We start from the raw sequence: 57,671 nt of genomic DNA, 5'->3' as shown, positions 1-57,671 counted from the left end.
GTAGAACGCTTCCGGGCTGTCCGAGCGCTGCCAGACGCTGTAGATCAGATGACGGCCCGACTTGTTGGGGACGTTCCCCGTGAAGACGTAACTCCCGTCCTTCAGCGTGGGATCGGTGACCTTGGCGAACGGCTCCGACTCCAGGTCCGCCCAGGTCAGCGGCTTCGTCGGGTCGTAGCCGTCCTTGGTGACGTACAGCTCGAAGCTGCCCCGGTGGGGCGCGGTGGCCCGGTAGGCGAAGGTGTGCTCGCCGGCCGTCATGGCGGTGGCCGGCCAGTCGGCGCGCGGCAGGTCCAGGCCCTTGTACTTGTCGCGGCCCGCGCTGCACAGCTTTCCGTCCGGGATGATCTCCTTGTGGCGCCCGGCGGCGTCCGGGATGTTGACCTCGTTCCAGTCGTAGAGCGCCTGGGTGCCGCCCGCCTGGACGGCCGCCTTGCAGGCCGCCGAGTCCGGGCTCTCCGGCCCCTCCGCGAAACACGCCGACACCCGGCTGACCGGGTCCTGCATCGAACCGTGCGCGGCGGCCGGGTCGGCGGTCAGCGCGGTGAGGGCGAGCGGCACCACGCCGAGTACGGCGAGCCGGGCGGTTCTGCGGTGAGCGGTCGCACGAGCGGTCATCGTCGGAGGCTCCTTCGGTGGGGGGACGCGCTGGGAGGTCAGCGGTTGGGGTGTCGCGGTTGGGGGTGATGCTGTTGGGGGTGATGCGGTTGGGGGGTGACGCGCAGCACGCTAGCCCCGCCCAACGGCTCCGCCGCCGGTCTTATGGCGCCGTTAAGGAGCAGCTCAGGCGGAGCTGAGGATGGGCCCGTCCCGGGGGTTGGGAACTGCTGCTGGTTGACCGCGCTGGGCGCGTTCTGGTGTGCACGACCGCGTGTCGACGACTTGCGACCTCGGAAGGGAACGGGGGTTTCTGTGTCGAATGCGTGACCTGCGCGGGAGGTGCTCGTTAGATGCCGTGACGGGATCTTTGAGCCGTGCAGGGGGCGGGGATGGGTGGGCTGCGTAGGGTGGCGGCGCCGTTCGTGGCGCCCGGTCCGACCGGGGTGGCCATCCGCGACAGCCTCAAGGGCCTGACCGGGCAGGACCAGAGGATCCTGTGCCTGGTCGGTGGTCTGCTGGGCTCTCTGGCTTCCCGGGACCTGAAGGCCCGCTGCGCGGCCGGGCTGGATCGCGATTCGAAGCAGTGGGCGCGGCGCAAGCGGGTCTTGACCGGCCAGTCCTCCTCACGCTGGGCGGGCAGCATCACCAAGGCCACGCACGACCAGTGGGCGCTGGCCCGACGCGGTCAGCTTGCCTGCATCCAGCACCTCCAGGTGAGCATCGACATGATCGCGTCCCGGCTGTCGCTGCCGGTCGGGGCGAAGGGTTCCAAGGGCTCGCCGGGTGGTTACCGTTCCCGGCAGGAGTGGTTCGCCAAATCCCGGCGCCTGCACCTGCTCCAAGACCGGCTTGAGCGGGAGCGGGCCGACTGTGAAGCAGGACGCGTGCGGGTGGTGCGCGGCGGAAGGAAGCTGCTGCGTAACCGGCACAACCTCCAAGCCACCCGGCTGACCGAGGCCCAGTGGCGTGTGCGGTGGGAGGCTGAGCGCTGGTTCCTCCAGGCCGACGGCGAATCGGGGAAGCGATACGGGAACGAGACGATCCGTGTCGCCCCGGACGGCGAGGTGAGCATCAAGCTCCCGGCGCCGCTGGCCGGGCTGGCCAACGCACCCCATGGCCGGTATGTGCTGGCCTGCCGGATCGGCTTCCGGCACCGGGGCCAGCAGTGGGCCGACCGCGTCCAGGCGAACCGTGCCGTGGCGTACCGCATCCACTTTGATGTGAAACGTGACCGCTGGTACCTGACCGCCTCCTGGCAGATCCAGCCAGCCAGGATGGCGCCGTTGGAGGCGGTGCGGTCCGGCGGACTGATCGGTGTGGACACCAACGCCGACCACCTGGCCGCCTGGCGCCTGGATGCCCACGGCAACCCCGTCGGCGAGCCCCGCAGGTTCGACTACGACCTCACCGGCAGCGCACCGCACCGGGACGCGCAGGTGCGACATGCCCTCATCCGCCTCCTGCGCTGGGCCAAACGCCATCGGCTGGCCATCGCGGTCGAGGACCTGGACTTCCAGTGGGAGAAGACCCGGGAGAAGCACGGGCGGCGCAAGCGGTTCCGCCGGCTGATCTCCAGCATGCCAACCGCGAAGCTGCGCAGCAGGCTGGTGTCCATGGCCGCCGAGCTCGGCATCGCCGTCGTGGCCGTCGATCCCGCCTACACCAGTCGCTGGGGCGCCCAGCACTGGCAGCGGCCCCTGACCACGAAGACTCGCAAGATCACGCGCCACGACGCTGCCGCCGTGGCAATCGGACGGCGCGCCCTGGGACGCCCGATCCGGCGACGGACGCAACCGCCCCCACCGCACCGGAGCGATGCGGTGGGGCATCGGACCGTCCAGGCCGCATCGGGTATCCCGGGACGTGAGGAAACCCGCCCCCGCATTCCCGGACCACGGACACGATCCGTCGGCGCCGGACGTGGAGCGAAAGCGGGGGACCAGCGTGCCCACAACCGTTCGGGGCACACGGCTGAGCACAAGTCCTGGCACCAGGACTCACTCCCGCTCAGTCCCTAGGAACGGTGACACATATGACCGCAACGAACTCTTCCGGTGGCTCCCGTGGCGCCGCCCGCGCCTCGGCCCGTGAGCTGATCGAGGCCATCGTCGACCCCGGAAGCTGGCACGGCTGGGACGAACCGGTGGAGATCACCACGGACGACCCCGACTACCGGGCCGACCTGGAACGGGCACGGGAGCGCACCGGGCTGGACGAGTCGGTCATCACCGGTGAGGGCCGTATCGAGGGGCGCAGGGTGGCGCTGGTCGCCTGCGAGTTCCGCTTCCTGGCCGGTTCGATAGGGGTCGCCGCGGGGGAGCGGCTGGTACGTGCCGTGGAGCGGGCCACGGTGGAACGGCTGCCCCTGCTCGCGGCCCCGGCGTCGGGCGGCACCCGGATGCAGGAGGGCACGGTCGCGTTTCTGCAGATGGTGAAGGTGGCCGCGGCGATCACCGATCACAAGGCCGCGGGCCTGCCGTATCTCGTCCACCTCCGCCACCCCACGACCGGCGGCGTCCTCGCCTCCTGGGGCTCCCTCGGCCATGTCACCGCCGCCGAGCCGGGCGCCCTGATCGGCTTCATGGGCCCGCGGGTGCACGAGGCCCTGTACGGGGAGGAGTTTCCGCCCGGCGTGCAGAACGCCGAGAACCTGATGAACCACGGCCTGATCGACGCGGTCCTCCCGCTGAGTCGCCTGTCGGGCGTGGCGGCACGGGTGCTGCGGGTTCTCTGCGCAGGTGGGCCCGCCCCGGTCTCGGGCCCTGAGACGGAACGGGCCGATGCGGCCCCCGACGGCGCGGGGCCGGAGGCCGTTGTGCCGTCTGCGGAGGTGTCGATACGGGCTTCGCGGCGGGCTGAGCGGCCCGGGGTGCGGGATCTGTTGCGGGTTGCCGCCGAGGATGTGAGTCCGCTCAGCGGTACGGGGGCCGGGGAGCACGATCCCGGGTTGTTGCTCGCGCTCGCCCGGGTCGGCGGGACGCCCTGCGTCGTCCTCGGCCACAACCGGCGCAGTGCCCGCGAAGGCGATACGGCCGAGGGGCCGGGGGAGGGGCAGGCGCTGGGCCCGGCGGGGCTGCGGACCGCGCGGCGCGGGATGCACATCGCCGCCGAGCTCGGGCTGCCGCTGCTCACCGTCATCGACACCGCGGGCGCCGCGCTCAGCCGTGAGGCCGAGGAGGGCGGGCTCGCGGCGGAGATAGCGCGGTGCCTCGCCGACATGGTGACCCTGCCCGCGCCCACCCTCTGTCTGCTGCTCGGCCAGGGCGCCGGCGGCGCGGCGCTCGCGCTGCTGCCCGCCGACCGGGTCGTGGCCGCGCGCCACGCCTGGCTGTCGCCGCTGCCGCCGGAGGGCGCGTCCGCGATCCTCCACCGCACGACGGAGCGGGCGTACGAGGTCGCCGCCCGCCAGGGCGTACGCTCCGCCGACCTTCTCGCCCAGGGCATCGTCGACCGCATCGTGGAGGAGGACTCCTCCGGCTTCGGGGACGGCTCCCGGGCTCCTGACGCCTTTCTCAGCCGTCTCGGTCATCTCCTCGGCGCCGAACTCGCCGCCCTCCGCGCCCAGGACCCGGGCGAGCGGCTCGCGGCGCGTCGCGTTCGTCATCGCCGGATCGGGCTGGGCCGTTGACGCACACCGATGACGGTTGTTGACGGCTAATCAGGGCCAAACGGGCGGACCGGCACGCTGAATTAGCGGTCTTAGGCATGCCTAACCTAATCTCGGGCCGTGAACGAGAATGATCTCGACGCGGCGTCACGGCCGTCCTCTTCCCCTGCCCTCGGGAGCTCCTCGGCCGCCCCGCCGCCGCCTCGGCTGCACCTCCTGGCCCTCAACCCCACCGACTCCGTCACCGAGGGCTTCCTCCCCGCGGCGGCCCGGCTCGGCCTGGCGGTCACCCTGCTCACCGACCAGCCCGAGGCCCATGAACGCGCCTACGGACGACAGGACCACGCGTTCCCCGCGCTCGACATCGTCCCCTGCGACGTACGGGACTTCGCCGAGGTCATCAGCCGTATCGCCGCCGACGGCCGCCCCCGCGCCGTCTTCACCAACAGTGACCACCTCCAGACCCAGGCCGCCCTCGCCGCCGAGTACTTCGGCCTCCCGGGCAAGGACTGGCGCGCCGCGCTGCGCACCAAGAACAAGGCCGAGCTGCGCCGCGCCCTCGCCGCCGCGGGCCCGGACGCCGCCGACCCCGCCTGGTCCTCCGACCCCGCCTGGTCCTCCGCCCCCGCCTGGTCCTCCGCCCCCGTCTGGTCCGCCGAACTCGCCACCGGACAGGAACCCGCCACCCTCGCCGGACTCGACGCGCCCTACCCCTGCGTGGTCAAACCGCGCGAGGGCGTGGCCAGCGAGGACGTCGTCCTCGTCGCCGACGCCGACGAACTCGTCCGGCGCTGCGTCGAGATACGGGCCCGGCGGCCCGGAGCCGCCCTGGTCGTCGAGGAGTTCCTGGACGGCGAGCTGCGCACCCTCGAAACCCTCGGCGACGGCCGCACCCTGCATGTCCTCGGCGGCTTCCGCACCGAGCTCTCGCCGCCCCCGCACTTCATCGAGGAACGGCTGCACCTGCTGCCCGCCCCACCCCCGCAGCCGCACACCGATCAGGTGCTGGCGCAACTGCGCGCGCTGGGCGTCGGCTTCGGTGTGTGCCACACCGAGTACGTCGTCCAGGGTGACCGGGCCCGCCTCATCGAGGTCAACTACCGTGCCATAGGCGACCAGTGCGACCTCGTCCTCGCCGAACTCCTCGGCATCCCCCTTTTCGAGTACATCCTCCGTACGCACCTGGGCGAGCCGCTGCCGGACGACCTCGGCGCGCGCACCGACGGCAGGGTTCGCATGGAGTACGTCCTGGCCGACCGCGCCGGGCGGCTCGCCTCCGCCCCTCCGGCGAGCGTGACCGAGCGTGACGGCGTACGACTGGACTACCGGCCGCTGCGCGGGGTCGGCGAGGAACACCCGCTCCACCGCACCAATCGAGACTTCCTCGGCGTGCTCCGGGCCACCGGCACCGACCAGGGGCGGATCGACGCGGCGGTGGCGCAGTTCCTCGCGGCCCACCGATGGGAGATCGTGTGACAGAGGAAGCGGAGCTTCTCGGACGGGTGCTCGACACGCTCCTCCGAGAGGACGCCTACAAGCTGCGCAGCCGCGCCACCCCGGAACGGCGCGCCGACGGCGACTGGCTGCGCATCGCGCTCGAGGGGGGCGAAAGCGTGCTGCTGCCGGTGGAACCCGAGGGCTTCCAGTGCGATATCCGCGCCCGTCGTCGGCCCCTGCTATGCGCTCCCGCGACTGCCGAATGGGCCCCGGCTGATCGGGCCGATGCCGAGCCGGGCGCTGCCGAACGGACTTCCGCAGAGTCGGTCGATGCCGAATGGGCTCCCGCTGAGCCTGTCGCTGCCGAATGGGCCCCGGCTGAATGGGCTGACGCCGAACCGGCCCCCGCCGAGCAGCCGTCCGCGCTCGGCCCGGCCGACGGGTCCGGGGGCCGCACCCCCGGAGCGCCCAGCACTGCGCAAGAAGCAGACGAGCCCAGGGCCCCAGGCACCCCAGGCGCCCCGGGCGCCCCGGAGGCCCAAGCCGGTCGTCCACCCCACACCATGCTCACCGGCCTCGCCCCCGTCCTCGGGCGGCTGCGGGCCGCCGTGCCGGAGGAGGACCGGCCGCTGTACGACGTCTTCGTGACCGAGTGCCGACAGGCCCTCGACGCCATGCGGCTGCACACCCGCATCCGGCCCGGCGTCGTCGCCGAGCTGGCCGCGCGCCACGGCGAGGGGCGGTGGACGGGGATGCCCGGGGCGGTCGCGTACGACACGCTCGCCGCCTTCCGGGACCACCCGGTCTACCCGACCAGCCGGGGCCGGGCCGTCTTCACCGAGGACCAATTACGCGCCCACGCACCCGAGTTCCACCCCACCTTCCCGTTGCGCTGGCTCGTCCTACCCCGCGAGGCGGTGGGCGGTGACCCGGCGCGGCTGCCCGACTGGTGGCCGACGCCCGCTCAGCTCGGCCTCGGAAGCGGGCGGCCCTCCGACGAGGGGCGGCTGGCCTTCCCCGTGCATCCGCTCACCGTCGGCCGCCCGCTGGAGGCCGCGCTGCGCGCGGCCGGGCTCGACGGCGAGGCCCGGCTCGCCGACCGCCCCCTGCTGGACGTACGGCCCACCCTCTCCATGCGGACCGTGGCCGTCGCCGACGACCCTCTCGTCCATCTCAAACTGCCGCTCACCACCTCCACGCTGGGGATGCGCAACCGGCGGTCGGTCAAACCCGGCACGCTGATCGACGGCGAGGTGGCGCAGCGCCTGGTGGAGGCGGTGATCGCGCGCGAGCCGCGATTCGGCGCGACCGTGCTGCTCGCCGACGAGACCACCCACCTCCACGCCGGACACGAGCTGCTGGCCACGCTCGTACGCCGCTACCCGCCCGGTCTTGAGAACGCCACCATCGTGCCGCTGGCCGGGCTGCTCGCCCCCGCCCCGGACGGCACGCTCGTCATCGACGGGCTCGCCGAGCGCCACTACGGCGGGGACGTCCTCGCCCTGCTCGACGACTACCTCACCCTGCTGTTCGACTTCCACACCACACTCTTCGCGTACGGCATCGCGCTGGAGTCCCATCAGCAGAACATCTCGCTGGTCTTCGAGGGCGGCGGCGGAGGGGGCGGCGGAGGCGGCGGTGACAATGCCGGTGCCGTGCCCCGGCTGCGGCTGCTCATCAAGGACCACGACGGCCCCCGCGTCCACGCGATACGGCTCGCCGCCATGGTCGGCGGCGGACCGGCCGCCGACCTGTGCGGATTCGACGACCGCAGAATCCTGACGTCCGGCGACGGGCCGGTGGCCGATGTGTTCACCACCATCACCGTCCATCTGTGCGCCGCCGCCCCCGTCTTCGAGCTCGCGCGCCTCGGCCGGGCCTCGCTCGACACCCTGCTGCGGCGGCTGCGCGACCGGCTCACCGACGCCGTCGACCGGCTCGCCGTCACCCGGCCCGGTGCCGCCGCCGCGCTGCTGCGGCGGCGGGTGCTGGACGCGGATCGGCTGCCGGTCAAGGCGATGGTCACCGCCGGCACCTTGTTCACCAAGGAGCGCTCGGGCGCCGCGGACATCAACAAGCACTACGTCACCGGGCCCAACTATCTGCTGCGGGGAAGCGGCAGATGACCGCCGCGCCCCTCTTGCCGTTACCGCCAAGCCCCTCCTGCCCCTCTCCCCTCCGCACCCGCTGGAGCCGCCCCATGCCCATGACCTCCTCGCCCGCCACGACCGTGGCCTCCGCCGACCACGCCACCGCCCACACCCTGCTCAACTGTCTGCTCCGCGAGGTGTCGGGACCGGAGCATCAGACCGTCGTGGCCGATGGGTGGCTGCGGCTGAGGCTGCCGCGCTGCGGGGTGCTGTTGCGCGTCGGGCTGCGGCGCACCTCCCTCATCGGGGCGCACCGCTTCACCGGGCCGGTCAGCGAGCAGCGCGAGGGCGGCTGGACCGAGGTGTCCTGGCGCGAGTTGGCCGAGCGCATCCGCCGGGAGCTGCAACTGCGCACGGGGGTGCGCAACGATGAGTTCCTGGACCAGGTCGCCTCCAGCCACGCGGGCATGACGGCGGCCTTGGCGGCTCTGGAGGGCCGGGAAGCTCTGGAGGACCGGGACACACCACCCGTGAGCGGTGGCGCCCCGGACCCCTACCTCGCCTCCGAGCAGTCCCTGCTCTTCGGCCACCGCTTCCACCCCACCCCCAAGGCCCGCACCGGCAGCGCCGACTCCTGGGCGCGGTTCGCCCCCGAGGCCGGGGCGCGCTTCCCGCTGCACCACCTCGCCGTACGCCAGGAGTACTTACGCGAGGAGTACGTACGCGAGGAGTACGTCGGTCAGGAGCACGTCCGCGAGGAGTACGTCCGCGAGGAGTACGTCGGCCAGGAGTACGTCCGCGAGGAGTACGTCGGCCAGGAACGCGGAGCCCTCGCCGCGCTCGACCGGCAGGGCGCCGTCCCCGAGGGCTACCGGCTGCTGCCCGCGCACCCCTGGCAGTACGCGATGCTGCGCGAGCACCGTCTGCTGCGGGCGGCCATCGCCCGGGGCGAGGTGCTGGACCTCGGGCCGGGCGGCGCGGAGTTCGCGCCGACCGCGTCGGTCCGTACGCTCTACGACGGCCGGGACTTCCTCAAGTTCAGCCTCAATGTGCGGATCACCAACTGTCTGCGCAAGAACGCCGACTACGAGCTGTCCGGCGCCGTCGCCCTGACCCGGCTGCTGGAGCCGGTCGCCGCCGATCTCGCCGCCCGCTTCCCCGGCTGTGAGCTGCTGCGCGAACCCGCCTACCGGACACTGGACCTCGGCGGTGACCAGCAGCTCATCGAGGGCTTCGGGGTGATCGTCCGCGAGGGGCTGGCCGCCCGGCTGCGGCCGGGGCTGACCGCGCTGCTCGCGGCGGCCGTCGCCGATGAGTACCCGACCAGCGGCGCCCAGATCTCCCGCCTCCTCCCCGATGTCGGCCCCGACCGGCTCTCCGCGTGGTGGCAGGCGTATCTCAACCTTCTCGTACCACCCGTGCTGGCCGCCTACTTCGATCACGGCGTGGTCCTCGAACCCCACCTCCAGAACGTCGTCATCGGTGTCGACCCCGCCGACGGCACCCCCCAGCAGGTGCTCTTCCGGGATCTGGAGGGCACCAAGCTGGTGCCCGAGCGCCACGCCGCCGCGCTCGCCGCGCTGCCCGAGGCGGTGGCCCGCCCGCTGACGTACGAGCGTGAGCGCGGCTGGGACCGGGTGGTGTACTGCCTGCTGGTCAACCACATCGCCGAGATGGTGGCCGCCCTCGCCGACCGCTGTCCGCGTCTGGAGCCCGCGCTGTGGTCGGCGGTCCGCCGGGTGCTGTGCGAGCGCTCGGCGGCCCATGACCACCCGCCCGCGCTGCGCGCCCTCGTGGCGGGCGTGCCGCTGCCCGCCAAGGCCAACCTCCTGACCCGCTGGGCTCGTCGGGCCGACCGCCACGCGGGCTATGTCCGCATCGCCAGCCCGCTCGCCTCCGCCCTGCTGTCCGAGGCGGCGCACGTGTCGGAAGCGGCCCATGTGTCCGAAGAAGCCCACGTCATCCACCACCCCGGGAGCAGCCGTTGATCACCCCTGCCGTCCGTACCCTCGCCACGGAGCTGACCGGCGACGACCTTCCCGCCTACGTCTACGACCTGACCGCGCTCCGCGCCCACGCGCGGGCCGTACGGGACGCGCTGCCGCCGGGCCTCGAGCTCTACTACGCCGCGAAGGCCAACCCGGCGCCCGCCATCCTCCAGGCGCTCGCGCCCCACGTCACCGGCTACGAGGTCGCCTCCGGCGGCGAGGTGGAGCATGTCCGCGCGGCCGTGCCCGGGGCGCCGCTGGCCTTCGGCGGGCCGGGCAAGACCGAGGGGGAGCTGCGGCGGGCGCTGACGCTGGGCGTGGAGCGGTTCCATGTGGAGAGCGAGCAGGAGCTGCGGCTGCTGGCCGGGGCGGCGGAGGACGCGGGGATTCCGGCCGTGGACGTCCTCCTGCGCGTCAATCTCCCGGTGGCCGGTGACGAGCTGGGCGGCGCGGCGCTCGCCATGGGGGGCCGCCCGAGCCCCTTCGGCCTCGACCCCGAGGCCGTGGAGCGCTGCCTTCCGCTGTTCGCCGAGGCGAGCCCTGGCGGCGGCCCCCTCCGGCTGCCGGGCGGCGGCCCCCTCCGGCTGAGGGGCATCCATGCCCATCTCGCCAGCGGCCTCGACGCCCCCGCCCAGGTCGCCGTCGCCGCCGCGATCGCCGACTGGGCGGCGAAGCTGTCCGAACGCCACGGGCTGGGCCTCACCGAGGTGAACGTCGGCGGCGGGATGGGCGTGGACTACGCCCATCCCGACCGCCGCTTCGACTGGGCCGCCTACGGCAAGGGCATGGCGGACCTCGCCCTCCGCCACCCCGGCCGCACCCTGCGGATCGAGCCCGGCCGGGCGCTGACCGTCCACTGCGGCTGGTACGTCACCGAGGTGCTGGACATCAAGCACAGCGGCGGTGAGGCGTTCGCGGTGCTGCGCGGCGGCACCCACCACCTCCGCACCCCCGCCACCAAACAGCACGACCAGCCCTTCCAGGTGCTCCCTATGGAGACCGGGGACACCTGGACCCGGCCCTGGGGCCGCCCGGCGGTACGGGCGGAGCCGGTCACGCTGGTCGGCCAGCTCTGCACTCCCAAGGACGTGCTGGCCCGCCGAATCCCGGTCCCGGAGCTACGGGTGGGGGACCGCGTCGCCTTCGCGATGGCGGGTGCGTACGCGTGGAACATCTCGCACCACGACTTCCTGATGCACCCCCGGCCGGGCTTCCACTACCTGGAGGAATGAGGGCGGATGGCTGTCAGATGGCGGGCCGGGGCTCACCGCGATAGGTGCCGAAGGACCACTTGTTGCCCTCCGGGTCGGCGATGGCGAACTCACGGCTGCCGTACGGCTGGTCCTCGATCGGCCGGAGCACCCGCACACCGGCCGCCGTGAGCCGTTCGTACAGCGCGTCGACGTGGTCGGTGACGACGTACGCCCCGAAGGTGCCCGGCTCCAGGCACCAGCTCTTGGTGGCCGGGTCGTACGAGCCGAGCATGACGCCGCCGCCCTCGGGCCAGTCGAGCTGGGCATGGGCGACGCGGTCTTCGTCCTGGTAGACGGCCGTGCGCAGGAAGCCGACCGTGTCGACCAGGAAGTCGATCAGGGCGATGGCGTCATGGGCCTGGAGCGTGGGCCAGACGGCCGGATCACGCGGCTGCTTCTGCTGCTCTTGCTGCTGGTTCGGTGCGGTGTTCATGGGCTCTACTCTTCGCCGTAGAGATGGCCTCCGGCTTGGATATTCCGGCACTCTTCGGCCAGCCAGGCGGTCGGGCTCACCCCGGTGTACTGACGGAAGTCGCGCACCAGATGGGAGTGGTCGAAGTAGCCGCATTCGGCCGCGACCCGGGCCAGATCCGGCGCCCGGCCCACCGCCACGGACCGGACCACCGTGCTTCTGGCGTGCTGGAAGCGCATCAGCCGCGCCGCCTGCTTGGGGCTCAGCCCCGTCTCGGCCCGGAACACGCTGGTCAGCCGGCGCGGGCTGAGTGCCACATGCTCGGCCAGGCCCGTCAGCGTCCCGGCCCCCCGATGCCGGGCCAGCCACGTCCACGCCTCGGCGACCTCGCTTCGCACCGGCGCCCCGTCCTCGCCCGCCGCCGCGCGCTCCCGCAGATACGCGCCCAGCGTGGCGAACCGGTCCGCCCACGTTTGCTGCTCACACAGCCGCTCCCGAATTTCGGCAGCCCGCTTTCCCAGCACGTCCGCCCCGGAGGTGACCAGCTCGGAGGTGAGCGCCCCGGCCGGAAGCCCCAGCAGTGTGCGCGCCGCCAGCGGATGCACCGCGAGTTGCAAACCGGCCTCCCGGCCGGGCTGGACGATATACGCCGGTCGCTGGTGCAGACCGCCGACGACGATCTCCTCCCGCGCGGCGCCGGGCCCCCGTGCCTGCTCTGGCGTGCCGCCGCCGACGACGGGGCCCTCCAAGGAGAAGATCAGCGTCAGATAGGGAGAGGGCAGCCCCCGGTGCAACGTCGGCGGTATCCCCTGGGAGCGATAGCCGACGGCGGTCACCACCATCCCACCAAGCCCGCACCCGAGCCCGGCCCCGGCCCGCACGAACTCGTGGCTGCTCATGGGCCCAGTATCACTCGCCCCTCTGACAGCGGGCCCGCCCGCAGACGGCGTCGCACTCGATGAGCCGGGCGTCCGCTAGACCTTGCGGACTACCACCGTTGGGGGGAGGAGCCGCTCCAGGTCATCCACATCCGACGTGAAAACGGTGACCTGACCCCTTCGTTCCTTAGCCACGACGGCCAGCACAGCGTCGATGGCGTACTTGTGGCCGTGGAGCCCGGCGTCGGCCAGCAACCGACGGGCGGCCCGGGCCTGATCTCTGCCCAGGTCGGCTACGTGCAGACGGGACAGGACCCAGTCCCACCGGCGCTCGGTGATTCTGCCGTCGTGCGCTTCGATCACGGTCATGGGGGAGGTGACCACCTCGACCTCCCCCTTGGCCGCCAGATCCAGCAGAGCGATCATGCGGCGCTCACCGCGCACCGCTTGTGAGAGGGCTTCGGAGTCGAGCACGAACACGCGCAGCCGCTTGGGCTGCTGGACTCGCTTCGTCACGCGGCTTCCCCGACGCCGCCGTGCTGCGCCCTGCGACGGTCATGTTCGGCGTCAATCTCATCCAGTTCGGCCAAGGCGGCGGCGCTCTCCTCCTCGGCGACCGGTCCGTACTCTTCCTGTAGCCAGTCCACCAGCTCCACGAGCCGGTCACGGTCACGCTTGACTCGTAGCGCGTCAGCGACATATGCGGACAGCCCGCGCTCCGCCGCGTCCGCCCGGATTTCGTCGAGAAGCTCCTCGGGGATGGTGACTGTCACCTTTTTCGTCGCCATACCAGACACCATACTCTCCACCGTGCCTGCCGTACCAGGCAGAATTCCTTGGCATGTACAGCCTTGCCCTATGGGAATTCCTCGCGCTCGCCGCCGCCTCCATACTCGTCGGCTTCTCGAAGACCGCCGTCAGCGGTGCCAATACCGTCAGCCTCGCGATCTTCGCGGCGGTGCTTCCGGCCCGGGAGTCGACCGGTGTGCTGCTGCCCCTGCTGATCGTCGGCGACCTGCTCGCCGTGCGCACCTATCGGCGACACGCCCACTGGGGGACCCTGGTGCGGCTGTTCCCGGCGGTCGCGGCCGGGGTCGTGGTGGGCACGGCGTTCTTGCTCTGGGCCGGGGACGCGGAGGTGCGCACGTCCATCGGGGCGATCCTGCTGCTGATGGCCGGGGTCACGGTGTGGCGGCGGCGTGCGGCGGCCCGTGCGGAGGCCCCCGCGACGCCCGACGCGGACGGGGCGGGCGCCCGGCTCAAGGCCGGTTCGTACGGTGTGCTCGGCGGCTTCACCACGATGGTGGCCAACGCCGGCGGCCCCGTGATGTCGCTCTACCTGCTCTCCGCCGGTTTCCGGAAGCTGGGCTTCCTGGGCACCTCGGCCTGGTTCTTCCTGATCGTGAACGTCGCCAAGGTGCCCTTCAGCGTCGGCCTCGGCCTGATCGACGGCCGCTCCCTGCTCCTGGACGCGCTGCTGGTGCTCTTCGTGCTGCCCGGTGCGTACATCGGTAGGGCGTGCGTGGACCGGATCAATCAGCGGCTCTTCGAGCGGCTGGTCATCGGGGCTACGGTGCTGGGTGGACTTCAGTTGCTCCTGCGGTGAGGCTCGATATGAACGCGCTCCAGCAGTGGATGGGGAATATGAGGACGGGGCCGCCGGGGTACTTGGAGTCGCGTACGGGAACGATGCCGGGGAGGTTGTCGGCGACCTCGACGCATACCCCGCCGTCGTTGTTGCTGTAGCTGCTCTTGCGCCACGAAGCGGTTCTCAGATCTGGGGCGGTTCCCATGAGGTCAAGTCCTTCATCACGGCTTGGATCATCGCCTCGGAGTCCCGTGGCGAGAGGGCCATGGCCCTGAGCAGATCGTAGTTCTTGCGGAGCTTTGTGACCGCGTCTGAGTGCTCGATGAATCCCCCGCGATGAGAGCCTTCCTCGTAGGCGAGCATCGGTTCATTGGGCAGCGTGTAGAGAACCAGAGTCCTGCCCGCATCCGGGTGCTGACCTGCACCGAAAGGCAGGACCTGGATGGTCACGTGCGGTTGCGTCCCGCGCTCGATCAGGGACATCAACTGGTGGCGCATCACATCCGGCTCTCCGGCGGCGCGGCGCAACGCGGCCTCGTCCACGATGAACCAGCAGTCAGGTGGCTGGGTTTGGCCCAGCCGAGCTTGCCGGTCGACCCTGGCCTTCGTCATCGCCTCGATCTCCACTTCGGGAGCGAATCGGTTCCCGATGCGTAGAGACGCCCTTGCGTGTTCGGGGGTCTGGAGCAGACCGGGGATGGTGGCGCAGGCGTACTCCTCGATGGCCACCGCGCGCTTCTCAACCTCCATGACATCCCGGTACTTGGTCTTGAACGGCTCGTTCTTCGCCAGCGCGTAGATGCGCGCGAACATCCCGTCCGTCCCGAAGCACGCGTCCAGCTTCGCCGGAAGGTCGTCGTACGGCAGGGACTCCGCCGCCTCGATCCGGGCCAGGTGCGATTTGCTGTAGTTCAGCACCTCGGACAGCCGCCGTAAGGACATGTCCGCCTTCTCGCGATGGCGGCGGATCTCCGCGCCGAAGAGGTCGCGTGCGGAGCGGTCGGGAAACAGTTCGCGTGGCTGGAACGGCATCGTGCATCCCCTCTTGTCCCGCGATCTTGGCTGGGACGTGTCGCCTCTTTCCAGCCTACGCGCCGGACCGCAACGGTATGTGCACACAACGTAATTGGCCGACCGGAAAGACAGGTCAACGTGTTCTCACACACCGAATCCAATGCCCCACGGATGACGATGCGCGTCTACCGCGTCTCGCCGGACGGCGCGGTCGTGACGCAGGAGCTCGGCAGGGTGGTCGTCGTGGTCAAGGACAAGCTCGAACCCTTGCGGTCCAGCCAGTACCCGCCCTGCCGCTGCCCGCGCCACCGCGACCGTGCGGACCTGTGACCCCGGTGACGAGTCGGCTTGGCAGTCACGGCCGTGTGAAGCGGCCGGGCCCACGCTTGCCGAGCTCGTAGACCGCGCCGAAGCGGAGGCCACTGCGAGCCTGACTGCGTCGGACGTATTGGCCGCGATTGACGACGCACGGGCGGGCCGTTGATGGCGGCCCCACGGGTCATCGAAACCCGGGGGCGGGTCCACAGCTCGCGCGCCGACCAACTCCGTATCGACGTGAACGGCCCCGTGGGCTGGTGATTGCCGTCCGCGACGGCCGGCGGGTGGTCCGGATCGCCCTGGACCGAGGTGAAGACGCCGAGGTGGCGGCGGTGGTTGCGCCCCATCGACATCGGCCGCGCGCTCCTAGTATTTTTACCTGAAAGTGCCATAGAGACAGGGGCCTGCCGTTCCTGTTGGCATTCACTTGTTGTGCGCCCTACCGGGGGCGCGCTCATCTGAGTGACGATTGGAGGCAGGGGATGGCGGGTTCCGCATCGGACACGATCGCTGTCGTCGGTGCCGGGGTAATGGGACGCAACATCACCGCACTCGCGCTGGGCCGTGGGGTCGATGTCGTGCTGGTCGATGTCTCGGGTGACGTGCTGGAGAGCGCCCGAGCGGAAATCGCCCAACTGCTGCGGCACGGGCAGTTCATGGGCGCCTTCCCCGCCTCCCAGGCCACCGGGACCTTGACCACGACGCTGTCCAGCGGCGATGTCGCGGACGCCGATGTGGTGATCGAGGCGATCACCGAGGACGCCGCGCTCAAGGCGCGGGTCATGGCGGACCTCTCCGGCACGGTCCCCGCCGGGACCCCGCTGATCACCAACACCTCGGGAATTCCCATCGCCGAACTGGCGAAGTCGGTGCAGCGGCCCGCGGAACTGGCCGGGGTTCACTTCATGAATCCGTCCTATCTCATCGAGATGGTGGAAGTGGTGCGCGGCCCGCAGACCGGCGAGGACGCCATGGCCGCGATCCTGGCCCTGCTGGGCCGGCTGGGGCGGAAGACGGTCGTCGTGCGGGACGCGCCGGGCTTCGTCACCAGCAGGCTGCTGCACCCCATGATCAATGAGGCGGCGCGCATCGTGGCCGAGGGCACCGCGAGTGTCGAGGACGTGGACCAGCTCATGCACGGCTGCCTCGGTCATCCGACCGGCCCGCTGCGCACCGCCGACCTGATCGGACTCGACAATCTCGCGGACGCTCTTCGGCTGCTTGCCGAGCGGACCGGAAATTCCACCTTCGAACCCTGTGAACTTCTGATGGAGAAGGTGCGCGCCGGTGATCTGGGGCGTAAGACAGGGCGCGGGTTCTACAACTATGGAGAGGTGCTTTCGTGAGTATGGACCAGGCAGTCACCGCCGAGGCGACCGAGCAGGCGATCACGGCGTTCGTCTCGGAGCGGGTGAAGGCGGAGGTCCCTGCCGACCAGGACCTCTTCGGGTCCGGGCTGGTGTCGTCGATGTTCGCGATGGAGCTCGTCGTCCATCTGGAACAGGCCTTCTCCGTGCAGATCCTGGGGGACGACCTCAAGCGGGACAACTTCCGCACCATCGCGGCCATGACCGCTCTGGTGGTGCGGTTGCGCGGCGGCGAGAAGCCCGCCGATGACTGAGCCGCTCACCGGCGCCCGTGACCTCGTCGACGACCTCGTCGGCGACCGGGCCGCGGAGTGGGACCGGACCGGTCTGATCCCCGACGACGTACTGCGCACGCTGTCCGCTCGCGGTCTGCTGTGCGCCGGGGTGCCGGAGGCGTCCGGCGGGCTCGGCGCGAGCAGCGCGGTGAACGGCGAGTTCACCGCGTTCGTGGGCAGCCGGTGCAGCTCCCTGCGGAGCGTGATGACCTCGCAGGGCATGGCCGCGTGGACCATTCAGCGCCTGGGCAGCGCACAACAGCACGCCGAGTACCTGCCGAAACTGGCCGGGGGTCAGCTCGCCGCCGTCGCGTTCAGCGAGCCGGAGGCGGGCAGCGATCTGTCGGCGATGACCACGACCATCGAGCGGGACGACGACACCGTCATCGTCCGCGGCCAGAAGGTCTGGACGACCGCGGCCCACTACGCCGACATGATCGTTGTCGTCGGCCGCTATGGCTCAGGTGCGGCAGCCGTCGTGGTGCCCGCCTCGGCTCCGGGCGTCACCGTGACCAGGGTGGCGCAGCCGTCCGGCTGCCGGGCGGCGGGCCATGCGAACGTGACGCTCGACGAGGTGCGGCTGCCCGCCACCGCCGTGCTCGGCGGTGGACAGCCCCTGATGCTCCTGGTGACCACCGCGCTGGCGTACGGGCGGATCTCGGTCGCCTGGGGCTGCGTCGGCATCCTCCGGGCCTGCCTCGACGCGGCCCGCGGCCATGCCCGCACCCGGACGCAGTTCGGCAAGCGGCTCGCGGACCACCAGCTCGTCGCCCGCCACCTGGCGAATCTGCTGACCTCCGAGCAGATCGCCACCCGGGTGTGCGAACACGCCAGCCGGTGCTGGGACGAGGGCTCTCCCGAGATGGTCGTCGCCACCGTTCTCGCCAAGCAGGTGAGCGCGGTCCAGGCCGCGCAGGGCGCCGCCACGGCGGTGCAGGTGCTGGGTTCGGCGGCGGCACACGAGGGCCATGTGGTCGAGCGCGCGTACCGCGACGCGAAGCTCATGGAGCTCATCGAGGGCAGTACGGAGATCTGTGAGCTGATCCTCGCCGACCACGCCGTATCGATGCCCGCGACATGAGTTGGCGAACCGAGACAAGGAAGAGCCGTGGCTGAACAGACCTCGATCGTGAAGTGTCTGGTGTGGGACCTCGACAACACCCTGTGGCAGGGCACGTTGCTGGAGGACGGAGCGGTGACGCTCCCCGCCCCGGTCAGAGAACTCATCGCCGAGCTGGACGGCCGCGGCATCCTGCAGTCGGTGGCCAGCAAGAACGACCACGACCTGGCCTGGAAGCAGTTGGAGGCGCTGGGCGTCGCCGAGTACTTCGTGCTGCCGCACATCGGCTGGGGTCCGAAGTCCGATTCGGTGCGGGAGATCGCCACCGAGCTCAACTTCGCGCTCGGCACGATCGCCTTCATCGACGACCAGCCGACGGAGCGGGCGGAGGTCCAGTTCCATCTGCCCGAGGTCCGCTGCTATGACGCCGAGCAACTGTCCGAGCTCTCCGCCCTGCCGGAGTTCAACCCGGCGACGGTGACCGTGGACGCGCGCCGCCGCCGGCAGATGTACCAGGCCGGGTTCGAGCGGAAGGCGGCCGAGGCGGAGTTCACCGGGCCGAGCGAAGACTTCCTGCGCTCGCTGGAGCTGGTGATGCGCATCGGACGCGCCACCGAGGAGGAGCTCTCCCGGGTGGAGGAGCTGACGCTGCGCACCAGCCAGATGAACGCCACCGGTGTGCACTACTCCATCACCGATCTGCGGGCGCTGCTGGCCGATCCGCGCCATGAGGTGCTGGTGACCACGCTCACCGACCGGTTCGGGCCGCATGGCGCGGTCGGTCTCCAACTGCTGGAGAAGCACGAAGGCGTCTGGCATCTCAAGCTGCTGGCCACGTCGTGCCGGGTGGTGTCGTTCGGCGCCGGTTCGGCGATCCTGCGCTGGCTCGGCGACCAGGCCGCCCAGGCGGGTGTCCATCTGGCCGCCGACTTCCGGCAGACCGAGCGCAACCGGATGATGGAGATCGCCTACCGCTTCGCCGGTTTCACCGACGAGCCGTGCGACTGCCGGGCCGGGCTGCCCGCGCCCGCACAGGAGGACATCCAGCGGCTGCATCTGTCCCCGGCGCCGTCCGACCCGCCGCCCACGATGGAGCTGCACGCCGTCAGCCTCCAGGGCGTCTGAGCCCTCGCCGGCCGGGAGGTCCGCCTCCCGGCCGGTTCCGATGTGAGAAGACCAGAGAAGATGGATGACGCATGGCGAACCAGGTAGGTCTCCCGGCCGCGCTCTCGGAGTACATCCGGGAGTTCTCCCTGCGGGAGGACGAGGTCCTGCGGCAGCTACGTGAGACGACGGCGGAGCTTCCCGCGGGCACCGCGATGCAGGTCATGCCCGAGGAGGGCCAGCTTCTGACGCTGCTGGCCGGACTCACCCCGGCGAACAGGATCCTGGAGATCGGCACGTTCACCGGGTACAGCACCCTGTGCCTGGCCCGTGCGCTCGCGCCCGGCGGACAGCTCGTGACCTGTGACATCACCGACCGCTGGGCAAGCATCGGCGCCGACTACTGGGCCAGGGCGGGCGTCGACGGGCGGATCGACCTGCGCGTCGGTGACGCGGCCGACACCCTCAAGGCCATCCTCGCGGAGGAGGGCCCCGGCACGTTCGACTTCGTGTTCATCGACGCCGACAAGCAGGGCTACCCGCACTACTACGAGATGGCGCTGACGCTCCTCGGCGACCGCGGTCTGATCGTGGTCGACAACACCCTGTTCTTCGGCAAGGTCGTGGACCCCGAGGCGCAGGACGTCGACACCGCCGGGATCCGCGCGTTCAACAAGCTGGTCCACGACGATCCGCGGGTGGAGATGTCCCTGGTCCCCATGGCGGACGGCATCACGCTGATCCGCAAGACGCGCCCCGCGGGTGAGTGAGCGGGTTGGTGAGTAAGTGAACCGGCCGATGGGTGAGTGACTGCGGGCCGGGGCTTCGGCCCCGGCCCGCCTCGGCCGTCCGCGCGGGCCTCCCCGCTCAGGTGACCACCCTCGGTATGTACGCCGCCTGGGCCCCGTCGGAGAAGCGGCGCAGTTCGACGCCGTACACCTCGGCGGGGCGGAGCTGCTGGCCGAGGAACGAGATGACCCGGTTGAATTCGGGCGGGAATTGACTGGCCACAATGACCATACGGAGCCTGCCCAGGGCCAGATTCCCCTCGATCGTGCGCAGGAACGAGCCCTGGTCGATCGGATAGCCCATCTCCGCCAGCAAACCCTCCGCGCTGGTGTCCTGCAATTGCGCGGTGTACTCGAGCGAGCGCTGGAGTATGTGGAGCGGCCAGTGCCGGGCCCCGCTGCCCGCGTAGTCGAGAATTTTCGACAGGGCGCTGTGCGCGTTCCAGGTGTCGTGCGGTTCCACCACTTCGGCGAGAATCGGGACACCCGTGGAATCGGCGAACAGATGGGTGGCGCTGAAGGAGTAGCCGTCCGTGTCCGGCATGATGTCCGAGGAGTTCCGGCGGATCAGCAGGAGCGGCGAGCCGGTCTCGCGGGCCTGCGTGGCCGTGGACATCAGGTCCGGATAGCGGACGAGGATCTCATGAAGTGGCGGCTCGGGGTGGGCCGCCGAGGGTGTGAGCTGCGAGAGCCCGGTGTCGTTCTGCAGCACGATGCGTCGGTTCCATGTCTCGGCGTCCGATCCCGGAAGCGACTCGCGCGGGCGGGCATGCCTGCCGGAGGTGAGCTGCCCCGGGTCCACCGGCAGCAGCGCCGGACGCTCCATCCAGCTGTCGACCGGGACCAGGCAGGAATTCAGGATGAACGCCAGGGTCTTGTAGGTTCCGGCGAGGGCCAGCAGTTCGAGGATCTGCTCCTCGCTGTAGCGCTCGGCGAGCTGCTTCCAGGTGCTGTCCGAGATCGCCGACTTGGTGTGGAGCTCGTCGACCGCTGCGAGGAGGGCGGCCTCGAACGGCGTCCAGCCGGTGGCGTCCTCCGAGGCGACACGGGCGATCTCCGTCTCGGTCAGCCCGACGAAGAGCCCCGCGGCATGGTGATGCGCCCAGACGTACGACGCCTGTGAACGCCACGCCGTCCGCAGGATGACGAGCTCGCGCTCGCGTGACGGGAGGATGTCGCCCGCCACATGAGACATCAGCGGCTGCATCGCGGGCAGCAGCGTCGGGTGGTTGGCGATGGTCCGGTGGACGTTCGGCGGCGGCCGGTCCGCGAGGATCCCGTTCAATGACTGGCTGACCTCCTTGAGGTAAACCTGGCCGGCCGGTGTGACGGCGAAGTCGTCCGCGTCCTGCGGATCGATCCTGGGCCGCATTTCCTCACCCTCGCGCTTGTGTTGTCACGTCGGCGTCCCGACGGACGCGCTGTCGGCTGTCGGGCAGCGGGCAGCTTGACGTTCGGCAGCTCTTTTCGGCCGACCCCGCCCAACGATAGGCGATCGCACGGGTTTTCAAACACCGGAGGTCTAGGTGAATTCCCAGCAACTTCGCATGCGTCGGCATGCGTCTACGGGAGGGGAAACAGGCGACGAATAGCCCCAAAGGGAGAGTGACGCCACGCGAAGGGATGCTCAGGGATTTCATCCGACCATACATGTACTATTTCGCACATTGTTGATCACGACTTGAACGGCGGTCCGGTGTCACCGGATTCTCGGAGACCCGGCGTGTGCCAGCACTTGCCACTCCTGCCGAGCCCGTGAGGACGACGAGTGGGGAGCGGCACCGTGAGCCGACCTGAGTCCATATCCGCTGGCCGAATCCAGCCGCAGGACACCGCAATCGCGGTAGTGGGGGTGTCCTGCCGGTTGCCGTCCGCGCAGGATCCCGCGCGGTTCTGGCAGTTGCTGACCGGCGGGATGAGCGCGGTGTCACAGGTACCGCCGGGCCGCTGGAGCGACGACGGGGCGGCGGACTCCGGCGAGACCGGGTGGGGCGCCTTCCTGGACGAAGTCGACCGTTTCGACCCCGAGTTCTTCGGGATCTCGCCGCGTGAGGCGCGGGCGATGGACCCACAGCAGCGGCTCGCCCTGGAGCTGGGCTGGGAGGTCCTGGAGGACGCGGGCGTCCTGCCCGCCGAGGTACGGGGCGAGGACACCGGCGTGTTCATCGGTGTGACCGCCGACGACTACGGCGTACTGGACCGGCGCAGGGGACCCGCGGCCATCGCTCATCACACCCTCACCGGACTGAACCGCAGCGTGATCGCGAACCGGCTGTCCTACTTCCTGGGCCTGCGGGGGCCGAGCCTGGTGGTGGACACCGGGCAGTCGTCGTCGCTGGTCGCGGTGCACTTGGCCTGCGAGAGCCTGCGGCGCGGGGAGTCGGCCACCGCACTTGCCGGCGGTGTGCATCTCAACCTGGTGCGGGACAGCGCGCTGGCGGCGGCCCGGCTCGGCGCACTGTCCCCGGACGGCCGCTGCTTCACCTTCGACGAGCGCGCCAATGGGTATGCCCGCGGCGAGGGCGCGGGGATGGTGCTGCTCAAGCCACTGGCGAGCGCGCTGGCCGACGGGGACGAGATCTACTGCGTCATCGAGGGCAGCGCGGTGGGCAACGACGGCCCCGGCGCGGGCCTGACCACCCCCGACCCCGAGGGGCAGGGGGCGGTGCTGGCGGCGGCGTGCCGACGTGCGGGGGTCGACCCGGCGGCGGTCCAGTATGTGGAGCTGCACGGCACCGGCACCCGGGTGGGCGATCCGGTGGAGGCGGCGGCGCTCGGCGCGGTGTACGGAGCGGACCGCGCGGCGGACAGCCCGCTGCTGGTCGGCTCGGCGAAGACCAACGTGGGGCATCTGGAGGGCGCCGCGGGCATCGTGGGCCTCCTGAAGGTCGTGCTGTCGCTGCGGAACGGCGAGCTGCCGGCCAGCCTGAACTTCGCCCAGCCCAATCCGCGGATCCGCTTCGACGAGTGGCACCTGGACGTGGTGTCGGCGACCCGCCCGTGGCCCTACCGCGACGGCCGCGCCCTGGCCGGAGTCTCGTCGTTCGGCATGGGCGGCACCAACTGCCATCTGGTGGTGTCCGCCACCGAGCCGACCGACATGGGCTCGGACCCGGCGGACGGTGCCCCGGTGGCGGGTGGCGCCGTGCCGTGGCCGCTGTCGGGCCGGACCCGGGACGCGCTGCGCGCGCAGGCCGCCCGCCTCGCCTCCCATCTGGCGGAGCACGAGCGGCTCGACCCGGTGGACGTGGGCTTCTCCCTCGCCACCACCCGAACCGCGTTCGACCACCGCGCCGTCGTCCTCGCGCCGGACCGGCCGGAGGCCCTGGGCGCGCTGGCGGCGCTGGCCGACGGCCAGTCCGCGCCGGGCGTGGTGCGGGGAGTGGCCGATGTCGAGGGCCGGACGGTGTTCGTCTTCCCCGGCCAGGGTTCGCAATGGGCGGGCATGGGCGTCCGGTTGATGGCGGAGTCCCCGGTCTTCGCCGAGCGGCTGGCCGAGTGCGCCGCCGCGCTCGCACCCCATGTGGACTGGTCGCTGCCGGAGGTGCTGCGACAGGCCGAGGGCGCCCCGTCGCTGGAACGGGTCGATGTGGTCCAGCCCGCCTCCTGGGCGGTGATGGTCTCCCTCGCGGCGGTGTGGCGGGCGCACGGGGTGGTCCCGGACGCGGTGCTGGGCCATTCCCAGGGGGAGATCGCGGCGGCCTGCGTGGCCGGTGCGCTCTCGCTGGAGGACGCGGCCCGCGTGGTGGCGCTGCGCAGCCAGGCCATCGCACGCCGCCTCTCCGGGGCGGGCGGCATGCTGTCGGTGGCGCTGCCGCGGGCCGAGGCCGAGGCGCGGCTGGGCCGCTGGGACGGCCGGGTGTCGATCGCGGCGGTGAACGGGCCCGGCTCGGTGGTGGTCTCCGGTGAACTGGAGCCGCTGGACGAGCTGTTCGAGGAACTCGCGGGCGCGGATGTGCGGGTGCGGCGCATCGCGGTGGACTACGCCTCGCACTCGGCGCAGGTGGAGCGGGTGCGCGAGGAGCTGTCGGCCGCGCTGGAGGGCATCGCCCCGCTCCGGGCCGACGTGCCGTTCTTCTCCACGGTGACCGGCGAGTGGCTGGACACCACCGGCATGGACGCCGGGTACTGGTACCGCAATCTGCGGCAGACCGTCGCCTTCGAACCGGCCGTCCGGGCGCTGCTCGGCCAGGGCCACCGGGCCTTCGTCGAGGTCAGCTCCCACCCGGTGCTGACCCCCGCCGTGCAGGAGGCCATCGACGCGGCCGACGTCCGGGCGATAGCCGTCGGCACGCTGCGGCGCGAACTGGGCGGAATGGACCGGTTCCTGAGCTGTCTGGCCGAGGTGTACGTCCGCGGGGTGCCGGTCGACTGGGCGCGGCCGTTCGCCGGGACCGACGCCCGGCGGGTGGCCCTGCCGACGTACGGATTCCAGCGGGAGCGGTACTGGCTCCCGGAGCCCGCCGGGGGCGCCACCGCGGCCGTTCCGGCGGCCGTGGCCGAACACGCCACCGACCTGGAGCACCTGGAGCCGGAGTCGGAACCGGAGCCGGAGCGTGCGGAATCCGGTGCTTCGTGGACCCGCCCCGACCTGGGGCGGCTGGTGCGCACGGAGACGGCCGTGGTGCTGGGATTCGCCTCCGCGGAGCGGGTGAACCCGGCGCGGTCCTTCAAGGAGCTGGGCTTCGACTCGGCGATGACGGTGGAGCTGGCGACCCGGCTGAAGGCCGCGACCGGGCTGCGGGTGCCCAACACCGTGCTGTTCGACCACCCCACGCCCGACGCGTGCGCGGACCATCTGGCCACGGCGTTCACCGGCCCGCTGACCGGCGGCGCGTCGCCCGCACCTCGCGCCGTCCCCGCGGACGACCCGGTGGTGATCGTGGGCATGGCCTGCCGCTACCCGGGCGGGGTGAACTCCCCGGAGGGACTGTGGGATCTGGTGTCGGGCGAAGTCGACGCCGTCTCCGACCTGCCCGCCAACCGGGGATGGGCGCCGGAGATGACGGCGGCCGGCAGGGCGGGCGGATTCCTCTACGACGCGGACCGTTTCGACGCGACGCTGTTCGGGATCTCGCCGCGTGAGGCGGAAGCCATGGACCCCCAGCAGCGGCTGGCGCTGGAGATGAGCTGGGAGGCGGTCGAACGGGCCGAGATCGCCCCGTCGTCCCTGCACGGCAGCCGGACCGGCGTGTTCATGGGCGCGATGGCCCAGGACTATGGTCCGCGACTCAAGGACAGCTCCGGTGCCGCGGAGGGGTATCTGCTCACCGGCACCTCGCCGAGCGTGCTGTCCGGCCGGATCGCCTACGCCCTGGGGCTGCGCGGGCCCGCGCTGACCGTCGACACGGCGTGCTCGTCGTCGCTGGTGGCGATGCACCTGGCGGCGCAGGCGCTGCGCAATGGCGAGTGCTCCCTGGCGCTGGCCGGCGGTGTCACCGTCATGTCGGAGCCCGGCATCTTCGTGGAGTTCGCCCGGCAAGGCGGCCTGTCGCCCGACGGCCGCTGCAAGGCGTACGCGGAGGCCGCGGACGGCACCGGCTGGTCCGAGGGCGTGGGCGTCCTGGTGCTGGAACGGCTCTCCGACGCGACCCGGGCCGGCCACCGGGTGCTGGCCGTACTGCGCGGCTCCGCGGTCAACTCCGACGGTGCGTCGAACGGCCTGACCGCGCCCAGCGGAACCTCGCAGCGGCAGGTGATCGGCCAGGCCCTGGCCGGTGCCGGACTGGTGCCGTCGGACGTGGACGCGGTGGAGGGGCACGGCACCGGCACCCGGCTGGGCGACCCGATCGAGGCCCAGGCGCTGCTCGCCGCCTACGGACAGGACCGGGACCCGGACCGCCCGCTGCTGCTGGGGTCGCTCAAGTCCAACATCGGGCATACGCAGGCCGCCGCCGGTGTCGCGGGCGTCATCAAGATGATCCTGGCGATGTGGCACGGCGTACTGCCGCGCACGTTGCATGTGGACGCGCCGTCGTCGCAGGTGGACTGGTCGGCCGGGGCGGTGGAGCTGCTCACCGGGCCCACCCTGTGGCCACCGGCCGAGCGGCCCCGCCGCGCGGGCGTGTCGTCGTTCGGGATCAGCGGCACCAACGCGCATGTGATCATCGAGCAGCCACCGCGGGACCGTACCGATGAGACCGCCGAGCGGCCCTCGGGCGCGCCGCGGGCGCAGGCCGGGCCGGACGTGGTGCCGTGGCCGGTGTCGGCTCGTGGCGAGGCGGCGCTGGAGGCGCAACTGGACCGGCTGGCCGCGTTCGTGGCCGACACCGGCGCGGCGGCGGCCGACATCGGCTACTCGCTGGCGACGACCCGCTCCGAGCTGGAGCATCGAGCGGTCCTCCTGGCCGCGACGGACCGCGCGACGGACCGCGCGGGGGACGGTGACGCGCGGCCCGTGAAGGTGGCCGAGGGCATGGCGGGCGACCCCGGCCCGCTGGCGCTGCTCTTCGCCGGTCAGGGCGGTCAGCGGCTGGGCATGGGGCGCGAACTGCACGGCCGGTTCCCGGTGTTCGCGGCGGCGTGGGACGAGGTCTGCGCGCTGCTGGACGGCGAACTGGAACGGCCGCTGCGGGAGGCGGTGTTCGGCGACGACGCGAAGCTGCTGAACCGCACCGAATACGCCCAGCCCGCGCTGTTCGCCCTGGAAGTGGCCCTCTACCGGCTGGTGGAGTCATGGGGGACGGCGCCGGATCTGCTGATCGGGCATTCGGTCGGCGAGATCGCGGCGGCGCATGTGGCCGGGGTGCTGTCCCTGCCCGACGCGTGCACCCTCGTCGCCGCCCGCGGACGGCTGATGCAGGCGCTGCCCGAAGGCGGCGCCATGGTCGCGCTGCGGGCCACCGAGGACGAGGTGGCGGCGCTGCTCACCGGCTCCGAGGACCGCGTGGGACTCGCCGCGGTCAACGGCCCCGAGGCGGTGGTGGTGTCCGGGGAGGCCGACGCGGTCGAGGCCATCGCGGACCGGTTCGCGGCCGACGGCCGCAAGACCACCCGGCTGCGGGTCAGCCACGCCTTCCACTCCCCGCTGATGACACCGATGCTGGACGACTTCCGCGCGGTCGTCGAGGGCCTGGCCTTCGGCGAGCCGCGCATCCCGATCGTCTCGACCGTCACCGGTGAGCCGATCGGCGCGGAGCGGATCCGTACCCCCGACTACTGGGTGCGGCACGTCAGGATGACGGTGCGGTTCGCCGACGCGGTCGGCGCCGCGGCGCGGGCCGGCGCGCACATCTTCCTCGAACTGGGCCCGGACGCCACGCTGTCGGTGCTCGCGCAGGACGCCCTGCCCGAGGTGGCACGGGTGGAGGCCGTGCCGCTGCTGGGCAAGGACCGCGGCGAGGAGCCCACCGCGCTGGCGGCGGCGGCCCGGCTGTATGTGCGGGGCGTACCGGTCCGGTGGGCCGAACTCTTCACCGGGACCGGCGCCCGCCGGGTCGCGCTGCCGACCTACGCGTTCCAGCGGGAGCGGTACTGGACCGCGCCCGTCGGCAACACCTCGGCGGGCGCGGTCCCGGCCGGGCTCGGCGCTGTGGAACATCCGCTGCTCGGCGCGGTCGTGGAGCTGCCCGAGACCGGCGGTCTGCTGTGCACCGGCCTGCTGTCGGTGGCGGCGCAGCCGTGGCTGGCCGACCATGTGGTGGCCGGGTACCTGACCTTCCCCGGCGCCGGATTCGTCGAGCTGGCGGTACGCGCGGGCGACGAGGTCGGCTGTGGTCTCGTCGAGGAACTCACCCTGGACGCCCCCCTGGTGCTGCCCGGGCAGGACGACGACGGCGTACGGATCCAGGTCGCGCTCGGCGGCCCCGGCGACGGCGGCCGACGCACCCTGGGCATCTACGCGCGGCCCGCCGACACACCGGACGCACCCTGGACGCGGCACGCCACCGGCACGCTCGCGCCGGGCACGCCCGGTGCTGGTGCTGGTGCTGGTGCCGGTGCCGGGTCGGCGTGGCCGCCCGTGGACGCCGTACCCGTCGACCTCGACGGCTTCTACGAGCGGCGGCGCGAGGCCGGGCTCGCCTACGGGCCGGCGTTCCAGGCCGTCCGGGCGGTCTGGCGGGCCGGGGACGAGGTGCTGGCCGAGGTCGCCCTCCCCGAGCACATCGCCGAGGATGCCGATGCCTTCCGCCTCCATCCCGCGCTGCTGGACGCGGCGCTGCACATCGCGTCGTCGACCGGGCTGAACGACGAGGCGCGTGCCTCGGCTCGCTCCGAGGTGTCGACCTGGTCCGGGGTGTCCCTGCACGCCGTGGGCGCGTCGGTACTGCGGGTACGGATGCGCGCCACGGGCGAGGACACCGTCACGCTGAACGCCGTGGACACCGAGGGCCATCCGGTGGTGTCGGCCCGCACGCTGACGCTGCGTACGCCGGACGTCCACACCTCGGGGGCCATGGCGGCGCGACCGCTGCTGCGCCTGGACTGGCTGCCCGCGCCGGTGCCGGACACCGGTGGGCACGGCCCGGTGAGCGCCGGGGAGGCGGTGCTGGTCCCGGTCACCGCGCCGGACGGTGTGCCGGTGCCGGAGGCGGTCCGTGCGGTCACCGCGTCCGTGCTCGACACGCTGCGGCACCACCTGAACGACGACGACTCAGGCGACGCCGCCGACACGGATGAGACCGGCAAGAGTCGGCCCGCCCGGGTGGTGTTCGTGACCCGTGGCGCGGTGGCCACCACCGCCGACACGGCCCCTGACGTGGTGGCGGCCGCGGTGTGGGGGCTGGTGCGGTCGGCCCGGCAGGAGAGCCCCGACCGGTTCGTCCTGCTCGACCTGGACCCCGCCGATACCGGGGATCCGGTGTCGGCCGCCGCCGGGACCCTGCGCGCGGCGCTGGACCGCGACGAGCCCGAACTGGCGGTGCGCGCCGGTGAGTTGCTGATACCTCGGCTGGCTTCCGCCGACGCCCCGGACCCGTCCGCGCCGGGCACCGTATGGGGCGGTGACGGCACCGTACTGGTCACCGGCGGTCTGGGTGGTCTCGGCGCGCTGGTGGCCCGGCACCTGGTCACCGCGCACGGGGTGCGCCACCTGGTGCTGGCCGGTCGTCGCGGTGCCGACACCGAGGGCGCCGACGCACTGGTGGCCGAGCTGACCGGGCAGGGCGCGCGGGTGACCGCCGCCGCCTGCGATGTCTCCGACCGCGCGGCCGTGGCCGCCCTGCTGGCGGCGATTCCGGCCGAGCACCCGCTGACCGGTGTGGTGCACGCCGCCGGTGTGCTCGACGACGGGTTGGTCGGGGCGCTGACCCCGGACCGGCTGGACACGGTGTTCCGCCCGAAACTGGACGGCGCCTGGCATCTGCATGAGCTGACGCGTGACCACGGGCTGACCGCGTTCGTGGTGTTCTCCTCGGTGTTCGGCGTCCTCGGCAACGCGGGGCAGGCCGCCTACACCGCGGCCAACGCGTTCCTGGACGCGCTGGCGCGGCGGCGGAGCGCGGAGGGGCTCGCGGGCCTGTCCATCGGCTGGGGGCTCTGGCCGCGGAGCGGCGGTATGTCGGCCGGGCTGAGCGCCGCGCAGCTTCGCAGGATCGCCGCGGCCGGGCTGCCGACGCTCACCGTCGAGGAGGGACTGGCCTGCTTCGACACCGCGGGCGCGGTGGGCGAGGCGTCCCTCGTCGCCACCCGCGTCGACCGGGCCGCCCTGCGGGCGCGTGGCACCGTGCCCGCCGTCCTCCGCGGCCTGGTGCCCACCGGCGCCGTCCGCCGGGCCGCCGCCACCGGTGGCGGCTCCGGCCTGCTGACCGGACTGACGGCCGACCGGGCCCATGACACCCTGCTCCAGCTCGTCCGTGAGCAGGTGGGCTCGGTGCTCGGGCTCGCGGGTCCGGCGGCGGCCGGGGGCGGGCGGACGTTCAAGGACATGGGCTTCGACTCCCTGACCGCCGGTCAGTTGCGCAACACCCTGCGCAAGCGGACGGGCCTGAGCCTGCCCTCGACCCTGATCTACGACCATCCGACGCCGGAGGCCCTGGCCGGTCATCTGTGGACCGAGCTGGGCGGCGAGGCCGACGAGCGGCGGGGGAGCGCCGCACCGGCCGCGATCACGGCGGGCGGTACGGGAGCCGGGGCGGCCGACGCGGAGCCGATCGCGATCATCGGAATGAGCTGCCGTTTTCCCGGCGGGGTGCGCTCGCCCGAGCAACTGTGGGAGTTGCTGACCGAGGGCACGGACGCCATCTCCCCGCTGCCCGCCGACCGCGGCTGGGACACGGGCGCGTACCACCCCGACCCGGAGCGGACGGGCACGACCTACTCGGCGGCGGGTGGCTTTGTCGACGGCGCGGCCGAGTTCGACGCGGCGTTCTTCGGCATCTCCCCGCGTGAGGCCGTCTCGATGGACCCGCAGCAGCGGATGCTGCTGGAGCTCACCTGGGAGGCGTTCGAACGCGCCGGGATCGACCCCGCCTCCCTGCGGTCCAGCATGACCGGCACCTTCGTCTCGGCGACCACCCAGCAGTACGGCACGGGGGTGTCGGCGGACTCCGACGGCTACCAGCTCACCGGCACGCTCCCCAGCGTGCTCTCGGGCCGTCTGGCCTATCTCTTCGACCTCCACGGGCCGACCGTGACGGTGGACACCGCCTGCTCGGCGTCCCTGGTCGCGCTGCACATGGCGTGCCAGTCGCTGCGCTCGAGGGAGAGCACCCTGGCCCTGGCGGGCGGTGCCACCGTGCTGACCGGCCCGGACCTGCTGGTCTCGCTGAGCAGGCACCGGGTCATGGCGCCCGACGGACGGAGCAAGGCGTTCGCCGAGTCGGCGGACGGCATGGGCATCGCCGAAGGCGCCGGCCTCCTGGTGCTGGAGCGGCTCTCGGACGCGGTCCGCCACGGCCACCAGGTGCTGGCGGTCGTCCGCGGGTCGGCGGTGAACTCCGACGGCGCCTCCAACGGGCTGACCGCGCCGAGCGGGCCCGCGCAGCAGCGGGTCATCCGGCAGGCCCTCGCCAACAGCGGCCTCGCGGCGTCCGACGTCGACGTGGTCGAGGCACACGGAACCGGCACCGCACTGGGCGATCCGATCGAAGCGCACGCGCTGCTGGCCACCTACGGCCAGGACCGGGGCGGCAATCCGCCGCTGCTGGTCGGCTCGGTCAAGTCCAACATCGGACACACGCAGGTGGCCGCCGGTGTCGCGGGTGTCATCAAGATGGTGATGGCCATGCGGCACGGCCAAATGCCGAAGACGCTGCACGCCGCCGAGCCGTCCTCCCGTATCGCCTGGGACTCGGGCGCGGTCGAGCTGCTGACCGAGGCGGCACCGTGGCCCGACCTCGGCCGTCCGCGGCGGGCCGCGGTCTCCGCGTTCGGCATGAGCGGGACCAACGCCCACGCCGTACTGGAGCAGGCCCCGGCGCCCACCGCCCCGGTCCCGGATCCGGTGGGGGACGGGCCGGTGGCATGGCCGCTGGCGGGCAAGTCGGCCGCGGCGCTGCGCGCCCAGGCCGCGAAACTGCTCGCACATCTGGACGCCCACCCGGGGGCGCACCCGGTGGACATCGGGCATTCCCTGGCCACGACGCGTGCCGCGTTCGAGCACCGGGCGGTGCTGGTCGGCGAGGACCCCGCGGCGCTGCGCGGAAGCCTGGCGGCCCTGGCCGAGGGCACCTCGGATCCCGCGGCGGTGCGCGGCACGGCGACCGAACGCGGCCCGGTGGTCTTCGTGTTCCCCGGACAGGACGCGGCATGGGCCGGGATGGCGGCCGAACTGCTCGATGTCTCGCCCGTCTTCGCCGCGCGCGTCGCCGACTGCGAGGCGGCCCTGGCCCCGTACCTCGACTGGTCGCCCACCGAGGTGATCCGCGGTGAGCCCGGCGCTCCGCCGATCGAGCGGCGCCCCGATGTGCTGCAGCCCGTGCTGTGGACGGTCATGGTCTCGCTCGCCGCGCTGTGGCGCTCGTTCGGCGTCGAGCCCGCCGCCGTCGTCGGCCACTCCCAGGGCGAGGTGGCCGCCGCCTGCGTCAGCGGCGGCCTGTCGCTGGACGACGGCGCCCGCGTGGTGGCGCTGCGCAGCCGGCTCATCCACGAGCGCCTGTCCGGACGGGGCGCGATGATGTCGGCGATGGCATCGCCGGAGCGGATCCGGGAGTTGCTGGACGAGGTGTCCGGCGCGGTGTCCATCGCGGCGGTCAACGGACCGAAGACGGTGACGCTCTCCGGCGATCCGGCCGCACTCGGCCAGGTCGAGCGCGGTCTGTCCGCCGCCAGGATCATGCGCTGGCGGCTGGCCGGGGTGGACTTCGCCGCCCACTCGGCGCATATCGACGAGATCGAGGCCGAGTTGCTGGAGCTGCTGGCTCCGGTGCGGCCCCGCCCCTCGGAGGTGCCGTTCTACTCCACGGTGACCGGGGGCCGTCTCGGCACCGAGGAGCTGGACGCCCGGTACTGGTGCCGTAATTTGCGGCAGACCGTGTCCTACGCCGAGACGATGACCGGTCTCCTGGGCGAGGGCTACGGGGTCATGATCGAGGTCGGTCCGCATCCGGTGCTCGCGGTCGGCACCAGCGAGCTCATCGAGAACGCGGGCAGCCCCGCCGTCACCCTGGGCACCCTGCGCCGGGACGACGGCGGATGGGACCGGGTCCTGCGCTCGCTCGGGGAGGCGTACGCCCACGGCGTGCCCGTCGACTGGACCAGCGTGCTGCCCAGCGGCCGTACGGTGGACCTGCCCACCTACGCCTTCCAGCACGAGTCGTACTGGATCGCCCCGCCCGCCCCGTCCACCTCGCCGGCCGGCACCGCCGCAGGTGCCGACGAGCCGCTGTGGACCGCCGTGGACCAGGGAGACAGCGCCGCCGTCGCCACGCTGATCGGCCTCGAACCCGAGAGCAAGGGCGCGCTCGACTCGGTGCTCCCCTCGCTGTCGGCGTGGCGCAGGCGGCAGGACGAGCACACGCTGGCCGGCCGGCGGCGCTACCGGACGGTGTGGACACCCCTGCGCGTCCCCGCCGGCCCCACACTGACCGGCACGTGGCTGGTGCTCACCACCGACTCCATCGACGACACGGATGTGGTGGCCGCGCTGACCGCACACGGCGCCCAGGCGCGCCGTGTGCTCCTCGACGGGACCCGCACCGGCCCGGAGGCGATGGCCGCACAGCTCGCCGATGTCGGCCTCGACCGGGTGGCCGGAGTGGTGTCGCTGCTCGCGGCGGCCGAGGACACCGGCAGCGGCGAACCCGCGCTGCCCGCCGGTCTGGCCCTCAGCGTGTCGCTGGTCCAGGCGCTGATGGCGGCCGGGGCCGAGGTGCCGCTGTGGACGGTGACCCGCGGCGCGGTGTCCACCGGCCCGGCCGACCCGGTCCGCGACCCGCGGCAGGCGATGGTCCTCGGACTCGCCAGGACCGCGGCCCTGGAGGCACCGTCGCTGCGTGGCGGTCCGGCCGACCTCCCGGAGCGCCTCGACCCCGAGGCGGCCGGGCGGTTCGCCGCGCTGCTCTCGGCGGACCTGGGGGAGGACCAGGCGGCGGTGCGCCCCTCGGGCGTCCTCGTCCGGCGACTGGTGCGGGCACCGGCACGAGCCGACTCGCCCGGCACCTGGGCACCCCGCGGCACGACCCTGGTCACCGGCGGCACCGGCGCGCTGGGCAGCCGGGTCGCCCGATGGCTGGCCCACCAGGGCGCGGAGCACCTGGTGCTGATGAACCGGCGTGGCCCCGAGGCACCGGGCGCGGCCGAACTGGTGGCGGAGCTGACCGCCCAGGGAACGACCGCCGAGGTGGTGGGGTGCGAGCTGACCGACAGGGAGGCCGTGGCCGACGTACTCGACCGGCTCTCGGCGGACGGCCATCCGGTGCGCGCCGTGGTGCACACGGCCGGAACGAGCCCGCTCGGCCCGCTCTCCACGGCGAGCCCCGAGCACTTCGCCGACGCGCTGCACACAAAGGCGGCGGGCGCCGCGTACCTCGACCAACTGCTCGACGACACCGGCCTGGACGCCTTCGTGCTGTTCTCCTCGGTGTCCGGCGTCTGGGGCATCGGCCACCACGCGGCACAGGCGGCGGCCAACGCGTACCTGGAAGCGCTGGCATCCCGGCGCCGCGCCCGGGGCGCCCCCGCGACGGCGATCGCCTACAGCCCCTGGGAGGAGGCACGGGGGCGGATGAGCGAGCACGACCGCGAGCAACTCCTGCGCAGCGGAATGTCCTTCCTCGACGGTGACCTGGCCCTGGCCGCGCTCGCCCAGGCGCTGCGTGAACAGGAGACCGCGCTGACGGTCGCCGACATCGACTGGGACCGCCATCTCCCCGTCATCACCGAGGCCGCACCCCGCCCGTTCTTCAGCGAGCTGCCGGAGGCGGCCAAGCTCACCGAGCCCGAACCCACCAGCGGACACGGCGACTTCACGGCACGGCTGCGGAGCCTGCCGCCCGCGGAAGCGCGGCGACTCCTCCTCGACCTGGTGCGAAGCGAGGCCGGAGTGGCGCTCGGCCACTCATCCGGCGAGGCGATCGAGGAACACTCCGCCTTCCGCGACCACGGCATGGACTCGCTCGCCGCCATCGACCTGCGCAACCGGCTGGCCGCCGCGATGGGCACGACACTGCCCAGCACCGTCGTTCTCACCCACCCCACCCCGGCCGACCTGGCCGGCCATCTCCTCGACCACCTCGCCACGCCGCAGGCCGAGGACCACGGCACCGGCGCGGCCCCGACGACCGACCTGGTCGCCCGCCTCCACCGCGACGCCGTGCGGACGGGCCGCGGGAACGAGGCCGAAACCCTGCTTCTCGACCTCGCCGCCCTCCGGCCCAAGAGCACCGGGCCTCTGCCGTCCACCCTGGACCGGCTCACCACCGGCACCTCAGGCACCCGGCTGATCTGCGTGGCCCCCATCGTGCCCCTGACCGGACCCGACACCTACTTCGCCCTGGCCGGGGCGCTCCCCGACACCTGGGACGTCTCCTGCCTGACGCCCCCCGGCTTCGGCACCGACGAGGCACTGCCCGCCACCCGGGAAGCCCTCGTCGAAGGGCTGGCCCACGCCGTGGCCGCGAGCACCGGCGGTGACACCACCGACCCGGTGATCCTCCTGGGCACCTCATCCGGCGGCATCCTCGCTCATGAGACCGCCCGCCGTCTCGCCGACCACGGGATGCCCGTACGGGCCGTCGTCCTCCTGGACACCTACATCCTGGAATCCCCCGCCGCCCTCGCCCTCCAACCCCACCTGTGGCACGGCCTGTACGAGCGCGAGCACCACACCGACGGCTTCACCGCCACCGACCTGTCCGCCTACGCCTGGCTGGCACAGCTCATCCACACCTGGACCCCCGCACCCACGCCCTTCCCGACCCTGCTCCTGCGCGCCTCGGACCCGCTCCCCGCAGCACACGGGGCGGACCCGGTGCCGCACGACTGGCAGACGGCCCTTCCCCACATCACCACCACCCGCACCACTGCGGGCAACCACTTCACCCTCGTCAACCAGCACGCCCCCGCCGCCGCGGGCCACCTCACCGACTGGCTCACCGGGCTGGAGTGAACAGCTTCTCCGGGCGGGGACGGGGGCTGCCCCCGTCCCCGCCTGTGGTGCGTACGCACCAGGACACGTGTGTGGCTGGTCCGGGAGCACCAGGAGAAGACGGCGGCGGGAGACGATGCCCGGCCGGGCGCCGGAAGGAAGGGTTGGAAGCGCGTGAATCCCGCGCATTCCCCTTGCCTGACGGTGTCTGGAGTGATCTACAGGTGGCGACATTTCTTTACCGGATCGGACGGTGGGCCTTCCGGCGGCGCCGGCTCGTGGGCGGTCTGTGGCTGGGCGCCCTGCTGCTGGCCCTGGCCGCCGCCGCCATGGCCCCGGCCGGGGAGGAAGAGGACCTCTCCATGCCCGGCACCGAATCGCAGAAGGCGTTCGACCTGCTGGACGAGCGCTTCCCCGAGAGCAACTCCCAGGGCGCCGAGGCCCGCTTGGTGTTCCGGGCCCCGGACGGGCAGCGGGTGACGGCCAGGGAGAACAAGGCGGCCGTCCAGGACACGCTCGGCTCGCTGGACGGGGGCGATCAGGTCGCGTCGACCACCGACCCCTACGAGAGCGGCGCGGTCAGCGAGGACGGCACCATCGCCTACTCCACGATCACCTACACCGAGGGCGCCGTCGACCTGACCGAGTCGACGAAGAGCGCCCTCGAGGACGCCGCGAACCAGGCCCGGGACGCCGGGCTGACCGTCGAGATCGGCGGCTCGGCCCTCGACGCGGAAGAGGAGCCGGGCGGTACGACGGAACTCATCGGCGTGGCGGTGGCGGCCGTGGTGCTGGTCCTCGCCCTCGGGTCGCTGGTCGCGGCCGGACTGTCGCTGCTGACCGCCCTCTTGGGCGTGGCCATCGCCTTCGGCCTGGTCTCCGCGCTGGCCGTACCGCTGGGCCTGACGTCCACCGTCGCCATCCTGGCGCTGATGCTGGGGCTGGCGGTCGGCATCGACTACGCACTCTTCATCACCTCCCGCTTCCGCGACGAGTGCGCCCAGGGCAGCGAGCCGGAGGAGGCCGCCGGCCGGGCGGTGGGCACGGCCGGATCCGCCGTCGTCTTCGCCGGCGCGACCGTCTTCATCGCCCTGGTCGGGCTGGGGGTCGTCGGAATCCCCGAACTCACCAAGATGGGCATGGGCGGCGCGGGCGCCGTGGCCCTTGCCGTACTCGTCGCACTGACCCTGGTCCCCGCGCTGTTCGGCCTCTTCGGCCGGCGGATCCTGCCCCGCGCCCACCGCAAGGCATCCTCGGATCGCCGGTCGGGAGGCGAGGGCCCGCACCCGGTGCCCACCGCGGCCGGCCGGCCCGGGCTCAGTACCCGCTGGGCGCGGTTCGTGCTGCGCCGTCCGGTGGCCGTGCTGATGATCGCCGGACTCGGTCTCGGCGCCGTCGCCCTACCGGCGCTGAGCCTCGAACTCGGGCTGCCCGGAGACGAGTCCAAGTCGGTCGAGACCACCCAGCGCCGTGCCTACGACCTGCTGTCGGAAGGCTTCGGCCCCGGCTTCAACGGCCCGTTGACCGTGGTCGTGGACACATCAGCGTCCTCGGGGGACGCGGACACCCGGTCCACCACGAACCAGGTCGTCAAGACCGTACGGGGAGTGGACGGGGTCGCCTCGGTCGGTGATCCGGTTCTCAGCCGGACCAAGGACACGGCCATCCTCACCGCCGTCCCCCGGACCGCGCCGAACAGCGGCGAGACCAAGGACCTGGTGCACGCGATCCGGGGCGCGGTCTCCGGCGTCGAGGCCGACACGGGCGCCACCATCCTGGTGACCGGCACCACCGCGATGAACATCGACATCTCCGAAGCCATGTCCGACGCCCTCATCCCCTACCTGACCGTGGTCATCGGCCTGGCGGTGCTCCTGCTGCTGGTGGTCTTCCGCTCGGTCCTGGTCCCGGTCAAGGCCGCGCTCGGCTTCCTGCTGTCGGTGGGTGCCGCCTTCGGCGTCCTCGTCGCCGTCTTCCAGTGGGGCTGGGCGGCGGACCTGCTCGGCATCGAGCAGACCGGACCGGTCATGTCGCTGATGCCGATTCTCATCATTGGCATAGTGTTCGGCCTCGCCATGGATTACGAGGTCTTCCTCCTCACCCGGATGCGGGAGGCCTACGTCCACGGCGCGTCCCCCGGCGAGGCGATCGTGGGCGGTTTCCGGCACAGCGGACGGGTGGTGGCCGCGGCGGCGATCATCATGATCAGCGTGTTCGCCGGATTCGTCGGGATGAGCAGCCCGACCATCCAGACGATGGGCGTCGGCCTGGCCGCCGCCGTCCTCTTCGACGCCTTCGTGGTCCGGATGGCGATCGTGCCCGCGGTCCTGGCACTGCTCGGCCACCGGGCCTGGTGGCTGCCCCGTATCCTCGACCGTGTGCTGCCGAATGTGGATATCGAGGGTGAGGCACTGACCAGGCGTGTCCCGGCCTCCGCGACCGTGCCGGACACAGCGGTTCCGCCGCTCCCCGTCGGCCGGCACCAGGGCTGAGCCGGTCATGACGAACACAGGTGGCGGTGGCCCGCGACCACGCGGCACGTGGTGGCGGGAGGGAGCGATCACCGCGACGGCGTTCGCGCTCTGTCTGCTCGGCGGCGCGCTCCAGGAAGACGGCCGCACGCTGTCACTGCCGCCCGCCGCCGCCTACTTCATCGCCGTGGTGTCCTGTGCCGTGCTGCCGGTGCGGCACCGGGCGCCCCTGGCCGCCATGGCGGCCACCACCGCGAGCGGTGTGCTGGTGCCGTTCCTGGACCTCCTGCTGAGCCCGCTCATCGTGGCCCCCGCCGTGATCACCGCCTACTCGCTCACCGCGCGTACCGAACGGCACGCGACGAGCGCGGTGTCGCTCACCTCCGTGGCGCTGCTGGTCGCCTCCATCCCCCTGTTCGGGGCCCTCTCGTGGAAGGACGCGAGCAGGGTGGGGGCGGTGGCGGCGTTCCCGCTGGTGGCCGCCTTACTCGGGCACGCGGTGCAGAACCGGCGGGCCTATCTGGCGGCCGTGGAGGAGCGGGCCCAGCGGGCCGAGGAGAGCCGGGAGAGCGAGGCGCTCCGGAGAGTGGCCGAGGAACGGGTGCGCATCGCCCGGGAACTGCACGACCTCGTGGCCCATCAGATCACCCTGGCCAACGCGCAGGCCTCGGTCGCCGCCCACCTCTTCGACGCCCGCCCGGAGCAGACCCGCAAGAGCCTGACGGAGCTTGTCGAGACCACCGGCCACGCACTCGACGAACTGCGGGCCACGGTCGGTCTGTTGCGTCAGTCCGGGGACGCGGCCACGCCCGGCGATCCGGCGCCCGGGCTGTCCCGGCTTCCCACACTCCTCGAGTCCTTCCGCCGCGCGGGTCTGGAGGTGTCGGTGCACCAGGAGGGCACGGCCAGGCCGCTGTCGCCGGGAGTGGACCTCACCGCCTACCGCATCGTCCAGGAGGCCCTGACCAACGTGACCAAGCACGCCGGTACCGGTAGCGCCCGGGTGGGCCTCGCCTGGAACCGCGACCGCGTGACCATCACCGTCGCCGACGACGGAAGGGGCGGCCGTACGGGACCGAGCGCGTCCACGGGACGGAGTGCGCCCACGATGCCGGAGCGTCCGCCCGGTTACGGTCTGATCGGGATGCGGGAGCGCGCCACCGCGGTCGGGGGACACCTCTCCGCGGGCAGGCGCCCGGAGGGCGGCTTCCTCGTCTCCACCGAGCTGCCCCTCCCGCCCGCCAAGGACACGACGCGGAGAACGGACGGAGTGACCACCATCGAGGGACGGATGGCCGACCAAGCGACAGACGACGGACGGACAGACGACGTACGGACGGGCGGCGGAGAGGCCGGGGATGCGCCGTGACGCTCCGGGTGCTGCTCGCCGACGATCAGGCCCTGCTGCGCGGGGCCTTCCGGTTGCTTCTCGACTCCGCCGACGACATCACCGTGGTCGGCGAGGCCGCCGACGGCAGGGAGGCGGTGCGACTCACCCGGCAACTGCGGCCGGACGTGGTGCTCATGGACATCCGCATGCCCGAGGTGGACGGTCTCGCCGCCACAACGGAGATCTGCGCGGACCCGGAACTGCGTGCCAGCCGCATCCTGATCCTCACCACGTACGAGACCGACGAGTATGTCGCGCAGGCGCTGCGCGCGGGGGCCGGCGGCTTCATCGGCAAGGGCATCGGGGCCGAGGACCTGCTGGCCGCCGTGCGTACGATCGCCGACGGCGACACGCTGCTGTCCCCCGCCGCGACCCGCTCCCTGGTCGCCCGTTTCCTGGCCACACCGGCCGACGCCCCGCCCCGCCATGCCGAACGGCTCGCCGTGCTCACCCCGCGCGAACGCGAGATGGTGGCCCTGGTCGCGACCGGTCTGTCCAACCAGGAGATCGCCGAGCAGATGTTCCTCAGCCCCTTCACGGTCCGCGCCCATGTGCAGCGCGCCATGACGAAGCTGGAGGCCCGCGACCGGGCGCAACTCGTCGTCATCGCCTACCGGACGGGCCTGGCCCACGCCGCCCCCGACGGCGGCGGGGCCGACCCCCTGTCGTAGTCCGAGGTCACGGCATCGTGGCGAATGCGGGCAGCGTAAGGGCCGAGTGGGCCGGTCGGGCCGGCGCGGAGGGCAGGGTGACGAGGCCCCGCAGCCTGGTGTTGCGCTGCTCCAGCGCCTGCGCGGTGGTGGGGAAGAGCGTGGCCCCACCCTTGTCGACCAGTGCCTGATTCATGGCGACGAAGTCGCGAACGTCGCGTTCGTAGGCGGCGAACGCCGCAGTGTGGTCCCGGTGCGTGGCCAGGGCGTTGGCCAGCATGTAGGCGCCGACCAGCGCGAGGCTCGAGCCTTGTCCGGTAAGGAACGAGGGTGCGTACGCGGCGTCGCCGACGAGCGCGACGCGACCGCTGGACCAGTGGGGCATGCGGATCTGACCGGCCGTGTCGAAGAACAGGTCATCCGCCTCGCGCAGGGCTTTGACCATGCCAGGGACCTGCCATCCCGCGCCCGCGAAGACCGTGGCGACCAGGTCCCGCTGGGCGTCGGGGTTCCGGAGGACATCGAGCGGCGGCTCCGGCTGGTGAAAGTTCAGGAAGGCGTGCAGCTCGTCGTTGTCCCCGACGGCGTAGAGGGCCGCGGCCCTCCCCGGGGTGTTCCACATCATGACCTCGCGGGAGAGCCCGAAGGTGTTCGGCATGGTGAAGATGGCGAAGCAGTAGCCGAGGTAGTGGTGGAACTGTTCCTCGGGGCCGAACAGGGACTCCCGGGTCTGTGAATGCATCCCGTCGGCGCCGACCACCAGGTCGAACGTGCGCCGTTGCCCACTGTGGAACGTCACGTCGACCCCTTGTCCGGACTGGTCGAGGGTGTCGATGGAGTCGCCGAACAGGAATTCCACATCGTCGCGGACCTTTCCGTACAGGCTCGCCGCCAGATCCCCACGACGCACTTCGAGGTCCTGTCCCTCGACACCGCCGGCAACGGCGCTCGGGTTGAGCGAGGCCACTTCGCTGCCATCGGCGTCGAGGAACGTGCAGCGGCGCGAGTCGATGTGCGCGTCCCGCAGTCGCGGCAGTATGCCCATCCGCCGGACCACCTCTATCGCGGTACCGCGGATGTCGATCGGGTAACCACCGGCGCGCAGTGCGCCTGCCTTCTCCACCACGGTGACCGCGCATCCGGACCGGTGCAGCCAGTACGCCAGCGCGGGTCCGGAGATACTGGCCCCGGAGATCAGAACCGTGCGCTTCGCGGTGGTACGCACGTCCATCGACAGACCGGTAGATGTCATGCCTGGGCTCCATTCTGCGTGTTACGGATCTTCGTGATACGGACAATGAGCAGTGCCAACGCGGCGACGAGACCGGCGGTGACGAAACCTGTGACGAAGGCCGATTCGGTCGGCAGGCCCGTCTTCGAGTCGGCCCCGGAGTCGAGGATCGCGCCGCCGACCTGAGAGCCCAGGGCGACGCCGATCACGCGTGTCACCACGAGCAGGCTGGTGGCGATGCCGGTGTCCCCGGTGTCGACGGCGGCGGCGGCGCGGGTGAGCAACGCCGTACTGGCGACGCCCGCGGCGATCGCGGCCAGCGCCTTCGCGACGACGAGCTGCCATGCCGCGGCGTGCAGCGACGCCAGAGCGATCGTCGTGGCCGCCGTGACGACGGCACCCCCGGCGAGCACGGCACGCAGACCGAAACGCCGCGCCACGACCCCGCCCACCGAATCGCTCACCGCCCCGGCGATGGCGCCGGGCAGCAGGAGCAGTCCGATGTCGGTGGTGCTGAGCCCGAAGCCGTATCCGCCGGCCGGTATCGCGAACATCTGCGGCAGCAGAAAGGCCACCATCCCGAAGCTGGTGGTGACGACCAAGGTGAGCACGGACGAATGCCACATCGCGGGCTTGGCCAGCATGCGCAGATCGACCATCGGCGAGGCCGCCCGGCGCTCGACGGTGACCCACGCGGTCGCGAGGGCGGCCACGAGAAGGATGAGGGCAACGACCGCGAGGGGCGGCAGACCATCGCCCATCACCCTGACGAGCCCGATCATGAACACGAGCAACGTGCCGCTCAGCAGCGCCACGCCCGGCCAGTCGATCCTGTCGTCCGACGCGATCGGCGGATCATGCGGCATCAGCCGCATCAGGACCAACGTCGTCGCGATGATCACGATCGTCGGCAGCGCGAACATCCAATGCCAGGACAGCTCTTCCGAGAGCGGCCCGGCGATCAGCGTTCCCACCATGCCGCCGCCCGTGAACAGCGCCATGACCAGCCCGATCGCCACCTGTGACGCCCGTGCGGGGAGGTTTTTGCGCACCAGGATGAAGGAGAGGGGCAGCGCGCCCACCATGACGCCCTGCAATATCTGACCGAGCAACAACACCGGCAGGTCCGGCGCCAGGCTCGCCAGCAGACCACCGGCCGAGACCACGGCCATCAGCCAGACCAGCACCCGCTTTCCGCCGAAGCGGTCGCCGAGTTTGCCCGCGACGGGTGTGATGACCGCGCCGGTGATGAGCAGGGTGTTGCCGATCAACGCCCCTTCGGATGGGCTGACCCCCAGCTCACGCTGCAACTGCGGGAGCGCGGGCTCCACCACGGACTGCAGAGTGCCGAGGGCGAGCGCCAGGATGCCGAGGGCACCGATCGACAGCCTCCCGATGCGGACCGGGGAAGCTACAGCTAGGGACATGGACGTCCTTCCAGACACCGTCAGGCAAGGGGAATGCGCGAGAACCACGCGCTTCCAACCCTTCCTTCCGGCGCCCGGCCGGGCATCGTCTCCCGCCGCCGTCTTCCCCTGGTGCACCCGGACCAGCCGCTCAGGTGTCCTGGTGCCTACGCACCACAGGCCGACGTGGGTCGCGGCGGACCAACCACCCTGGGAGCGAACCGAGCCGTTCACTGATAAAGCAGCTGCGGTGGGGGACGGACCTTGGCACGCTGAGCGGATGGACCGTCAACGGAGATCCCAGCTCGCGCACGCCGACCACCCGATCGCCGCCCCGCTCGCCGACGAGTCGGTGGCCCGACTGCTCGACCGGGCGGTGGCGGACGAGGCCGACCGCGCCCTCGACCTCGGCTGTGGAGGCGGCGCCTGGCTGCGGCGGCTTCTGGTCCGCTATCCGTGGATGCACGCCGAGGGGGTGGACATCCACACCGCGGCCCTGGAACAGGCACGCGAGGGCGCGGAGGAAGCCGGCGTCGCGGACCGGCTGGTCCTCCACGAGATGGACGCCTCCGTGTTCGCCTCGGCGCACCGCTTCGACCTGGTGCTGAGCGTCGGCGCCGCGCACGCCTTCGGCGGGCTGCTGCCCACCCTCGCGGCGGCGCGTGAACTCCTCGCCCCGGGCGGCCATGTCGTCATGGGCGACGGCTTCTGGGAGCGCGAACCCGACGCCGCCGCCCTCTCGGCCCTGGGCGCCACCTGGGACGACTACGCCGATCTCGCCACCACCGTGGACCGCGTCACCGCCGACGGCTGGACACCTGTCTACGGCCACGTCAGCACGGCGGGGGAGTGGGACGACTACGAGTGGTCATGGACCGGCTCACTGTCCCGCTGGGCCCTGGACCACCGCGACGAACCCGACGCCCTGGACACGTACAAGGCCGCCGCCGAACACCGCACGGGCTGGCTGCACGGCTACCGCGGCACCCTCGGCTTCGTCACCCTCGTACTGCGGCGGAGCCCCTGATCCCCACGGTGACGTTGCCCTAGGCGGCTTCGTGGGCGGTGAGGGTCACGTGTGCGTCGGCCTCGTCGATGGCGATGTTCAGTGACGCGTTCAGCCCCTTGGCCAGCTTCGCGAGGAAAGGCAGCGTGGGCACGGAGTCGGACCCCTCGATCCGGGAGATCTTGGCCTGGGTCAGCCCGGACCGGGCGGCCAGTTCGGTCTGGGACAGGCCCAGCTCCGTGCGGCGGTCGTAGACGACTTTGGCCAGCGCCATGGACAGACGGTGCTCCTGGCGCTCCTGCTCGATCTCGGCGGACTCCTGGTACCCCTCCGCGAGCTTACGTTCGCCCGCCCGCTTCCAGCGGCTGTGCTCCATCACTGGTCTTCTTCAGGGCGGCGGAACGGCTACCGGGGGTACCGCGGGTACCTATTCTCGCGCTGCGGGCCTCCCCACGGTGACGTCCACGACGAATGGTTCGACCAGCGCCCCGTCCGGGAACCGCGCGAGCAGCTCCGCCCGTTCCGCGCTCAGCACCGCGTCCGCCTCGGCGGCGCTCATCACGGCGAGGTAGGAGTGGCTGCCGAGGGTGCGCAGCCGGTCCTCCACGGTGATCGTCCGTGACCAGCGGACGGTGCCCGACAGCGTATCGAGCCCGAACGGCGTGAGCAGCCCGGCGGCCGTGGCGGGGAAGCCGGGCGGGCGGTAGGCGGGGCAGCGCTCGGCCAGTCGGGCCTCCTGCCGCGCCAGCCACGGGACGTCGGTGTCCGGGACGTTCCACCACAGCGCGAGGGCGCCACCGGGCCGGAGCACCCGGACGGCCTCGGGGACCGAGCGCGCCGGGTCGGTCCAGTGCCAGGACTGGGCGTAGGTGACGAGATCGGCGACGCCGTCCGCGAACGGGAGCGCGTTGCCGTCGCCCCGCACCAGCGGGGTCCGTGGCAGGGCGCTCCGCAGCTCGGCCGCCATGCCCGCGCCCGGTTCCACGGCCACGACGCGCGCCCCGCGCTCGGTCAGCAGCCGGGTGGCGATGCCCGTGCCCGCGCCCACGTCCAGCACATCGGCCCCGTCGAGCGGCCTCCCCGCGAACTCCTCCACCATCGCGAACAGTTCCGGCGGATAGCCGGGCCGGACGGCCGCGTACTGGGCGGCGATGGCGTTGAACGACGTGGCGAGTGAGGAGCGGGATGAGGGCGGCATGGGCCCATGGTGACGGCACCCAAGGTGCGTTGTCAGTGGTGGGTGCGACCATCTCGGCATGTGCGCCGATACCTCGACCACCGCCTACTGGGACGCCGCCGCCGCGGACTTCGACAACGAGCCGGATCATGGGCTGCGGGATCCGGCCGTGCGGGAGGCGTGGGCCGCGCGGCTGTGGGGGTGGCTGCCCGGGCGGGCCGGGGATGTGCTCGACCTCGGGTGTGGCACGGGGAGTCTCGCGCTGCTCGCGGCCGAGCGGGGGCATCGGGTGACGGGGGTCGATCGCTCGCCTCGGATGGTTGAGCTGGCGCGGGCGAAGCTGGCCGGGACGGGGGCCACCGTGCTGGTCGGGGACGCGGCGGAGCCGCCCGTGGGGGAGGGGAGTTTCGATGTCGTCCTGGTCCGGCATCTGCTGTGGATGCTGCCGGACCGGCAGGCGGTGCTGCGCCGTTGGGCCCGGCTGCTGCGGCCGGGCGGGCGGCTGGTGCTGATCGAGGGGCGGTGGGGCGAGTCCGACCCCGTCGGGCTGCCCGCCGCCGAGCTGTCCGCGCTGGTCGGGCCGCTGACGGAGCGGCTGTCGGTCGAGCAGCTCGGGCCGGACGCGGCGCTGTGGGGGCGGGCCGTGCGCGACGAGCGGTATGCCCTGGTGGCCGGCCTCGCACCGGCTCGGCGCCATGCCGAGATCGTGGACGTTCATTTGATCCTGCGCCGCGGGGATGAGGTGCTGCTCGCCCGCCGTGCCAACACGGGCTATGCGGATGGGCTGCTGCATGCCCCCTCCGGGCATGTCGAGGACGGCGAGGACGTCCGCACCGCGATGCTCCGCGAGACGGCCGAGGAGATCGGCCTCACCCTGGGCCCGGACGAGGTGCGGGCGGTCCTCGTGCTGCAGCACAAGGCGCCCACGGGGGCGGCCCGTACGGGGTGGTTCTTCGAGGCGGAGCTGAGGGAGGGCGGGCGGCAGCCCGTCAATCGGGAGCCGGAGAAGTGCTCCGAGCTCGGCTGGTTCCCGCTGGACGCGCTGCCGGACGACATGGTGGCGTACTGCCGCGCGGGCCTCGAGGCGTACCGCGCGGGCCACCGCTTCGCCCTCCACTGGCACGAGCCGGACGACCCGATCGCGTATGCCCCGGAGGGCCCCGGCCGTCTGACCCCGCTCTGACGATCAGAGGTTACGGGACGCTGTCCCGTTTAGTTAGACTCGGCGGCGAAGGGAAGGGTGCGGTGAACGACAACGATCGAGACGCGGGGCGCGCGGCCCGGCCCAAGCGGGCGGACGCGCGGCGCAACGAGAAGGCCCTGCTCGAAGCGGCCGCCGCGGTCTTCGTCACCTCGGGCGTCGAAGCGCCGATACGCGATATCGCGGCCAAGGCGGGCGTCGGCACGGCCACGATCTACCGCCACTTCCCGACGCGGGCGGATCTCATCGTCGCCGTCTACCGGCACCAGGTCGAGGCCCTCGCCGAGGCCGGTCCGGCCCTGCGGGAGACCAGCGAGACTCCGCACGCCGCCCTGGGGCGCTGGATCGATCTCTTTGTCGACTTCCTGGTCACCAAGCACGGGCTCGCGGCCGTGCTGCAGTCCGACGACCCCTGCTTCGACCCCCTGCACTCCTACTTCCTCGACCGGCTCCTGCCCGTATGCACCCAGCTCCTCGACGCCGCGGCCGACGCGGGCGAGATCCGCACCGGCCAGGACGCCTACGAGCTCATGCGCGGCGTCGGCAGCCTCTGCGCGGGCGCCGGCACCGACCCCCGCTACAACACACGTCACCTGGTCGAGCTGCTCATCGCGGGACTGCGCCGACCGCACTGACCATCGGCCGGGCAGCGCCCGACCTGGCACACAATGGGGGCCACAAACCACCCCACCCACGCCCCAGGAGCCCCACGTGGCCTTGCAGATCACCGTCGACCAGGACGCGGCGACCGCCCCCTTCGAGCAGATCCGCGCGCAGATCGCCGAGCTGGCCCGCTCCGGCGCGCTTCCCGTGGGCTACAAACTGCCCACCGTACGGGGCTTCGCCGAGGAGCTGGGGCTGGCGGCGAACACCGTCGCCAAGGCGTACCGGGCCCTGGAGGCGGACGGTGTGATCGAGACCCGTGGCCGCCACGGCACCTTCATCGCGGCGGCGGGTGACGCGGCACGGCGCCAGGCCGCCGAGGCCGCCCAGACCTATGTCCAGCGGGCGCGCCGCCTAGGTCTGGACCGCGCGGCAGCCCTCGCCGCCGTCGAGGACGCCCTGCGGGCCGCCTACGGAGACCCCGCCTGAACCTCCGCCGCTCCCTGCGCCGGTGCTCCGCCTGCCATGCTGTCCCCCATGACCAGCCGCAAAGCCCTCGTCCGACGCCCCAGCCCCCGCCTCGCCGACGGGCTCGTCACCCATATCGACCGCACCCCGGTCGACGCCGCGCTGGCGCTGCGGCAGTGGGAGGTCTATGTCGTGGCGCTGCGTGCGCACGGCTGGGAGACGGTGGAGCTGCCGCCGGTGGACGACTGCCCGGACGGGGTGTTCGTCGAGGACACCATGGTCGTCCACCGGAACGTCGCGGTGATCGCCCGCCCCGGAGCCGAGTCCCGCAGGCCCGAGACCGTGACGACGGAGGAGGCCGTGACCGGGCTCGGCTGCTCGCTGAACCGGATCCGCGAGCCGGGCACGCTGGAGGGCGGCGACGTCCTGAAGGTCGGCGACACCGTATACGTGGGACGCGGCGGACGCACCAACGGCGACGGCATCCGCCAGCTTCGCGCCGCGCTGGAGCCGCTGGGCGCACGGGTGGTGGCCGTACCGGTCAGCAAGGTGCTCCACCTCAAGTCGGCGGTCACCGCGCTGCCGGACGGCACCGTCATCGGCTATCCGCCGCTGGTCGACGACCCTGACGCCTTCGACCGCTTCCTCCCCGTTCCCGAGGAGTCCGGCGCCCATGTGGTGCTGCTCGGCGGCGGAAAGCTGCTGATGGCGGAGAGCGCGCCGCGCAGCGCCGAGCTGTTCGCCGATCTCGGCTATGAGCCGGTGCCGGTGGACATCAGCGAGTTCGAGAAGATGGAGGGCTGTGTGACCTGCCTGTCGGTCCGGCTGCGGGAGCTGTACGCCTGAGCCGGGCCCCACGGGAGCGGGCCCCACGGGGCCCGGGCCACGGGGCCCCGTGGGCATCTCACAAGCCCCCGGAGGCGGGCCGGCTCACCGGCCCCCGGTGGCCGTCCCGCGGGCGGCGGCCCCCGGGGGCGGGTTCACAGATACAGCCCCGCGTTCGCGTCCCCCGGCTGCGACGGCACGGCGGGCGGCCGGGTGCCGCGCCGCAGCGCGTACAGCTCCGCGAGCGTCGCCCCGTCCCGCCCGATCACACCTTCCCGGTCGTCGACCTCCCCGCCGAGCCAGCCGACCGCCTCCGTCCGCGTCAGCTTGCCGACCTCGATCCGGGCCAGGCACCGGCCGGGGCGGACCACCGCCGGATGCAGCCGTTCCAGATCCTCGTTGGTGGTCACCCCGACCAGCACATTGCGCCCCTGGCCGAGCAGACCGTCCGTCAGGTTCAACAGCCGGGACAGCGCCTGGCCCGCGGTGTGCTTGGCCTCGCCGCGGATCAGCTCGTCGCAGTCCTCCAGGAGCAGCAGCCGCCAGCGCCCCTTGGCCGTGCCGTCGTCCTCGCCGATGGCGATGTCCATCAGATAGCCGACGTCGGTGAAGAGCCGCTCCGGGTCCAGGACGCAGTCCACCTGGCACCACTCCCGCCAGGACCGGGCCAGGGTGCGCAGCGCCGAGGTCTTGCCGGTGCCGGGCGGGCCGTGCAGCAGCAGGAGGCGGCCGGCGATGTCGTCCGGGGTGACCTTCATCAGCCCGTCCATGGCCTCCGCGACCGGCGCCGTGTAGTTGCCGCGGATCTCCTCCCAGGTCCCGGCCGAGATCTGCCGCGAGGTGCGATGCGGTCCGCGGCGCGGCGAGACGTACCAGAAGCCCATCGACACGTTCTCCGGCTGGGGTTCCGGCTCGTCCTCCGCGCCGTCGACGGCCTGGTGGAGCACCTTCTCGGCCAGGGCGTCGTCGACGGCGGTCACGGTCACATCGGCCCCCCGGTTCCACCGGGAGATCAGCAGCGTCCAGCCGTCGCCCTCGGCGAGCGTCGCGCTGCGGTCGTCGTCGCAGGCCGCGCGCAGCACGGTGGCGGACGGCGGCAGCAGCGTCGCGCCCGACCGCACCCGGTCGACGGAGTGACTGCGGGCGTACGGCTGCTCGCCGGTCGCGAAGCGCCCCAGGAAGAGCGCGTCGACGACATCGGACGGCGAATCGCTGTCGTCGACGTTGAGCCGGATGGGAAGGGACTCTTCGGCGGGTGTCGTAGGCAGGGTCTGCCTCCTGAGAACGGGGGGCCGGTGCGTCGGTCAGCGCACCCGGCCCCATGATCCAGGACTGGGGGCGAGGGCGCACCAAGGTTTGTGGCCGTTTACCGAGCTGTTCCACGGAACCCCACTGGAATGGGGGCGTTCACGGATACTCTTACCCGTTGTGGGGCGTCAGGGAAGGGAACGGGGCGGGTTGGCCAGGTTATGGCAAAAGAGGCGCCGGCGGACCGGCGCGCTGCTCGGTGTCGGCATGGTCACGCTGGCACTGCTGGCGGCCACCTGCTCCGGCGGGCCCGGCGCGGGCGAGGGGCGGCAGGAATCGGAGTCGGAGCGCGGGAAGGCCGGCGCCGGGGGGCTGGGCTGGGGATTCACCCATACCCAGTACAGCGCCGACCAGGGCACGGAAAGCGGCCGTAAGGCCGCGAGCGCCCTGCTGTCCGGCCGGCCGATGCCGCAGAACCAGCACATCATGGGCTGGGGCGCGGGCAACCCCGAGCCGTCCCCGGGCCACTACGACTTCGCGGACCTCGACCGCCGCATCGCCCTGATGCGCAAGACCGGCACCGCGCCCGTGCTCACCCTGTGCTGTGCGCCCGACTGGATGAAGGGCGGCGAGCCGGGACGTACGGACTGGTCGCAGGAGGCCCTGGAGACCGCGCCCACCCCCGAGCACTACAAGGACTTCGCCGCGCTCGCGGGAAAGATCGCCCAGCGCTATCCGCAGGTGCGCCACTTCATCGTGTGGAACGAGTTCAAGGGCTTCTACGACGACGGCGAGAAGCGCTGGAACTACGAGGGCTACACCCGGCTCTACAACCTGGTCTACCGCGAGCTGAAGAAGCAGAACCCCGGCAACCAGGTCGGCGGCCCGTATGTGGTCGCCGACAGCGACGCCCCGGGCGAGGCCGACGGCTCCGCCGCGGTGAGCGGCCCCTGGGGCACCCTCGACCAGCGGTCCGCCGCCGCGATCACGTACTGGGACAAGCACAAGGCGGGCGCGGACTTCGTCGTCGTCGACGGCTCCAGCTACACCCGCGAGGGCGACCGGCTCATCCCGGACGCCTTCGCGGCCACGCGGAAGTTCCAGGACGTCACCCGCTGGCTGCGCCGGACCACCGGGCTGCCGGTGTGGTGGGCCGAGTGGTACGTCGAACCGGCCGACGGGCGCGACGACCGCGCGGGCTGGAGCGAGGGCCGCCGCACCGCCGTCCAGGCCACCGCGATGATCCGGCTGGCCGAGGGCGGCACCGCCACGGCCTTCTACTGGAACCCGGAGACCACGGGCAAGCGGTGCCCCGGCTGTCTGTGGCGCCCCACTGAGCTGGACGACGGCGGCCGTGCGCTGCCCATGATGAAGCTGCTCGGCCGGTTCGCCCGGGAGTTCCCGCCCGGCACGGCCTTCCGCTCCGTGGACATCGCCGCCGACGACCGGCCCAACGTCCAGGTGCTCGCCGACGATGACGCGGTGCTGGTCGTCAACACCCTCGACCGGCCGATCAAGGCGAAGGTCGACGGCCGGTCGTTCGGGATGGACGGATACGAGGTGCGCTGGCTCAAGCGGTGAAAGCGGTGACGGTGGCCACGCCATCGGCATCGCTACCGCCCTCGTCACCGCTTCGCGGTCGCTACGCCATCGCGGTCGCTACGCCATCGTCACAAAGCGCTGCACCAGCGCGGCCACCACCACGACCAGCAGCGGCAGCGCGAACCAGAACGAGCCCTGCAGCCAGTGCAGCCGCCGTACGCTCGGCCGCACCGCCACCCGTAGCACCTCGCGCGCCGCCAGCAGCAGCATCAGCGCCACCGCCGCCAGCGCCCCCACCACCGACCAGGGCGTCCAGGTGACCAGCGGACCGGACGGCCCCGGCGCGGGCTCCGCGACCGGCCCGCTCGGCTGCCGCTTCAGCTCGTACAGCGCCGCGTCGTCGTTGGCGAACACCCGGCGCAGCTCGGCGTGCTGGTCCAGCGAGCGCCGCAGCCGCTCCTGCCAGTGCTCGTCATAGCCGGAGTCGAGGGTGAGATACCCGGACTGGCCGCGGCCCACCATCAGATAGGAGTGCGGTCCGGCCTCGCGCAACCCCGTGACCAGGCTGTCGACCAGCACCGGATCGCGCGGGGCCAGGGTGGGCTCGTAGAGGACCCGTTCCATGTCGCGGGCGCCCCAGGGCATCGCGGGGGTGACGTTGTTGATGGGGTCGTTGCTCATCCACAGCACCCGTACGGTCGGCTTGTCATGGGCGTAGACGTACTCCATCGCCGCCACCTCGCCCGGCCGCACCCTCTCGAACGTCTCATTGCCCCAGCGCGCCACCAGGAACCCGGCCATCAGGGTCAGCCCGGCCAGCAGCGCGGCCACCGGACCCAGCCTCGCGCGGTCCGCGCCCACCCGGGGGAAGACCGCCAGCGCGCCGAGCACACAGGCGCCCGGCAGCGCGAACATGAAGACGCGCAGCGCCATCTCACCGCCGTAGCTCTGCATGCCGAAGCCCAGGAACGGCACGAAGGTCAGCACCAGCAGCGAACGCTCGGTGAACCCGGTGGCGCGCCGCCGCAGCACCCCCCAGCAGGCGAGCGCCAGCACCCCGCCCGCCAGCGCCACCCGGACGTAGAGCACCAGCCGGTGCACGCTGCTGCCGCCCTCGATCCGGCCCGAGACGGACGAGGACACATTGCCGCCCACCCCGCCCACCCCGCCGAACAGCTCGTCCCAGTGGCCCGACCAGTACGGCTCCGCCAGGAACCCCACCCATACGGCCACCATCACCCCGCACAGCAGCGGCAGCCCGTACAGATTCGACCGGCGCACCAGCACCAGCGCGCTCACCACGCCCAGCATCACGAACGGGGTGAGCTGATGGGCCGCCACGGACGCCGCGAAGAGCGTGATCAGGAGGCCCAGCAGCGCTGTGCGCTGGGCGGGCGTGGCCGCCGTCACCTCCGCCTCACCCGGCCGCCGCTTACCGGGCAGCACCCGGGGTTCGCGGAACCACACCAGAAGGACGGCGACGAAGACGAGGTAGAGGAGGTAGGTGAACCCCTGCGGCGAGAAGTAGTCCTGGCCCACCCAGCCGCAGAGCGCGAACAGCCACACCGCGGTCCACTTCGCCCGCCAGCTCGCCCGCAGGGCGCGCAACAGCACCATCAGCGGGGCGAGACAGAGCAACTGGAGGAGCGTGGGCCACCAGCGCAGCACCTCGGAGAGGTCGTGCACCCCGGCTGCCTGGGCCAGGAACGCCGCCCCCGCGAAGAAACCGGGCCAGCTCCAGCGCGCGTCGAGATCGGGCACGGCGTGACCGGTCCGGCCGATGTAGTCCAGGAACCCCAAGTGCTGCCACGCGGTCGGGAACCGCGGCTGCGCCTCCAGCACGGCGGGCACGGCGTGCAGCGAGACGACGGTCGCGAGGAGTACGACGGTCAGCAGGGCGCGCCGGGGTCGTGCGAGCCGGAGCGCACCGGCGAAGGCGGCGATGAGCAGCGCGGCACCGAGGAGAGTGGCCCGGGGGAGGACCGAGACGAGCCCGAGCCCGCCCATACGGTCGAGATCGGCGTCCCCCATGCGCAGCAGCGGCACCCAGTAGAGGGCAAGCCCGCCGGCCGCGACCCCCCACAGGGCGACCGCGCCCTTCCGGCCCGCCCGCCGCCCGCTGGGCCCTGCCGAGCCTGCCGTGTCCGCCCGGTCCGCCCGGTCCGTGGGCCCGGCGGCCCCCCAGCCGCCCTGCCGTTCTGCGGGACCGGCGGACGCCAGGCCCCGCCGGTCCCATCGCCGTGCCGAGTCGGCGGCGGCATCGGTGGCGTCGGAGGCGGGCGGTGCGGCCAGGTCCGTCCCCGGACCGGTCGCGGCCCGCTCCGAGGGCACGCCCCCCGAGTGCATCCCACCCGCCCCGCTCCGCGCCTGCGACGCGTTGGCGGCGGCGCCCCGATCGGGCAGCTCGCCGAGCGGCGAGGCGGCGACCGGCCACCACCGCGCGGCCTGGGACCTTACGGCCGGGTCGCGTTCCGCACCGGGTTGCCCGCGTTTCGGATCAACCGCCCCCAGGGGGCCGGGCTTCAGCACCGGCCACCGGTCCTTGGGAGCGGCCGTATCGGCGGCCGTATCGGCGGCCTGGATATGCGGCCCGCCGTCCGGGCCCCCATCCTGGCCGCCGTCCGGGCCCCTGCCCCGACCCCCCGGTCCCGCGCCCGGTCCCGCGCCGGAGGCGCCGTCAGCCGCACCCCGGAGCCCGGCGCTCAGTACCGGCCACCGGCCGTCCGCGGCCGAGTGGGCGTCACCCGGCGCCGGGCGGGCGGCGCCGGGTGCGGCCGTTTCGGTGGTCGTTTCGGTGGCCCCTGCCGGGGGTGACGTTTCCGGGGCCGATGTCCCGTAGCGCTTGTCCCAGCGGCGTTTCTGGGCGTCATCGTCTCGCGGCGGATCCGTGGCGGGGAAGTGCATGCGGACGCCGAGCGCCAGCGTGTCCGTGTCGAGGGCGGCGCGCAGCGCCCAGCGGGTGCCGTAGTGGCCCGCGTACTCGCGGCGGCGGTCGCCGTAGACCGCGAGGTCCGCGAGATCGCCGTCGGGCGCCGTGCGCTGCTCCGGCAGCGGCAGAGGCGGCTTGGGCGGGGAGGCGGACTCCGGCTCCGGGGCGGCGGCCCCACCGTGCCCCTTGAGCACCCGGCGCAGCCGCACCGCCGCGATCGACGCGATCACCGACAGGCTGGAGATCTCCGCGACCCCCGCCCCCGTCAGCCCCATCCGTGGCAGCAGCAGTAACGTCAGCCCCAGCACCAGCACACACAACAGTCCCTGCAACACCGCCAGCCCCGAGGTGCGGCTCTGTGCCCGCAGCACCGCGAAGTACACCTCGATGACCACTCGCAGCGCCGCGCCCACCGCGAACCAGCGCAGCAGCGGTGCGGCGGCCTCCGCGTAGCCGTCGCCGAAGACCCCGAGGATCTGGGGGGCGAAGACGAAGAGGAAGAGACAGACCGGGACCATGATGCGCGCCATCCGCCGCAGCGCCGCCCGGCAGTTCTCGGCGAGCCGGGCCGGATCGTGCGAGCCCTCGACGGTCAGCGAGGAACCCATGTTGATGGCCAGCAGATTCGTCGTGCCGCCGATGGTGGTCGTGATGTAGAAGTACGCGTTGTCGGCCGCGCTGACCTGCGAGGCGACGATCACCGGCACGGCGTAGACCACCACGAGCGAGAACAACGACCCGGTGTAGTCCCCGGCGAGGAAGCGGCCCATCTCCCGATAGCCCGCGGGCCGCGCCCTCCCCTCCGTCGCCGTGCTGTGCCGGGGCACGAGGCGGCGGAGCACCAGCCAGCCCAGCGGCAGTACGGACACCGCGATCGAGGCGACCCAGGACACGAACACCCCGGCGGTCGGGATCGCCGCGGCGAACGCGATGAGCAGCACCAGCTTGGCCGCCGAGAACACCGTATTGCCCACCGGCACCCAGAACGCGCTGCGCAGCCCGGTCAGCACCCCGTCCTGCAGGGTCAGCAGCGACCAGCCCACGACCGCGACGATGAAGCCGAGGCCGTGGAGGGGGCCGTGCAGAAAGCGGTACGACGGCCCCCAGGCGTTGAGCGTGAGCAGGAAGACCACCGCGGCCAGCGCCACGACCACCGAACTGGCCGCGTAGGTGCTGAACACCAGCCGGCCCGTGGTCCGCCCGGCGACCGGGATGAAACGGGCCAGCGCGCCCGTCAGGGTGACCGCGGTGAGCCCCGCGAGGAGCTTCATCGCGGCGATGGCCGCCGAGCCCTGGCCGACCGCGTCCTCCGCGTAGTAGCGGGCGGCGGCCAGCCAGAAGCCGAGGCCGAGGACCGCGGAGATGCCCGTGTTGAGCATCAGCGCGTAGGCGTTGCGGAACAGCATGCCGCGCTCGCCGCTCCGGCCGTCGGACGGCCGCTCGGTGGCGGCCGTCCGCTCCTCTGCCCGGGTGGTCGTGTCGGACAACGGGCTCACGTCACCTTCCGTAGTACCTGTCGTGAGAGCTGACGGGATCTGCGGACCATGGCGTATCCCTTGGTGAGGGCCCGGTCCCCGGCGAAGCCGCGGCCGATCGCCCGCCCGGACACCAGCCGCTCGAACTCCCCGATCCGGGTGGTGCGCCGCACCGTGACCCGGCGCAGTGCGTACGGGCCCTGGCCGCGCGCCGCCAGGGCGTTGCCCACCGCGAGGGACACCCCGAACCCGGCCGAGCGCACCACCCGGCGCACCCGGCGGCTGGAGTAGCCGTAGGGATAGGCGAACGACACGGGCGGACGGCCGAGTTCGGCCGTGAGCAGATCCCGGCAGTGGGCCACCTCGAACCACAGCCGGGTGTCGGAGAGCTGGTCCAACTGGGGGTGGGTGTGGCTGTGCGCGCCGATCTCCACCCCCGCGCCGGCCAGCTCACGTACCTGGCCCCAGTCGAGCATCAGGTCCAGGGCGCCTGCTGCCTGGTGCGGGCCGCGCAGCCAGCCCGTGGCCGCGAAGAGCGTGGCCTCGAAGCCGTGGTGGGCGAGGACGGGGAGGGCGTGGCGGTGCACGCCCTCGTAGCCGTCGTCGAAGGTGACCACCACGGGTCTGGGCGGCAGCGCGGGGCCGCCGCGCCAGGCGTCGGCCAGCCGTACGCAACTGACCGGGGTGAAGCCGCGTTCGCCGAGCAGAGCCATCTGCTCGGCGAACGCGCCCGGCGTGACGGACAGCCCACGGGTGGCCCGCGCGGGGGCGTTGGCCACGGCGTGATACATCAGGATCGGCACGGAGCCGCGGTTTGCCTTCGGCACCGGGCCGGGGCTCGCGTTCGGCGCCGGGCCGGGGTTGCCGATCGGCACCGGGCCGGGGCTCGTGTTCGGCGCCGGGCCTGGGTTCGCGCCGCTCATGCCGCCCCCTCCCGTCTCGCCTCGCGGCCCTCGTCCGGGTGTCCGCCCGGCGGGGGCGGCCGTTCGGGGAGGGTGGCGATGCTGAAGCGGGGGCCGCCGCGGCGGGCGCGGGCGGTGCCCACCGCATAGCCGCCCGCCGCCGCCGCGACCCCCGCCACGATCGCGCCCGCCCGCCCGGCGCCGCCCGCCCGGCCGAGCAGCGCGTCCCGCAGCCCGCGGGCGATGCCCGCGGGCAGCACCCGGGTGGTGTAGCGGCGCTCGGTCGAAAGGCCCGCCTGGGCGCCGACGCTGCGTGTCACCAGGGCCTTGGAGAGGCCCTCGGCGTACGCCCGCGACCGGAAGTAGGCGAAGCGCTCCCGGGTGGCGGGCACCTTGTGGTGGATCACCGCGCGGTCGTCGATCAGCAGCAGCGCGTCCGGCCGGGCGCGGGCCAGCCGGATGCACAGCTCGGTCTCCTCACAGCCCAGCGGCCGCTTGTCGCCGTCCCTGCCGATACCGCTCGCGAAGCCCCCGGCGGCGTCGAACGCCTCCCTGCGGAACGAGGCGTTCCCGCCCAGGACGTTGCGCACTCGCACCCGCCCCGGCGGCAGCCCCCGGTAGGTGCAGCCCACCACCCAGTCGAACTCCTCGGGGAACCAGACCGGACGGCGGCGCGACGCCCACACCGGGAGGGTGCGCCCGCCGACCGCCATGACCCGCGGATCGGCGTACGCGGCGGCGAAGTGGTGCAGCCAGTCCCGTTCGGCGACCGCGTCGTCGTCGAGGAAGGCGATCACCTCGCCGTGCGAGGCCGCGATCCCGGTGTTACGGCCGGAGGACAGGCCGCGGGGGCCCGCGTTGGCGAGCACCCGCACCCCCTGACCCGTATCCGCCGCCGTTTCGGGATCCGCGCCCGCCCCGCCGTCCCCGTAGTGGTCCGTCAGCCGCCGCAGCAGGGCGGCGTTGTGGTCCACCACCAGGAGCGTCTCGTGGGCGGGCAGCGACTGGGCCCGCACCGAGTCCACCGCGGCGAGGATGTCGCCCCAGCGGTCCTCGGTGTAGACGCAGATCACCACGGAGATCCGCACCAGCGGCCCCGGAGCCGGGCGAACCGTCAAGACGCCTCCCCCCGGACCGCCGCGGGCGCCACCGCGGGGCGGCGCGGGCGCCGGGCGCCGCGCTCGCGCAGGATCACCTTCAGCACCCGCAGCCCGTCGCGGACGGCCCGTAGATTGCTGGCGCCGTGGATGCGCTCGTACTCATGGCTGGGGATCTCCTGGACCCGCAGCCCGGCCTTGACCACCCGGATGTTCATCAGCGTCTCCACCTCGAACCCGGCGCAGTCCAGCGCGATCTCGTCGAGGCAGTGGCGCCAGAAGGCGTTGTAGCCGTAGCAGAGATCGGTGTAGCGGGCGCCGAACTTGCGGTTGACGATCGAGGTGAGCGCGCGATTGCCGAGCCTGCGGATCGTCGTCATGTCGTCCGTGCCGCCGCCGTTGGCGAAGCGCGAACCCTTGGCGAAGTCGGCGCCCGAGACCAGCGCCGACACATAGCTGACGATCTCCGATCCATCGGCGGATCCATCGGCGTCGATCATCACCACGATGTCGCCGGTGCAGGCGGCGAATCCGGCGCTGAGCGCGTCCCCCTTTCCCTTGCCGGATTGCGACACGACTTTCACCTCGGGCCACAGTTCCCGGGCCACGCGGACCGTGTCGTCGGTGGAATTGCCGTCGACCAGGACCACTTCATGGATCCAGTCGGGAAGGGTTTTGAAAACGTACGGAAGATTCTCGGCCTCGTTCATCGCCGGAATCACGACGCTCACCGGTGGCGCAATCGCGAGATGAGAGGACACCGGGCGGTACGGATGTGTACGGGCCGCCGGATCGATTTCCGGCG

General features: G+C 72.5%; 40 protein-coding genes (2 of these 40 running past the window's edge). 23 read left to right on the top strand and 17 right to left on the bottom strand.

All coding sequences use genetic code 11. The features are described from left to right. Positions 1-618: the 5' portion of a lytic polysaccharide monooxygenase gene (locus CGL27_RS12735; protein ID WP_119986686.1), read on the bottom strand. The gene continues 435 nt to the left of window position 1, outside the view; the window shows 618 of its 1,053 coding nt (coding positions 1-618); its start codon is at positions 616-618; its stop codon lies off the left edge, out of view. A 371-nt stretch (positions 619-989) separates the two neighbouring features. Here CGL27_RS12735 and CGL27_RS12730 point away from each other — a divergent pair, with 371 nt between their 5' ends. The 6 genes from CGL27_RS12730 (at position 990) to CGL27_RS12705 (ending at position 10,954) form a co-directional block, all read left to right on the top strand. Continuing rightward, a complete protein-coding gene (locus tag CGL27_RS12730; protein WP_119986684.1) occupies positions 990-2,618 on the top strand; it encodes an IS200/IS605 family accessory protein TnpB-related protein in 1,629 nt (542 codons plus the stop codon). A 14-nt stretch (positions 2,619-2,632) separates the two neighbouring features. Further along, positions 2,633-4,228: a carboxyl transferase domain-containing protein gene (locus tag CGL27_RS12725; protein WP_119986682.1), complete on the top strand. Its 1,596-nt coding sequence runs from the start codon at positions 2,633-2,635 to the stop codon at positions 4,226-4,228. 186 nt (positions 4,229-4,414) lie between these two features. Next, positions 4,415-5,683, top strand: a complete 1,269-nt coding sequence (locus CGL27_RS12720) for an ATP-grasp domain-containing protein (RefSeq protein ID WP_119994367.1) — start codon at positions 4,415-4,417, stop codon at positions 5,681-5,683. Then, on the top strand, positions 5,680-7,770 hold the full coding sequence (locus tag CGL27_RS12715; protein ID WP_119986680.1) for an IucA/IucC family protein: 2,091 nt from the start codon (positions 5,680-5,682) through the stop codon (positions 7,768-7,770). The genes CGL27_RS12720 and CGL27_RS12715 overlap by 4 nt, the downstream gene beginning before the upstream one ends. 74 nt (positions 7,771-7,844) lie before the next feature. After that, the gene (locus CGL27_RS12710; RefSeq protein WP_119986678.1) at positions 7,845-9,722 is read left to right on the top strand and encodes an IucA/IucC family protein; all 1,878 of its coding nucleotides are present in this window, start codon (positions 7,845-7,847) and stop codon (positions 9,720-9,722) included. Then, the gene (locus tag CGL27_RS12705) at positions 9,719-10,954 is read left to right on the top strand and encodes a type III PLP-dependent enzyme (protein WP_119986676.1); all 1,236 of its coding nucleotides are present in this window, start codon (positions 9,719-9,721) and stop codon (positions 10,952-10,954) included. Before CGL27_RS12710 ends, CGL27_RS12705 begins: the two co-directional genes overlap by 4 nt. A 13-nt stretch (positions 10,955-10,967) precedes the next feature. Here CGL27_RS12705 and CGL27_RS12700 read toward each other — a convergent pair whose 3' ends face one another. The 4 genes from CGL27_RS12700 to CGL27_RS12685 form a co-directional block, all read right to left on the bottom strand. Further along, a complete protein-coding gene (locus tag CGL27_RS12700) occupies positions 10,968-11,408 on the bottom strand; it encodes a VOC family protein (RefSeq protein ID WP_119986674.1) in 441 nt (146 codons plus the stop codon). A gap of 5 nt (positions 11,409-11,413) precedes the next feature. Next, positions 11,414-12,286, bottom strand: a complete 873-nt coding sequence (locus CGL27_RS12695) for a helix-turn-helix domain-containing protein (RefSeq protein WP_119986672.1) — start codon at positions 12,284-12,286, stop codon at positions 11,414-11,416. Between the two features lie 75 nt (positions 12,287-12,361). Next, on the bottom strand, positions 12,362-12,781 hold the full coding sequence (locus tag CGL27_RS12690) for a PIN domain-containing protein (protein WP_119986671.1): 420 nt from the start codon (positions 12,779-12,781) through the stop codon (positions 12,362-12,364). Then, the gene (locus CGL27_RS12685; RefSeq protein WP_119994366.1) at positions 12,778-13,053 is read right to left on the bottom strand and encodes a CopG family transcriptional regulator; all 276 of its coding nucleotides are present in this window, start codon (positions 13,051-13,053) and stop codon (positions 12,778-12,780) included. The genes CGL27_RS12690 and CGL27_RS12685 overlap by 4 nt, the downstream gene beginning before the upstream one ends. Positions 13,054-13,106: 53 nt before the next feature. Here CGL27_RS12685 and CGL27_RS12680 point away from each other — a divergent pair, with 53 nt between their 5' ends. Further along, positions 13,107-13,871 carry a sulfite exporter TauE/SafE family protein gene (locus tag CGL27_RS12680; RefSeq protein WP_119986669.1) on the top strand — a complete coding sequence of 255 codons (765 nt, stop codon included), beginning with the start codon at positions 13,107-13,109 and terminating at the stop codon, positions 13,869-13,871. Here CGL27_RS12680 and CGL27_RS12675 read toward each other — a convergent pair. Continuing rightward, positions 13,834-14,058 (bottom strand): DUF397 domain-containing protein, encoded by a 225-nt coding sequence (locus tag CGL27_RS12675; protein WP_119986667.1) that lies wholly within the window; start codon positions 14,056-14,058, stop codon positions 13,834-13,836. The two genes, CGL27_RS12680 and CGL27_RS12675, sit on opposite strands and share 38 nt — an antisense overlap. Further along, positions 14,037-14,885 carry a helix-turn-helix transcriptional regulator gene (locus tag CGL27_RS12670; protein ID WP_119986665.1) on the bottom strand — a complete coding sequence of 283 codons (849 nt, stop codon included), beginning with the start codon at positions 14,883-14,885 and terminating at the stop codon, positions 14,037-14,039. Before CGL27_RS12670 ends, CGL27_RS12675 begins: the two co-directional genes overlap by 22 nt. A 153-nt stretch (positions 14,886-15,038) precedes the next feature. Between CGL27_RS12670 and CGL27_RS12665 the strand changes: the two genes are divergently transcribed. From CGL27_RS12665 to CGL27_RS12635, 6 genes are all read left to right on the top strand, one after another. Continuing rightward, on the top strand, positions 15,039-15,197 hold the full coding sequence (locus tag CGL27_RS12665) for a hypothetical protein (protein WP_162952970.1): 159 nt from the start codon (positions 15,039-15,041) through the stop codon (positions 15,195-15,197). A gap of 470 nt (positions 15,198-15,667) precedes the next feature. Next, positions 15,668-16,531 carry a 3-hydroxyacyl-CoA dehydrogenase family protein gene (locus CGL27_RS12655; protein WP_119986662.1) on the top strand — a complete coding sequence of 288 codons (864 nt, stop codon included), beginning with the start codon at positions 15,668-15,670 and terminating at the stop codon, positions 16,529-16,531. A gap of 2 nt (positions 16,532-16,533) precedes the next feature. Then, complete coding sequence (locus CGL27_RS12650; protein WP_043236862.1) at positions 16,534-16,806, top strand: acyl carrier protein; 273 nt, start codon at positions 16,534-16,536, stop codon at positions 16,804-16,806. Further along, positions 16,799-17,908, top strand: a complete 1,110-nt coding sequence (locus tag CGL27_RS12645) for an acyl-CoA dehydrogenase family protein (RefSeq protein ID WP_119986660.1) — start codon at positions 16,799-16,801, stop codon at positions 17,906-17,908. The genes CGL27_RS12650 and CGL27_RS12645 overlap by 8 nt, the downstream gene beginning before the upstream one ends. Before the next feature lie 27 nt (positions 17,909-17,935). Next, a complete protein-coding gene (locus CGL27_RS12640; RefSeq protein WP_119986658.1) occupies positions 17,936-19,012 on the top strand; it encodes an HAD-IIIC family phosphatase in 1,077 nt (358 codons plus the stop codon). A gap of 71 nt (positions 19,013-19,083) precedes the next feature. Then, positions 19,084-19,761 (top strand): class I SAM-dependent methyltransferase, encoded by a 678-nt coding sequence (locus tag CGL27_RS12635; RefSeq protein WP_119986656.1) that lies wholly within the window; start codon positions 19,084-19,086, stop codon positions 19,759-19,761. A 97-nt stretch (positions 19,762-19,858) separates the two neighbouring features. Here the strand turns inward: CGL27_RS12635 and CGL27_RS12630 are convergent, their stop codons facing one another. Continuing rightward, positions 19,859-21,151, bottom strand: coding sequence for a carboxymuconolactone decarboxylase family protein (locus CGL27_RS12630; RefSeq protein WP_119986655.1), 1,293 nt, complete (start codon positions 21,149-21,151; stop codon positions 19,859-19,861). Positions 21,152-21,547: 396 nt separating this feature from the next. On the opposite strand from CGL27_RS12630, the gene CGL27_RS12625 reads away from it, so the two are divergent. The 4 genes from CGL27_RS12625 to CGL27_RS12610 all read left to right on the top strand — a co-directional run bounded on the left by CGL27_RS12625 (position 21,548) and on the right by CGL27_RS12610 (position 39,777). Further along, on the top strand, positions 21,548-35,266 hold the full coding sequence (locus CGL27_RS12625; protein ID WP_119986653.1) for a type I polyketide synthase: 13,719 nt from the start codon (positions 21,548-21,550) through the stop codon (positions 35,264-35,266). A gap of 203 nt (positions 35,267-35,469) precedes the next feature. After that, a complete protein-coding gene (locus CGL27_RS12620) occupies positions 35,470-37,737 on the top strand; it encodes an MMPL family transporter (RefSeq protein WP_119986651.1) in 2,268 nt (755 codons plus the stop codon). 7 nt (positions 37,738-37,744) lie between these two features. Continuing rightward, positions 37,745-39,085, top strand: coding sequence for a sensor histidine kinase (locus CGL27_RS12615; RefSeq protein WP_119986649.1), 1,341 nt, complete (start codon positions 37,745-37,747; stop codon positions 39,083-39,085). Next, positions 39,082-39,777, top strand: coding sequence for a response regulator transcription factor (locus CGL27_RS12610; RefSeq protein ID WP_119986647.1), 696 nt, complete (start codon positions 39,082-39,084; stop codon positions 39,775-39,777). The genes CGL27_RS12615 and CGL27_RS12610 overlap by 4 nt, the downstream gene beginning before the upstream one ends. Positions 39,778-39,784: 7 nt before the next feature. Here the strand turns inward: CGL27_RS12610 and CGL27_RS12605 are convergent, their stop codons facing one another. Together CGL27_RS12605 and CGL27_RS12600 are read right to left on the bottom strand one after the other, a co-directional pair. Continuing rightward, the gene (locus CGL27_RS12605) at positions 39,785-41,008 is read right to left on the bottom strand and encodes an FAD-dependent monooxygenase (RefSeq protein WP_119986645.1); all 1,224 of its coding nucleotides are present in this window, start codon (positions 41,006-41,008) and stop codon (positions 39,785-39,787) included. After that, positions 41,005-42,414, bottom strand: coding sequence for an MFS transporter (locus tag CGL27_RS12600; RefSeq protein ID WP_119986643.1), 1,410 nt, complete (start codon positions 42,412-42,414; stop codon positions 41,005-41,007). Before CGL27_RS12600 ends, CGL27_RS12605 begins: the two co-directional genes overlap by 4 nt. 259 nt (positions 42,415-42,673) lie before the next feature. Here CGL27_RS12600 and CGL27_RS12595 point away from each other — a divergent pair, with 259 nt between their 5' ends. Continuing rightward, positions 42,674-43,420: a class I SAM-dependent methyltransferase gene (locus CGL27_RS12595; protein ID WP_119986641.1), complete on the top strand. Its 747-nt coding sequence runs from the start codon at positions 42,674-42,676 to the stop codon at positions 43,418-43,420. Between the two features lie 19 nt (positions 43,421-43,439). Here the strand turns inward: CGL27_RS12595 and CGL27_RS12590 are convergent, their stop codons facing one another. Both CGL27_RS12590 and CGL27_RS12585 read right to left on the bottom strand, forming a co-directional pair. Continuing rightward, positions 43,440-43,775 carry a helix-turn-helix transcriptional regulator gene (locus CGL27_RS12590; RefSeq protein ID WP_119986639.1) on the bottom strand — a complete coding sequence of 112 codons (336 nt, stop codon included), beginning with the start codon at positions 43,773-43,775 and terminating at the stop codon, positions 43,440-43,442. A gap of 51 nt (positions 43,776-43,826) precedes the next feature. Continuing rightward, positions 43,827-44,597 (bottom strand): class I SAM-dependent methyltransferase, encoded by a 771-nt coding sequence (locus tag CGL27_RS12585; protein WP_119986638.1) that lies wholly within the window; start codon positions 44,595-44,597, stop codon positions 43,827-43,829. Positions 44,598-44,655: 58 nt separating this feature from the next. Here CGL27_RS12585 and CGL27_RS12580 point away from each other — a divergent pair, with 58 nt between their 5' ends. The 4 genes from CGL27_RS12580 to ddaH all read left to right on the top strand — a co-directional run bounded on the left by CGL27_RS12580 (position 44,656) and on the right by ddaH (position 47,694). After that, entirely contained in the window at positions 44,656-45,759 is a 1,104-nt protein-coding gene (locus CGL27_RS12580; protein ID WP_119986635.1) for a methyltransferase domain-containing protein, read from the top strand. A gap of 62 nt (positions 45,760-45,821) precedes the next feature. After that, complete coding sequence (locus CGL27_RS12575) at positions 45,822-46,412, top strand: TetR/AcrR family transcriptional regulator (protein ID WP_119986633.1); 591 nt, start codon at positions 45,822-45,824, stop codon at positions 46,410-46,412. Positions 46,413-46,488: 76 nt separating this feature from the next. Then, positions 46,489-46,869, top strand: coding sequence for a GntR family transcriptional regulator (locus CGL27_RS12570; RefSeq protein ID WP_078640617.1), 381 nt, complete (start codon positions 46,489-46,491; stop codon positions 46,867-46,869). Between the two features lie 48 nt (positions 46,870-46,917). Beyond that, positions 46,918-47,694, top strand: a complete 777-nt coding sequence (gene ddaH, locus CGL27_RS12565) for a dimethylargininase (RefSeq protein ID WP_119994365.1) — start codon at positions 46,918-46,920, stop codon at positions 47,692-47,694. Positions 47,695-47,828: 134 nt separating this feature from the next. Here ddaH and CGL27_RS12560 read toward each other — a convergent pair whose 3' ends face one another. Then, positions 47,829-48,941, bottom strand: a complete 1,113-nt coding sequence (locus tag CGL27_RS12560) for a DUF5925 domain-containing protein (RefSeq protein WP_014059621.1) — start codon at positions 48,939-48,941, stop codon at positions 47,829-47,831. A 247-nt stretch (positions 48,942-49,188) separates the two neighbouring features. Between CGL27_RS12560 and CGL27_RS12555 the strand changes: the two genes are divergently transcribed. Beyond that, positions 49,189-50,502 carry a xylan 1,4-beta-xylosidase gene (locus CGL27_RS12555; protein ID WP_162952968.1) on the top strand — a complete coding sequence of 438 codons (1,314 nt, stop codon included), beginning with the start codon at positions 49,189-49,191 and terminating at the stop codon, positions 50,500-50,502. 78 nt (positions 50,503-50,580) lie between these two features. Here CGL27_RS12555 and CGL27_RS50950 read toward each other — a convergent pair whose 3' ends face one another. The 4 genes from CGL27_RS50950 to CGL27_RS12530 all read right to left on the bottom strand — a co-directional run. Next, complete coding sequence (locus CGL27_RS50950; RefSeq protein WP_240450974.1) at positions 50,581-54,771, bottom strand: polysaccharide biosynthesis C-terminal domain-containing protein; 4,191 nt, start codon at positions 54,769-54,771, stop codon at positions 50,581-50,583. 113 nt (positions 54,772-54,884) lie between these two features. Then, positions 54,885-55,658 (bottom strand): polysaccharide deacetylase family protein, encoded by a 774-nt coding sequence (locus tag CGL27_RS12540; RefSeq protein WP_240450973.1) that lies wholly within the window; start codon positions 55,656-55,658, stop codon positions 54,885-54,887. Between the two features lie 128 nt (positions 55,659-55,786). Next, positions 55,787-56,887, bottom strand: a complete 1,101-nt coding sequence (locus CGL27_RS12535) for a glycosyltransferase family 2 protein (protein ID WP_240450481.1) — start codon at positions 56,885-56,887, stop codon at positions 55,787-55,789. Next, positions 56,884-57,671, bottom strand: partial view of a glycosyltransferase family 2 protein gene (locus CGL27_RS12530; protein WP_014059617.1) — the 3' portion only. The gene runs 25 nt beyond the window's last position; the window shows 788 of its 813 coding nt (coding positions 26-813); its start codon lies off the right edge, out of view — the gene reads right to left on this strand; its stop codon occupies positions 56,884-56,886. Before CGL27_RS12530 ends, CGL27_RS12535 begins: the two co-directional genes overlap by 4 nt.

It is taken from the genome of Streptomyces sp. 11-1-2 (assembly GCF_003595545.1).
GTDB lineage: Bacteria > Actinomycetota > Actinomycetes > Streptomycetales > Streptomycetaceae > Streptomyces > Streptomyces hygroscopicus_B.
This window is presented reverse-complemented; position numbering and strand designations above follow the sequence as displayed.

Coding starts and splice junctions, on each gene's coding strand:
- CGL27_RS12730 (WP_119986684.1), top strand. CDS start 990: ATGGGTGGGCTGCGTAGGGTGGCGGCGCCGTTCGTGGCGCCCGGTCCG.
- CGL27_RS12725 (WP_119986682.1), top strand. CDS start 2,633: ATGACCGCAACGAACTCTTCCGGTGGCTCCCGTGGCGCCGCCCGCGCC.
- CGL27_RS12710 (WP_119986678.1), top strand. CDS start 7,845: ATGCCCATGACCTCCTCGCCCGCCACGACCGTGGCCTCCGCCGACCAC.
- CGL27_RS12700 (WP_119986674.1), bottom strand. CDS start 11,408: ATGAACACCGCACCGAACCAGCAGCAAGAGCAGCAGAAGCAGCCGCGT.
- CGL27_RS12695 (WP_119986672.1), bottom strand. CDS start 12,286: ATGAGCAGCCACGAGTTCGTGCGGGCCGGGGCCGGGCTCGGGTGCGGG.
- CGL27_RS12685 (WP_119994366.1), bottom strand. CDS start 13,053: ATGGCGACGAAAAAGGTGACAGTCACCATCCCCGAGGAGCTTCTCGAC.
- CGL27_RS12680 (WP_119986669.1), top strand. CDS start 13,107: ATGTACAGCCTTGCCCTATGGGAATTCCTCGCGCTCGCCGCCGCCTCC.
- CGL27_RS12675 (WP_119986667.1), bottom strand. CDS start 14,058: ATGGGAACCGCCCCAGATCTGAGAACCGCTTCGTGGCGCAAGAGCAGC.
- CGL27_RS12670 (WP_119986665.1), bottom strand. CDS start 14,885: ATGCCGTTCCAGCCACGCGAACTGTTTCCCGACCGCTCCGCACGCGAC.
- CGL27_RS12665 (WP_162952970.1), top strand. CDS start 15,039: ATGACGATGCGCGTCTACCGCGTCTCGCCGGACGGCGCGGTCGTGACG.
- CGL27_RS12655 (WP_119986662.1), top strand. CDS start 15,668: ATGGCGGGTTCCGCATCGGACACGATCGCTGTCGTCGGTGCCGGGGTA.
- CGL27_RS12650 (WP_043236862.1), top strand. CDS start 16,534: ATGGACCAGGCAGTCACCGCCGAGGCGACCGAGCAGGCGATCACGGCG.
- CGL27_RS12645 (WP_119986660.1), top strand. CDS start 16,799: ATGACTGAGCCGCTCACCGGCGCCCGTGACCTCGTCGACGACCTCGTC.
- CGL27_RS12635 (WP_119986656.1), top strand. CDS start 19,084: ATGGCGAACCAGGTAGGTCTCCCGGCCGCGCTCTCGGAGTACATCCGG.
- CGL27_RS12630 (WP_119986655.1), bottom strand. CDS start 21,151: ATGCGGCCCAGGATCGATCCGCAGGACGCGGACGACTTCGCCGTCACA.
- CGL27_RS12615 (WP_119986649.1), top strand. CDS start 37,745: ATGACGAACACAGGTGGCGGTGGCCCGCGACCACGCGGCACGTGGTGG.
- CGL27_RS12605 (WP_119986645.1), bottom strand. CDS start 41,008: ATGACATCTACCGGTCTGTCGATGGACGTGCGTACCACCGCGAAGCGC.
- CGL27_RS12600 (WP_119986643.1), bottom strand. CDS start 42,414: ATGTCCCTAGCTGTAGCTTCCCCGGTCCGCATCGGGAGGCTGTCGATC.
- CGL27_RS12595 (WP_119986641.1), top strand. CDS start 42,674: ATGGACCGTCAACGGAGATCCCAGCTCGCGCACGCCGACCACCCGATC.
- CGL27_RS12590 (WP_119986639.1), bottom strand. CDS start 43,775: ATGGAGCACAGCCGCTGGAAGCGGGCGGGCGAACGTAAGCTCGCGGAG.
- CGL27_RS12585 (WP_119986638.1), bottom strand. CDS start 44,597: ATGCCGCCCTCATCCCGCTCCTCACTCGCCACGTCGTTCAACGCCATC.
- CGL27_RS12580 (WP_119986635.1), top strand. CDS start 44,656: ATGTGCGCCGATACCTCGACCACCGCCTACTGGGACGCCGCCGCCGCG.
- ddaH (WP_119994365.1), top strand. CDS start 46,918: ATGACCAGCCGCAAAGCCCTCGTCCGACGCCCCAGCCCCCGCCTCGCC.
- CGL27_RS12555 (WP_162952968.1), top strand. CDS start 49,189: ATGGTCACGCTGGCACTGCTGGCGGCCACCTGCTCCGGCGGGCCCGGC.
- CGL27_RS50950 (WP_240450974.1), bottom strand. CDS start 54,771: ATGCTCAACACGGGCATCTCCGCGGTCCTCGGCCTCGGCTTCTGGCTG.
- CGL27_RS12540 (WP_240450973.1), bottom strand. CDS start 55,658: ATGTATCACGCCGTGGCCAACGCCCCCGCGCGGGCCACCCGTGGGCTG.